The sequence below is a fragment of the Citrobacter sp. 50677481 genome (assembly GCF_001463265.1).
Lineage (GTDB): Bacteria > Pseudomonadota > Gammaproteobacteria > Enterobacterales > Enterobacteriaceae > Citrobacter_A > Citrobacter_A sedlakii.
Map to the genome: position 1 here is coordinate 56985 of NZ_LNHZ01000075.1, position 57367 is coordinate 114351.

Consider the following 57367-nt stretch of genomic DNA (forward strand, 5'->3'; position numbering starts at 1 on the left):
AGCCCCAGCGCCATCGTCATGTCCACGCGCCCTTTCAACCGCTTGTTGATGGCAAACACGGCAGTCAGGATCTGCTCAACCTGCTTTGCTATCTCCACCACGGTGTCGTTCAGTTCGGCACGCACCTTTTCGTGTAACGCGGTAAAACCTTCCTCTGTCCAGACCGGGCCGCCGTTGGCGTCGATCAATTTGTCTACGCCACAGGAGATACAGTCGTCTATCAGTTCCAGCACCTTCCCATACGGGTTGAAGTACAGACCCAGCTTAGCTTTGTTCGGCAGCTTCTCGTGCAGGTACTTAATGGGCGACGGTATGTTCAGCAGCAGCAAACGCCGCAGGCCGGACCACATTGCCTGCCGCTGTTCCAGCGGGTTATCGAACAGTTTGATCGCCACACTGTCGCGCTCGTCCACCAACGCTGGCCAGGCTTTGACCTTATAATTGCCGCGTTTCTGCTCGTAGCTTTCCGGAAGCTGGCCAAAACTCCAGATATGCAGGCCGCTCTGTTCGATACCGTCGTCCGCCACGGCAGACAAGGTTTCCTGAACCTTGCCCTTCAGCGCCTCTTTCAGCGCCGTTAACGAACGTCCTTCCTGCAGTTTTTTGTTCTTCTCGTCGACAACGCGGAACGTGACTTTCAGATGATCGGGCACCTGTTCCCAGTGCCAGTCTTCGCGGTCAACCGTCACGCCGGTCATGCGGCGCAGCTCACGCTCAAGGGCCTCCAGTAGCGGCAGTTCGAGCGGGGTTACACGGCCTAAAAACGCCTCAGCATAATTTGGCGCAGGGACAAAGTTGCGCCGTACTGGCTTCGGCAGCGACTTGATCAGCGCAATCACCAGCTCACGGCGCAGGCCGGGGATCTGCCATTCAAAACCGCTCTCGTCCACCTGGTTCAGCAGCGGCAGAGGGATGTGTACCGTCACGCCGTCGGCATCCGCGCCCGGTTCAAACTGGTAGCTCAGGCGCAGCTTCAGATTGCCCTGATGCCAGAAGTTGGGATAGTCCAGCTTGCTGATCTTTTCCGCCCCCTCTTTGATCAGCATGCTCTTTTCAAAATTGAGCAGGTCTGGCGTTTCCCTGCTGACCTTTTTCCACCAACTGTCGAAATGACGCGCGGAAATTACATCGTGGCTGATGCGCTGGTCGTAAAACTCAAACAGCGTCTCGTCATCCACCAGAATATCGCGACGGCGTGACTTATGCTCCAGCTCTTCGACCTCAGCACGCAGCTTCAGGTTATCGCGGAAGAATGCGTGCCGCGTTTGCCAGTCGCCTTCGACCAGCGCGTGGCGGATAAACAGCTCGCGACATAACGCCGGATCGATCTGGCTGTAGTTCACCTTGCGGGCGGCGACAATCGGTAAACCGTACAGGGTGACCTTTTCAGTCGCCATCACTGCGCCCTGCGCCCGCTCCCAGTGCGGTTCACTGTAAGAACGTTTAATCAGGTGCTGGGCAACGGGCTCCACCCAGTCCGGATCGATTCGCGCCGCAATACGGCCCCACAGACGGCTGGTTTCCACCAGTTCTGCCACCATCGTCCATTTTGGCGGTTTCTTGAATAAGCCAGAGCCGGGGAAGATGGAGAAACGCGCGTTGCGTGCGCCGGTATATTCCTGCTTGTCGGCATCCTTCATCCCGATATGCGACAGCAGCCCGGTAAGCAGCGCAATATGAATTTCACGGTATTCCGCCGGTTCGCTATTGACCGGAATGCCCAGCTCTTTCACCACCTGACGCAGTTGGGTGTAAATATCCTGCCACTCGCGCACCCGCAGGTAATTGAGGAAATCCACGCGGCACTGGCGGCGGAACTGGTTCGATGACAGCGCCTTCTGCTGCTCGCCGAGATAATTCCACAGGTTTACGAATGCCAGAAAATCGGACTCTTTGTCATGGAAGCGGCGGTGTTTTTCATCCGACGCCTGCTGCTTGTCCATTGGCCTTTCGCGCGGGTCCTGAATGGAGAGTGCGGAGGTGATGATCATCGCCTCGCGCACGCAGCCGTGTTTTTGCGCTTCCAGCACCATGCGCGCCAGGCGCGGATCCACCGGCAGCTGGCTGAGCTGGCGACCCAGCGGCGTTAGCTTATAGGCGTTCGCCTGTTCGTCAGTCGTAATCGCGCCCAGTTCTTCCAGCAGGCGCACGCCGTCCTGGATATTGCGCTTGTCCGGCGCTTCGACAAACGGGAACGCGGCGATATCGCCCAGTCCCAGCGCGGTCATTTGCAGAATAACCGACGCCAGGTTGGTACGCAGAATCTCCGGATCGGTAAACTCCGGGCGCGACAGGAAATCGTCCTCGGAATAAAGACGAATACAGATCCCTTCCGAGACGCGACCGCAACGCCCCTTACGCTGGTTAGCGGAAGCCTGAGAAACCGGCTCGATAGGCAGACGTTGTACCTTTGTACGGTAGCTGTAACGACTAATGCGCGCGGTGCCGGGGTCAATGACGTACTTAATACCCGGCACGGTGAGCGAGGTTTCCGCCACGTTGGTCGCCAGTACAATGCGCCGTCCGCTGTGGGACTGGAACACCCGGTTCTGTTCGCTATTGGAGAGCCGGGCATACAGCGGCAGCACTTCCGTATGGCGTAAATTGAGCTTGTTAAGCGCGTCGGCGGTGTCGCGGATTTCGCGTTCACCGCTCATAAAGATCAGAATATCGCCGGGGCTTTCACGTCCCAGTTCCTCTACCGCATCGAAAATAGCCTGTAGCTGGTCGCGTTCGGTATCGTCCGCCTCTTCTACAATCGGGCGATAGCGCACTTCCACCGGATAGGTCCGTCCTGACACCTCTATAATCGGCGCATTGTTGAAATGTTTTGAGAATCGCTCCGGATCGATAGTCGCGGAAGTAATGATAACTTTCAGGTCCGGGCGACGGGGCAGCAGCTCTTTCAGATACCCCAGAAGAAAATCGATGTTCAGGCTGCGCTCGTGCGCTTCATCGATAATGATGGTGTCGTACTGCATCAGCAGACGATCCTGCTGGATTTCCGCCAGCAGAATACCGTCGGTCATCAGCTTAACCATCGTGTTATCGCTGACGTGGTCGTTGAAACGCACCTTATAACCGATGCAGCCGCCCGGCTCCGTTTGCAATTCTTCAGCAATACGGTTCGCCACAGTACGCGCAGCCAGACGGCGCGGTTGCGTATGGCCAATCAGCCCTTTAACCCCGCGCCCCAACTCCATGCAAATTTTCGGTAGCTGGGTGGTTTTTCCCGACCCGGTTTCCCCGGCCACAATCACCACCTGGTGATCGCGAACCGCTTCAAGAATGGCCTGTTTTTTCTGGCTAACCGGCAGGTTTTCTGGATACACGATCGCCGGACGTGACGCTTCGCGTAGCACGACTTTACCGGCTGCCTGTTCGATCTCTTTCGCCATTTCCTGGTAAATGGCCTGTTGTGCATCAGGATTTTTAACCTTCTTCACGCCGTGGAGGCGGCGAGCAAAACGCTGGCGATCGCGCAGCATCAACGCATCTAACTGCTGTTGCAGGAGGTGGAAGGTTAATTTTTGTTGTTCTGTCATAAGGTTAGATGGCAGTGCTCTGCCTGGTTAAATCTCTTTAAATTGATAGGTATAGAGTACCACATCAGCGCATGTTGTGTGTCGTTCAATAAATTCGAACATAGGCTTCGATATATTGCGCTATCTCTGTGGCAGGATTGTGAATAAAGTGTCAACACGCAACGGGGCACAGCCCATTCAAACACCTATAAGGAAACACCCATGAGCAAGGTATTAGTTCTTAAATCCAGTATTCTGGCAGGGTACTCTCAGTCTGGTCAGTTGTCTGATTATTTTGTTGAACAATGGCGTGAAAAACATCCCGCTGATGCCGTAACCGTACGCGACCTGGCGGCAAACCCTGTTCCGGTTCTGGATGGCGAACTGGTCGGCGCCCTGCGCCCGAGCGATGCGCCGCTGACGCCGCGTCAACAGGAAGCACTGGCGCTGTCTGATGAGCTGATTGCTGAACTGAAAGCCCACGACGTAATTGTCATTGCCGCCCCGATGTACAACTTTAACATCCCGACACAGCTGAAAAACTACTTCGATCTGATCGCACGCGCTGGCGTCACGTTCCGCTATACCGAGAAAGGGCCGGAAGGTCTGGTCACCGGTAAACGCGCCGTGATCCTCTCCAGCCGCGGCGGTATTCACAAAGATACCCCGACCGATCTGATCGCGCCATACCTGAAAGTGTTCCTTGGATTCATTGGGATCACCGACGTGAACTTTGTGTTCGCCGAAGGAATCGCCTACGGACCGGAAGTGGCATCAAAAGCGCAGTCCGACGCGAAAGCCGCTATCGACAGCGTGGTAGCCGCGTAAGCGCTCACCTCCCGCTGCGGCGGGAGGTGTTCATTTTGGCTGATAACTCAGATACCCCACCACACCACGACTCGCGCCATCACTGGGATGATTCACCCCGTCGGTTACCTCAACCGGTGAAAAGTCAAAAGGCGAGACGTCTTCAATACAGGCCACGTTCACACCATACTGATCCGGACTGGAACGGCGCTGGTGAAAGGTGTAGATCCCGCAGACTGAACAAAAATAATGCTTCGCTTCGCCAGTATTAAACCGGTACTCCGTGAGCTTATCGCGCCCGGTGAGGACGTCGATACCGTCGAGCGGCGCAGAAACCACCACGGCGCCGCGCATCCGGCAAAACGAACAGTTACAGCGGCGCACGGTGTGAAACCCGTCGCTAAGCTGAACGGTAAAGGTGACCGCGCCGCAGTGGCACTGAGCAGAATATTTTTTTGTCATCATGTTGTCCCGCAATGAGTCGATAACGCCGTTGCAGTGGACAGTATAGAAACAAACGCTCAAGACAACGTGCCTGATAGCGCAAAACGGTGCGCTATCAGCCAATTTGCTTTATTGCGAAAGCGCCAACAGCTGCGCCCGGAGATTATCCATGAACGCGCGCTTGTCGGGATCCGCATACATCGCCCCGCCAATGGACACATCGATAAACAGCGGCAGCGGTATCCGGTTGCCCTTCGCCATTACCCGTTCGGTTCCGGTCAGCCAGACAGGAATAATCGGCACCTCCGGAAAACGCTGGCTCAGATGCCATAACCCGGACTTCAGCGGGGCCAGCTTTCCAGGCTCGCCGCGGGTACCTTCCGGAAACAGAATCAGCGTCTTGCCTTCTCGTAGCGCCTGTTCGCAACGGGCCAACGGGTTAGCGTCGCCCCCTTTACGCATCACCGGGATAATGTTGAGAATATTCAGCGCAAACCAGGCCATCCACTTATTACGCAGAAAATAATCCGCCGCGGCAACCGGATGCACCTGACCCTGACGACGTAATGAAAACAGCGAAAGCAGCGCAAACACGTCCATATGGCTGTTGTGATTCGCCACAATAATCGCCGGACCGTGTGTCGGCAGACGTTCCCGATGCCGGACACGCAACCCCAGCCATAGCCAAATGACCGGCCAGACAACACAAAGAGTAAACAGAGTACGAAGTAGTCGCGTCATGGTAGTTAAAAGTAAAAATAGCGGATGAAATGAAAGAAGACCGGCGCAGTGAAGATAAGCGAGTCCAGCCTGTCGAGAATACCACCGTGTCCCGGCAAGAGAGTGCCGCTGTCTTTGACGCCACAATCCCGTTTGATCGCCGACATCACCACGTCACCACAAAACCCCGTCACGCCGATAATCACCCCGGCAAGCAGCGCCATCGCCCCGCTCATTGGTGTCAGTAACGGCCCTAACAGCAGGGCAACCAATGCCGTTGTCGCCACGCCGCCCAGCAATCCTGCCAGCGTTTTATTCGGACTGACCGTCGGCGTGACCTTAATGCGCCCGAACGACTTACCCCAGATGTACTGCGCAACGTCGTTAAATTCCGTCAGACCGACCAGAAACAGCACCAGTAGCGCGCCGGTCTGTTTGCCATCAGCAGGAAGCACCAGCAGAAAAGCCACATGGCTGAACGCAAACACGGTGGTCATTAAACTCCAGTGCAGTTGGGAAGCGGTACGCAAAAAGCCCTGCGTGTCGCCGGCGATCACCATTCGCGCGGGAAGGAATAAAAAGACATATACCGGAATAAACACCACAAACATGCCGTACCAGCCACTGCCGATAAACCCGTAGTTAACCGGAATAGCGATAAACATCCACAACAGCGGCATACGGTCAGCCTGACGGGACGGCGCCAGGGTCAGAAACTCTTTCAACGCCATAAAGCTGACCAGCCCGAAAAAGGTCAGCGCCAGCCAGGCAGGACTCAGGATCGCCAGCGAAAACAGCACCACGATGACCCACCATGTGCGAATGCGTAGCGTTAATTCGCGCCAGTCTTTCTCCGGACGCAGCGTAACCAGTAGCACATTGACCACGCTCGCCGCCAACAGCAGCGCGAATACCGCCGCCAGGGATTTCTCCAGCATCATCACTTCGCCACCTCGACCCGCAACGCGCTGCGACAGCGATTACCCGCCGTCCACAGCAGCAGAAGGATGGCGCCACACCAGACGGCGTTATTCCATATCGCCAGCTGTGGCCACAGCGTCAAAAGCAGTCCCCAGCAGCCAAACAGCAGCGCGCGATCGCTTTTGCCTAACGGACCCGCGTAGCTGCGCACGCCGTTAATGGTTTGCGCCAGCACGCCGCAAAATTCCGTCATTGCCGCACAGAACAGCATCGCCACAACCAGCATTGGGTTACTGTCCGGGATCAGCATAAACGGCAGATAAAGCGCGAGGTCGGAGAGGACATCGCCGGTTTCGTTGAGAATCGCACCCAGTCTTGACTGCTGATTGCACTCTCGCGCCAGCATGCCATCCAGCGCATTAAGCGCCATGCGCACAAAGAGCACGACAGGCAGGAGGACCAGCAGTTCCAGACGGGGGAAACACACCAACACGCCGCCCGTCAGGAATGAGAGCGCCATTGCGGCAAGGGTAATGTGATTAGCCGTCACGCGGTGTCGGTGCAGCCAAAACATGAGGGGACGCAAAAGCGCCTGAAAAGCGGGCTTAATTTGATAGAGGGTCATTATCATTCCCTGATAATTAAAAAGTCGCGTAATAATGCCTGACTTTATCGATTGATGCGCCATCGCCCCCTGCTATCAGGCAACATTTCAGAATTTATCAGTTATTTCCGCAGCCACTTACCGTTGATTCCCTGCACGTACTCGCCCGGACGGGCGCGCTCAACCAGCTTTTGCCCGGCCATTTTCGCGACCTCCTCTACCGGAATATTGTGGCTTTCAGCAAGCTGCTGGTAGCTGACGCTTCGCGCCTGGTTGATCTCTTTCACCAGCGTCCGGGTTTCGGCATCCTCTTTCAGCGCCACGAGGTAGCCGTTCAGGGTCTCCCCAACCCGTCCTTGCGTTCTGGCCTCATTGAGGGTCAGCGCCAGCGCATTTCCACTCAGCAGGCCGAGAATCAGCGTCGTCAGAAGTAATGTTCGTTTCATCCTAACCTCAGAATAAGTCGCTACGTGATTTGAGCAGGCTTTCTACGTCTTTATCCACTTTGATGTGGATTTCATGCTCAATCCTGACATTCATGTTGATAGTGATTGGCTCTTTTGGCGCCGCGACTTCAATGCGCGGCGTACAGCCCGTCAATACCCCTGACAGGAGTAGCGCCAGCATGGCTGTCATCATTTTCATTGGGGGTCCTCACATTCCTTGCCTTCCGGGCAGTATTTCATGGGCAGCGTTGCGTTCTGTTCAAGCCATGCCTGTAGGTTGTCGCCAAAGCGCAGACTGCGCCAGAGCGCAAATACGTTTTCTTCGTGGGTGTAGTTGAGATTGACCGTCCCCGTCTTACCTTCTACGCGACTGTTGCCGGTGATGGCCGCCTGCATGGTCAGTACGCCGAGATTGTCTAAATTGATTTTGGTCCAGGAATGGGCGATCTCCATGTAACGCAGCCAGTTGATCGCCGCGCCCGCCGCCATATTATCCTTCACCACCGCATCGGCGGTGTCTTTGTCGATACGCAGAGTCATTGGACCCGGATTCGTTAACCAGCCGTCTTTAATGATCCATTTTTCATTATTCAGCCACACTGGGAGCGCGCCGCTGACCGGGCCGGACAGGGCAAATTGCTTGGGATTCACCGCGCTTATCAGCTCGCTGGACGAAATATTTTCCACACGAATCAACGCCGGGTCATGCTGCGGCATACGCAACTGCTGCATCCTCACCTTACCGCCCAGCACGTCGACGCTGACGTCGGTGAGTAACAGCGGATCCTCTTCACGCCAGGGGTACGCGCCCTGCAGATCGGCGCTGAGATTGGTAGCTGTCACCTGATTGACCACTTCGGCGATCCGCAGCGAAACCGGTCCGCGCGTGCCCAGTTGCCACGTACCGTTGCCAAAACGGAATGGCAACACGAAATCCACACCGTTAATCTGGTTGTCGGGCATCCATGCGCTGCCGCCTTTGAGCACACCGTGGCCGCCCGCTTCAAACCCTTGTTCCGGCGCGGCAGAGAACGCGACCTGGGCGTAGAGCTCGCCTTCGCGCAGAGTCATTTTCCAGTCTGGCGGCACCAAAGGTTGAAACACCGTTAGCGACTGCTGCGGCCACCAGGCCTGTCCGCGCAGACGAATGCCGTCCCAGCGTCCGTTAACCCGAACCGGCCCAATCGCCCCGGCATGTAAATCGCCTTTGAACTGGAACAACGTCGGATCGCTACCGTCAACGCTGAACTTGAGCGTCGACGGCGGCAACACGCTGCCGCCCGAAAAATGGGTTTCGCCAGCGTCGAGCGAGAGCGCGCCGCTAAACCGCGGCTGGGCTTCATCGCGCACCCACTGAACCGGCTTGTCGAGTATCAGCCGCGGGGAGTCGATCGTCATGGTGCCGTATTGAAGTTGATTAAAGCCAGTGGAGAGATCGGTCAGGGTGATGACCTTATCGCGCCATTCCCCTTTACCCGCCACGTCCCAGGCGGCATGCATAGGGGTAAAACGGCCCTTCCCCCAGTAGCGCCACTGCCAGCGCCCTGCATCCGGCAGGAAATCGTTCGCCAGACCGTCGAGATGCAGCACAAAGTCACCCATTTGATTTTCATGCGCGCGCAGTATGGCCTGCAGACGACCGTCCACGCCGCGCTGCGTCACCGTCACCCCTGCCAGCGGCCAGCGAATCTCATCAATGTCCAGCGAGTCGATGACCCGCCCGCGCGAACGCAGCAGCGCGCCAGGCTCAAAGGCCAGTTGCGGATCGCTCAGGCTTCCGCTCAGTTGGGCGGGTAGCCTGGCGTAAAAAATCAAATCGTCCTGCTTCGCTTCGCCGGTTAACTGAAGCGGCATCGCGCTATTATCCATGCTGAGTTTGCCCGGGCCAAAGGTCAGCACCGCGTTTCCTTTGCCCGCGTCGCCCTGGGTAAGGACATTAAGGCGACCGCTAATCAGCGCCCTTTCTGTCCCCTCCTGCCAGTTATCAACCTTAATGCCCAGACGCCCGCTTAAGGGAAAATCCTCATACGGCCACGTCCAGCGGCCGTCGCTGATGGAGAGTTGCTGAGACGTAAGGGTCCACGGCAGGTCGAGCAACGGCTCATGCTGTCCGCGCGCCATCACGATCAGTTGCCCCGTATTGTCACGCCATTCCAGTTCCGCATCCACCAGCGAAGGCGCCTGCGGCAGAGTCAACGTCGCAACGCTATGACCGCTTGTCGGCAGCCCATCCGGCACCAGCGGCATCGTGAATTCACCACCCAGTCTGACGGGCGGCTGCCCTTCAAACGCCGTCACGTCCAGTTCACTCACGGACAGCATCTGGCCGCGCAGTTGCGCCCGAAGGGTGACCTTTTCCCCCTGATAGCGCACTTGCTGAACCGACGGGGTAAGCGAAAGGTTCAGTTTTCCCTGCCATACCTGCCAGGGAGAAAGCGCCACATTGTCGATAGTGACCCAGGTATTCGGCAACATCGCCTGCCACTCGGCAAGGGTGCGCGGTGCGGCGGGCGACGCCTCGCTTTGCGGGAGTTTAGCCAGGCAGGCGGAATCGAGCTGAAGGGTTTTAATCGTAAGCTGCCAGCGGCTGGGATGGGAAATGTCCGCCTGGGTGACGCGCGCCAAAGGACATTCACCGACTAAATATGTCATCTCAGGAATATGCAAGCCCTGACGCGTCAGGCGTGGGCTTTGGTCAAAGGCTATGCGCGTGCCGAGCGGCAGCCAAATGCCCGCCAGCGTTGGGACCCACCACCCAAGCGTCATCACCAGCGTCAGCGGTATGAGGATAACCAGCAAAGCGATCGCCAGAACGGCTTTGTATTTACCCTTCATGGGCAGTTAATATCCTGATTTAGCATTAAATTAAGCCGAATAAGGCCACTATTGTGTCATGTTTGCCGAAACATGCCCAGTTTAAGGATAGATGCTCTAGAATTATTCATTATATGTATCACTTTCAATACTTTTTTATATTTTGTAAAATAATTTGAATTCAATACGTGTGATTCAACATCACTGGAGAAAGTCTTATGAAACTCGCCGTATACAGCACTAAACAGTACGACAAGAAGTACCTGCAACAGGTTAACGAGGCTTTTGGCTTTGATCTTGAATTTTTTGACTTTTTGCTGACGGAAAAGACAGCGAAAACCGCCCATGGCTGCGAGGCCGTCTGTATTTTCGTAAACGATGACGGAAGTCGACCGGTACTTGAAGAGCTGAAGAAACAAGGCGTTAAGTTCATCGCGCTGCGCTGCGCGGGTTTCAACAACGTCGATCTTGACGCGGCAAAGGAGCTGGGTTTACAGGTCGTGCGCGTGCCGGCCTATTCGCCGGAAGCCGTCGCTGAGCACGCCGTTGGTATGATGATGACGCTGAACCGTCGCATTCACCGCGCTTATCAGCGCACCCGCGATGCTAACTTCTCGCTCGAGGGCTTAACCGGTTTCACTATGCACGGTAAAACAGCCGGGATCATTGGTACCGGTAAAATTGGTATTGCCGCTCTGCGCATCCTGAAAGGTTTTGGTATGCGACTGCTGGCGTTCGATCCCTACCCGAGCGCTGCTGCGCTTGAGCTGGGGGTGGAATATGTCGATCTCGCCACGTTGTTTGCCGAGTCGGATGTGATCTCCCTGCACTGCCCATTAACGCCGGAGAACTATCATCTGCTTAACCACGCGGCCTTTGACCAAATGAAGGATGGCGTGATGGTGATCAATACCAGTCGTGGAGCGCTGATCGACTCCCAGGCGGCTATTGAAGCGCTGAAAAATCAGAAAATTGGTTCGCTGGGTATGGATGTTTACGAGAACGAACGCGATTTGTTTTTTGAAGATAAGTCTAATGACGTCATTCAGGATGATGTGTTCCGTCGGCTTTCCGCCTGCCACAACGTCCTGTTTACCGGGCATCAGGCCTTCCTCACGGCGGAAGCGCTGACCAGCATTTCAGAAACTACGTTGCACAATTTGCAGCAGTTAATGAACGGTGAATCGTGCCCTAACGCCCTGTTTTAACGCTTATCCCTCCCGTGTTTGGGAGGGGTTTTCAGATTTTCCCCAAAGCCATATTCGGTAAGATCGTTATTCTGTTATTGATTGATAAGATTCAGAGAGTTGATATGAAGAAGGTAGTCGCGCTGGTTGCGCTGAGCCTGCTGATGGCAGGTTGTGTGAGTAATGGAAAAGTGTCTGTCAGCCGCGAGCAGCTACAGCATCATCGCTTCGTGCTGGAAAGCGTGGACGGAAAACCGATCGCGGCAAGCCAGCAGGCTCCCGAGCTGAGCTTCGGAGAAAAGATGACGATCTCAGGCAAGATGTGTAATCGCTTCACCGGTCAGGCCACGCTGTCAGATGGCGAGCTGAAAGCCAAAAATCTGGCAATGACGCGGATGATGTGCGCCGACCCGCAACTTAATCAACTGGACGCCACGCTGAGCGCCATGCTCAGCAAGGGTGCACAGGTAGACCTGACCGCTAACCAACTTACGCTGGCGACGGCGGAACATACTCTGAGCTATAAACTGGCCGACTTAATGCAGTAGTATCAATAACTACCACAGCTTCCCGCGGCGAGAGATTGTTCGCTACAGCGTTTGCCGTTGGGAAGCGCGCACATGCCAATGGCAGAACCGTCCAGTTGACGGGCTACAGAGAGCGATCCCCCTATCATGGCGCAATTGGCCTCGCCGGAGCTGGTCATCGCCGCTCTTAACCCTGGAGCGACATGCGCCGCCGTCGCCTGCTGAACAGGTTCATTGTCACTGCTGCACGCCGACAATAATAACGCGGCACATCCTACCCAAAACGCTGCGCGCATTTCTCTCCCCTTATCTTCTGAAAGCCAAACGAACCGCACTAATAATAGGCATGCGAAGCTGTCGCGTCGAGAGTCAACGCGCGCATTTATGCGCCGCAGCCGCATTTTATCGCGTTATCCGTGCGGTTTTTGATCTCACGCAGCCCCACGAGCCTTAAACACTCACCCGACGAGCAGTCACATAACGCGACTGCCAGTATCGGTTTGAAAGATGTGACAACGTCACACCTTCCGAACTGGATGCATGAATAAACGCATCATTACCGATATAAACCCCGACATGATGGACGTTTGGTTTCGTTTCGAAAAACACCAAATCACCGACGTTAAGTTCATTCTGATGTATCCGCCGACCGATATGACTTTGCTCACGGGCAGTCCGCGGCAAGTGTTTATGAATCGTCGAGGCAATAATACGACGCGTAAAGGCGGAGCAATCAATGCCACGGCGGCTGTCCCCGCCCCAGCGGTAATGTGTACCCTGCCACTGTGCGAATTCACGCATAATGCGCTGTTTAAGCTGTTTGTTGTTACGCTGAGCTGACGACCGGTTTACGGAATTATCAGCATAAGACAACGTAGAAAAGGTATTGAAGCCCCAGTCTTTAGCCTGAATTTTAACAAACGCAAAAGACGATGATGAGGTAGATATAAGTAAAGCAAGCAAAAATAAACGAATCATAATTTAATCAAAACAAGTAATTACATTATCACATCCTGACTTTTTCGCGCACAAAGAAGATTCACGTTATTACGTGTAAATAATATGTTTAAATTGCGTGTATCCGCAACTGGCTGGTTATTATCACTGTGGTAACAGCAAAAAATAACAAGGCTTTCCTGCCCTGTTCTGCACCCAGTGTAGAGACAGCAGACCTGAAGCCAAACTTAAATCATCTTATTAAGAACAGTTATATCCCAAGAGAACGGCAAGGATAATAATTTTCTTAAGAAATTTCTCAAAGAAAATTACGGTCCAGTTTTGGACCTCACTTAACAAATAAGATAAAGCTGTTAAATCCACGTTAATAAACAATCGACTTTTTGATGACAACGTAAAAATATATTGCACACCTTGCCCCGGAAAAATAAAAACGTGGGCATCATCGGGGTTAAATAAATATTAAATTTCCGATCTTGTTTCGCGATCTGTGTGTCAATTTGTGCACTCGAAAGCCGCATAACTTCAAGGGAATACAGGAAAGTCCTATACTGAAAAGATAACTATCGGGACGCCATGCTGTAGAGAGCGTCTTTCAATTTGCGCAATGTAAGGGTGTCATATGATCACAATTGACGGTAATGGCGCGGTCGCCTCCGTAGCGTTCCGCACCAGTGAAGTTATCGCCATCTACCCCATAACGCCCAGTTCAACAATGGCTGAACAGGCGGACGCCTGGGCGGGGAACGGGCTTAAAAACGTCTGGGGAGATACCCCGCGCGTGGTCGAAATGCAGTCTGAAGGCGGCGCGATCGCTACCGTGCACGGTGCGTTGCAAACCGGGGCTCTGTCGACCTCCTTTACGTCCTCCCAGGGTCTGCTATTGATGATCCCGACGTTGTATAAACTGGCGGGACAGCTTACTCCGTTCGTACTGCACGTCGCCGCCCGTACCGTGGCGACACATGCGCTGTCTATTTTCGGCGATCACTCCGACGTAATGGCCGTCCGCCAGACCGGCTGCGCCATGCTGTGCGCGGCCAGCGTTCAGGAAGCGCAGGACTTCGCGCTGATCGCCCAAATCGCCACATTGAAAAGCCGGGTGCCCTTTATTCACTTTTTTGATGGTTTTCGTACTTCGCATGAAATCAACAAAATCGTGCCGCTGGCTGACGATACGCTGCTGAACCTGATGCCACAGGCTGAAATCGACGCCCATCGCGCCAGAGCGCTTAATCCGGAGCATCCGGTGATTCGCGGCACGTCGGCAAACCCGGATACGTACTTCCAGTCGCGCGAAGCGACAAACCCATGGTACAACGCGGTTTACGACCATGTTGAGCAAGCGATGAATGATTTTGCCGCGGCGACGGGTCGTCAATATCGCCCCTTTGAATACTACGGTCACCCACAGGCTGAACGCGTGATCATCCTGATGGGGTCGGGTATCGGCACCTGCGAAGAGGTGGTCGACGAACTGCTGACGCGCGGTGAAAACGTTGGCGTGCTGAAAGTACGTTTGTTCCGCCCGTTCTCCGCACAACACCTGCTGCGCGCTCTGCCAGCGTCGGTACGTTCGGTCGCCGTACTCGATCGTACCAAAGAGCCGGGATCCCAGGCAGAGCCGTTGTATCTGGACGTCATGACCGCGCTGGCGGAAGCCTTTAACCGCGGCGAGCGTGAGACACTGCCGCGCGTTATCGGCGGACGCTACGGTCTTTCTTCGAAAGAGTTCGGCCCCGACTGCGTGCTGGCGGTGTTCACTGAACTGAGCAGCACGCAACCAAAATCGCGTTTTACTGTGGGTATTTACGACGATGTGACCAATTTGTCATTGCCGTTACCGGAAAACACCCTCCCCTCCAGCGCCCGGCTGGAAGCGCTGTTTTACGGACTGGGCAGCGACGGCAGCGTCTCGGCGACCAAAAACAACATCAAGATTATCGGTAACTCGACCCCCTGGTACGCGCAGGGTTACTTCGTCTACGATTCGAAAAAGGCCGGGGGTTTGACGGTTTCGCATCTTCGCGTCAGCGAACAGCCGATCCGTTCCGCCTACCTTGTTTCGCAGGCCGACTTTGTTGGCTGTCATCAGTTGCAGTTTATCGACAAATACCCGATGGCAGAACGTCTCAAGCCTGGCGGGATTTTCCTGCTCAATACCCCCTATAACGCCGATGAGGTCTGGGCGCGTTTGCCACAGGAAGTCCAGGCGGTGTTGAACCAGAAAAAGGCGCGTTTCTACGTCATTAACGCCGCGAAAATCGCTCGCGAATGCGGTCTGGCCGCACGCATCAACACCGTCATGCAGATGGCCTTTTTCCATCTGACGCGCATTTTGCCTGGCGACAGCGCGCTGGCTGAACTTCAGGGCGCGATCGCCAAAAGCTACAGCAGCAAAGGACAGGATCTGGTGGAGCGCAACTGGCAGGCGCTGGCGCTGGCCCGCGAATCGGTTGTTGAAGTGCCGCTACAGTCGGTGAATCCGCAAAGCGCCCACCGTCCACCGGTCGTTTCGGACGCAGCCCCTGATTTTGTCAAAACGGTCACCGCCGCGATGCTCGCCGGACTCGGTGACGCGCTTCCGGTATCCGCCTTACCGCCGGACGGTACCTGGCCGATGGGCACCACGCGCTGGGAAAAACGCAATATAGCCGAAGAAATTCCAATCTGGAAAGAGGAACTGTGCACTCAGTGTAACCATTGTGTCGCCGCCTGCCCGCATTCGGCGATTCGCGCCAAAGTCGTGTCGCCACAGGAGATGGAGAACGCCCCAGCCAGTCTGCATTCGCTGGACGTGAAATCTCGTGATATGCGTGGCCAGAAATATGTGCTGCAGGTCGCTCCGGAAGATTGCACCGGCTGCAACCTGTGCGTCGAGGTGTGCCCGGCGAAAGATCGCCAGAACCCGGAAATCAAGGCGATTAATATGATGTCCCGCCTTGAGCATGTGGAAGAAGAAAAAGTGAACTACGACTTTTTCCTCGCTCTGCCAGAAATTGATCGCAGCAAACTTGAACGCATTGATATTCGTACTTCGCAGTTGATCACCCCGCTGTTTGAATATTCCGGCGCCTGTTCCGGCTGCGGCGAAACGCCGTATATCAAGTTGCTGACCCAGCTGTACGGCGATCGCATGTTGATTGCCAACGCCACCGGGTGCTCGTCGATTTACGGCGGTAACCTGCCTTCAACGCCGTACACCACCGATGCGAACGGACGGGGGCCGGCATGGGCTAACTCGCTGTTTGAGGATAACGCCGAATTCGGTCTGGGATTCCGTCTGACGGTCGACCAGCACCGCGTGCGGGTGATGCGCCTGCTGTCGCAGTTTGCCGAACAAATCCCAACGGCGCTCTACGAGGCATTGCACGCCGAAGCGACACCGGACGTTCGCCGCGAACAGGTTGCCGCCCTGCGCCAGCATCTGAAAGATGTCGACGGTGCGCGCGAGCTGGTCGCCGATGCCGATGCGCTGGTTGAGAAATCAATCTGGCTTATCGGCGGAGACGGATGGGCTTACGATATTGGCTTCGGCGGTCTCGATCATGTGCTGAGCCTGACCGAAAACGTCAACATTCTGGTGCTGGACACGCAGTGTTATTCCAATACCGGCGGCCAGGCGTCAAAAGCCACGCCGCTTGGGGCTGTGACAAAATTTGGCGAACACGGCAAGCGCAAGGCGCGTAAAGATCTCGGCGTCAGCATGATGATGTATGGTCACGTTTACGTCGCGCAGATCTCGCTTGGCGCGCAGCTAAACCAGACGGTGAAAGCCATACAGGAAGCGGAGGCGTATCCAGGACCGTCGCTGATCATTGCCTACAGCCCATGTGAAGAGCACGGCTACGATCTGGCGCTGAGCCACGACCAGATGCGTCAACTGACGGCGACTGGCTTCTGGCCGCTCTATCGTTTCGATCCGCGTCGCGCGGAGGAAGGCAAAGTGCCGCTGGCGCTTGACTCTCGTCCACCGTCAGATGCGCTGGCGGAAACCCTGCTTAACGAGCAGCGCTTCCGCCGTCTTAATGCGCAGCAGCCCGAGGTCGCGGAGCAACTATGGAAAGATGCCGCCGCGGACCTGCAGAAACGCTATGACTTCCTGGCGCAACTGGCGGGGAAAGCAGAAAAAGCGAACAGTGAATAACGGCCTGGCGGGATTCATCTGGAAATAAAAAAAAAGCCCGAACATCGTTTCGGGCTTGTCAGTATGTTTGCTGGTAAATCAGTACGTTTCGCAATGGACCAACAAAAAGCAGAGTTTGACAATAAAGGCATATAACCCGCGCAGAATATCGCATCAAATTTAACTTGTATAATTTTTATTTTATATGTTTTTGGTTAATACATTCACGCTAATTATTGCTGTTACCATAGAATTATTTAATTAAGGTTTTACTTAAGACGTAACAATTCATACTTATCTCTTTACGGAACTTCTCCTTTAGCATGCTTTTACTCCCCTTAAGAGGGAGTCACAGGTAAATAATAAACGAAAGGATTATTTCGATGAAAAGAAAAGTACTGGCTCTCGTAATCCCTGCCCTGTTAGCCGCTGGCGCAGCGCATGCCGCTGAAGTCTATAATAAAGACGGCAATAAATTAGATCTCTATGGCAAAGTAGATGGTCTGCATTATTTTTCTGACAACAATAAGTCTGACGGCGATCAAACGTATGTTCGTGTTGGCTTCAAAGGCGAAACCCAAATTAACGACCAACTGACCGGTTACGGCCAGTGGGAATATAACGTTCAGGCGAATACTACAGAAGGCGAAGGTTCAAATTCCTGGACCCGTCTGGCATTCGCGGGCGTAAAATTCGGCGACTACGGTTCATTCGACTACGGTCGTAACTATGGCGTACTGTACGATGTGGAAGGCTGGACCGATATGCTGCCGGAATTTGGCGGCGACTCATACACCCAGGCTGACAACTTTATGACCGGTCGTACAAACGGCGTCGCAACCTACCGTAACACGGACTTCTTCGGCCTGGTAAACGGACTGAACTTTGCGCTTCAGTATCAGGGCAACAACGAAAACCAGAACGGTCAGGAAGGCACCAATAACAACGGCCGCGATCTTCAACATTCCAACGGCGACGGTTTCGGTATTTCGACGACTTATGATATGGGCATGGGCTTCAGCGCTGGCGCTGCTTACACAACCTCTGACCGGACCAACGAGCAGGTTAACGCTGGCGGCAAAGTGGCTGGCGGCGAAAACGCGGATGCCTGGACTGCGGGTCTGAAATACGATGCCAACAACATCTACCTGGCGACGATGTATTCTGAAACCCGCAACATGACCCCGTACGGCGATGACGGCGTAGCGAACAAAACGCAAAACGTGGAAGTGACTGCGCAGTACCAGTTCGACTTTGGCCTGCGTCCGGCGGTGTCTTTCCTGATGTCTAAAGGTAAAGACCTGAGCGGCCAGGGTAACGACACCAGTAAAGATCTGGTTAAATACGCTGACGTCGGCGCGACCTACTACTTCAATAAAAATATGTCGACCTATGTTGATTATAAAATCAACCTGCTGGACGAAGACGACAACTTCTATGCTAACAACGGTATCAACACCGATGACGTTGTAGCGCTGGGTCTGGTTTACCAGTTCTAAGCTCTTCAGCCCGCTGGCGACGGCGGGCTATTCTCTGCGCTGAATACCCCCGTCCTTCTCTGTTGCGCGCTTTGCTGTGCTGACACATGCATACCATATAATTAAAATCATAAATATGTGATGCCAAAATGTGACCGTCGTCGTTATACTTACCGAGCTAAAAGGCGTTACACTTTATATGGATACATTAACAGGAGGTTTTTATGAGCAGAACGATTCTGGTACCTATCGATATTTCAGACTCAGAATTAACTCAACGGGTGATTTCCCACGTTGAAGCCGAAGCAAGGATTGACGATGCGCAGGTGCATTTTCTGACCGTGATTCCGTCACTGCCTTATTACGCATCGCTGGGCCTGGCCTACTCCGCAGAGTTGCCCGCCATGGACGATCTGAAAGCTGAAGCCAAATCTCAGTTGGAAGAGATGATAAAGCAGTTCAATATCCCGGCGGACAGAGTCCAGGTACATATTGCTGAGGGTTCGCCAAAAGACAAGATTCTGGAAATGGCGAAGAAATTACCGTCGGATATGGTCATTATTGCCTCGCACCGTCCGGATATCACCACCTACCTGTTAGGGTCGAACGCGGCGGCTGTCGTGCGTCACGCTGAATGTTCGGTACTGGTGGTTCGCTAATCCTTTCAGCCCGCACCCCGCTGCGGGCTTTTTCTTCTCTTACCTGCCCCCTGCGTTTTGCCTGTTAAATGTGCTGACATTTTTCTCGCTAATCCGTACCATACGCTCCACGGTTTTTATATCAGACAGCGTCCGCGGATCCTTCGGCGTGATGTCGCCCCCTCTGATGCCACACAATGAATTGAGCCTCTATTACATGTCGCAAAATCAAGAAATGAGTAAAAAAGAGCAGTACAACATCAATAAATTACAGAAGCGTCTGCGCCGAAACGTGGGCGAAGCCATTGCCGATTTCAACATGATTGAAGACGGCGATCGCATCATGGTTTGTCTTTCAGGCGGCAAAGACAGCTATACCATGCTGGAGATTTTGCGCAATTTACAACAAAGCGCACCGATCCAGTTTTCGCTGGTGGCGGTGAACCTCGATCAAAAACAGCCCGGTTTTCCTGAGCATATTCTGCCTGAATACCTCGAACAACTCGGCGTGGAGTACAAGATTGTTGAGGAAAACACCTACGGAATCGTAAAAGAGAAAATTCCGGAAGGCAAAACCACCTGCTCTCTGTGCTCGCGTTTGCGCCGCGGTATTCTTTACCGTACCGCTACGGAGCTGGGCGCCACCAAGATTGCGCTTGGACACCATCGCGACGATATTCTGCAAACCCTGTTTCTTAACATGTTCTACGGCGGAAAGATGAAAGGCATGCCGCCAAAGCTGATGAGCGACGACGGTAAACATATCGTGATCCGTCCGCTGGCCTACTGCCGGGAAAAAGATATTGAACGTTTTGCCGAGGCGAAAGCGTTCCCTATCATTCCTTGTAACCTGTGTGGTTCACAGCCGAACTTACAGCGCCAGGTGATTGCCGACATGCTGCGCGACTGGGATAAACGCTACCCGGGTCGCATTGAGACCATGTTCAGCGCCATGCAGAACGTGGTGCCGTCTCACCTGAGCGACATTAACCTGTTTGACTTCAAAGGGATCAGACACGGCGCAGAGGTGGTAGACGGTGGCGATCTGGCGTTCGATCGCGAAGATATCCCGCTACAGCCTGTAGGCTGGCAGCCAGAAGAAGATGAACATCAGCTTGCTGAGCTACGGCTAAATGTGGTTGAGGTGAAGTAAGCGTCGTTTGACGCTTTTACCCTGCCGGATAACGGCTTTGCCGTATCCGGCGTTAACGCCAATGGGCTTACTTCAACAGGCGAACCCGACAGGACTTCCCTTTAATTTTCCCGTTCTGTAACTGCTTCCACGCCTTATGCGCCACCGCCTGACGCACCGCGACGTAGACATGCGCCGGGTGCACGGTAATTTTTCCAATGTCCGCGCCGTCCAGTCCCAACTCGCCAGTTAAAGCTCCCAGCACGTCGCCAGGACGCATTTTGGCTTTCTTCCCGCCGTCAATGCACAGCGTGGTCATATCCGCCTCGAGCGGCATTAGCGTCACGTTCGTTGGCGCATCCTGCCAGTTCAGCGTTAACTGCAACATTTCCGAAAGGATATTGGCTCGCTGCGCCTCTGCCGGCGCGCAAAAGCTGATCGCCAGACCGCTATTCCCGGCGCGGGCCGTTCGACCAATACGGTGCACATGGACCTCCGAGTCCCACGCCAGCTCGTAATTGACGACCAGTTCCAGAGACTTAATATCCAGCCCGCGCGCTGCCACATCCGTGGCGACCAGCACGCGTGCGCTGCCATTAGCAAAACGCACCAGCGTCTGATCGCGATCCCGCTGTTCCAGATCGCCATGCAGCGCCAGCGCGCTTTGCCCCGCTGCGTTCAGCGCATCGCATACCGCCTGACAATCTTTCCTGGTGTTACAGAACACCACGCAAGACTTTGGCTGGTGCTGGCTGAGTATTATTTGCAACAGCGGAATTTTGTCCTGGGGAGCCGTTTCGAAGAACTGCTGTTCAATGGCCGGAAGCGCATCAACCGTATCGATCTCAATGGTTACCGGATTTCGCTGAACGCGGCTGCTGATCGCGGCAATCGCCTCGGGCCAGGTCGCCGAAAACAGCAGCGTCTGGCGTGACGCAGGGGCAAAGCGAATCACCTCATCAATGGCGTCGCTAAACCCCATGTCCAGCATCCGATCCGCTTCATCCATCACCAGCGTCGAAAGCGCATCCAGCGAAACCGTGCCTTTTTGCAGATGGTCCAGTAGCCGTCCAGGCGTCGCCACAATGATGTGCGGCGCGTGCTGGAGAGAGTCGCGCTGCGCGCCAAAGGGTTGGCCGCCGCACAGGGTCAATATCTTGGTATTCGGCAGGAAGCGTGCCAGACGGCGCAATTCCCCCGCGACCTGGTCGGCCAGTTCACGCGTCGGGCATAACACCAGCGACTGGGTTTTAAACAGAGCGGCGTCGATATGCTGTAAAAGCCCAAGGCCAAACGCCGCCGTTTTACCGCTGCCGGTTTTGGCCTGAACCCGAACATCCTGCCCGGCCAGAATCGCCGGTAGCGCGGCGGCCTGAACAGGCGTCATCGACAAATAGCCCAACTCGTTGAGGTTATCGAGCTGGGCGGCGGGCAGAACGTTCAGGGTTGAAAAAGCGGTCACAATTTAATCTCGCGGTAACGACTCACAGTCAGCAGGCGCGTATCCTCGCAGATCTGCGCCTGTGATGCGACAATTTAATCGGTTCTTCATCGGGCGGTGGATCGGGCATGGGCTGCGGACGCGGCACCGGGTCAGGAACAGGAACCGGATCGGTCGGTACAGGGTCGGAAAAACGAATTTCCAGTTTCAGGGACACCATCAGACGAGTCATTTTTGCCTCCGGTAGAACGTGGGCTCCCTTTTAGGGTAGTCGTTGATAACCTGCTGGCAAAAAAAAGCCGACTTATTTAAGTCGGCGTCGTACGAATCAATTGTGCTATGCAGTAATTCAAAAAAGGAAGTAAGACAATATGGAGCGCAACGCCCATCGCTTGACGTTGCATTCACCTGCGAGAATGATATTGCCGCGAACGGGCGCGATGTTTATTGACTTCGCTCAATTTTAAAGCCGTTTTAGCAGAAGAAATCTCTTAAAAGCCCCGTTTTTACAACCATTTACTACGATGCAACCATAAAGTAACACCACCAATCACAACCACTAACAGAATGCAAAAGATCGAAAAACCAAAACGCCATTCTCCCCCAGGAATACCCCCCAGATTGACGCCAAATAGCCCGGTCAGAAAGGTGCTGGGCAAGAATACCATTGCCATCAGCGACATCGTATAGGTCCGACGGGCCAGTGACTCTTGCATGACCTGCGCGATCTCATCCGCCATTACGCCGGTACGGGCGATACAGGCGTCGATCTCATCCAGTCCGCGGCCCAGCCGGTCAGCAATATCCTGCATCCGGCGCCGCTGATCATCGCTCATCCACGGCAAACGCTCGCTGGCGAGCCGCGCATAGACGTCACGCTGGGGGGCCATGTAGCGTCGCATGACAATCAGTTGCTTACGCAGCAGCGCAAGAAATCCCCGCGGCGGTATTTGCTGATCGAGCAGGTTGTCTTCGAGGTCGATGATCCTGTCGTGCAACTGTTCAATAAATTCGCTGGCATGGTCGGTTAACGCATCACAAACGTCCACCAGCCAACCGCCGCAGTCAACGGGACCGGTGCCTTCCTGCAGATCGCTCACCACGTCATCCAGCGCCAGCACTTTACGCTGGCGGGTGGAGACAATCAGCCGTTCATCCATATACAGACGCATCGCCACCAGTTGGTCCGGACGTTCATCGGTGCTGCCGTTAATGCAGCGCAGGGTTATGAGCGTTCCTTCTCCCAGACGGCTGACGCGTGGGCGTAGGCTTTCCCCTGCCAGCGCGTCCCGAACATTGTTTGGCAGTAACGGCGTTGTGGCCAGCCACTGCGCGCTGTCGGGGTGCGTATAGTTAAGATGTAACCAGCAGGGATGCGCGCTGTCGATAAGATCGTTATCCTCCAGCGGCTTCACCCCGCCTTTGCCATCCAGCAACCAGGCAAACACCGCATCCGGCACACTCACTTCCGACCCTTTTATGGCTTCCATTTCGCCTCCCCTACGTCGCGCTTTTCTGGTTAGTCTAGCTATCGGCGTAGGTTAAGCAACTTCTCGTTATCCCATAATGCTGATATTTATCATGAAAACCTGGACTGCCCGTGCTGTTGCGCCGACGTAGTGGTGGCAGATAAACGAAACTGCTGCGTCTTAGACTGCAACTCAACCACCTGCCGTTTCAATACTGCAGAAGAACCCGTTAATTCCTCTACCATCAGCGCATTGCTCTGGGTAACACTTTCCAGTTCGCTCATGGCCTGCGATATCTGGTTGATGCCTTTTTCCTGCTCCACGGTAGTGGCAGAAATTTCACGCATGAGCTGGCTTAATTGCCCTGCGCCCTGGACGATGATCTGCATATTTTTTTCTGTTTCGCTGACCACCTCCGCTCCCTGCCGAACATTTTTATGGGTTTCTTCAATCAGCATTTTTATATTTTTCGCCGCTTCTGCGCTTCGGTGCGCCAGATTCCGGACCTCTGTCGCCACCACGGAAAATCCTTTTCCGTGTTCACCCGCGCGTGCCGCTTCTACGGCAGCATTTAACGCCAGAATATTGGTCTGAAAAGCAATATCGTCAATCAGCGTAATGATTTCCGTCATCTGCTGCGCGCAGTGCGCGATGGATTCCATATTATGTGAAACCTGCGCCATTAATTCGCTACCGTGATACGCGCACTGTTTTGACGTATCGGCCTGATGATTGGCCAGACGGGTGTTATCAGCATTATTACGGGTGCTCGCCGCCATTTCTTCCATACTGGCCGAGGTCTGAATCAGTGAGGACGACTGCTGCTCGGTTTTCACCGAAAGTTCCGCACTGCGGGCGGCAAGCTGTTCAGACAGCGACAGCGCGGTGTGAGAAGAATGGCGGATCTCACGCACCAGCGTCGCAATATTACCCGACAGGCTGTTAATTCCGGGAATGAGTCTTCCCGCACAGTTATTACCAAACGCAGGGATTATCACCCCCAGATTTCCGGCGGTGACTTCGGCAATACTTCGCTTAACCGTGTTGATCGGCGTGACAAGATATATTGTCATATACCACCATAAAAACAATAACGCTGTCAGCGAGATCACATTCATTAAAACAACCAAGCGGATATTTGATGAGAAAAGTATATGAACAATATTGAATAACAGGAAAACGCCTACCAGGAAGCCAATAATAAACGTTCTGACACTCATGTTTTTTAACATTTCAGTTCCGGGAGAAAATACATTGCGGGTAAATAGTTATATAGCATCAGGAAACACTATTTTCATCCGCTTTTTACATTGCGCCAACATTTACGATATACCATGGATAATTTCTCTTAACGCCATTCCCCCATCACCTTAATTTGCAGTAAGGACGCATAAAACACGGACAATCTGCTATTTACTCCTTTCCGTTGTTTTATACTTAAGCCACGCAATATCTCTGCGCAGATAATTTCATCAGCGCTTAACTGTTTAGTTTTTACTATTTTTTATTCCTCTTCTGTTTTTGCCTGCAGACAGCGATCCCCGTACGGCCATTTCAGCGCTGCTTTTTTTAAGCGTTGCCACGCCGTTTCCTCATGCGTAAAGGTGAAACCCTGCTAGATTAAAACTTGCGCACTTATCTGGCTCGCTTATTGCCGCCGTCTCGCCACGCTTGCTTCTTGTTCTGTTTTTTTTGCGCTTACGCAACATGTCATGATTAAAAAACAGGATCCATAAAAATGACCCACAACTTTAACGCTCTGGATTTATTGACCCTTCCTGTCTGGATCGTCTTTCCGCTCACGGGGGAAATGTTGTTTGCTAATCGCGCCGCCGCTGCGTTTATGCCGGAAAATGACTTCAATCAACTGCGTCAGGGCGCGTATTCGGTTCATGCGCACCGCCAGCTCGCAGATTACATCACCGATTTACGCAGCCGCCGGGATATTATCGAAATCCTGACCGTAAGCCGGGACAATACGCCGGGCACCCTCTCGTGCCGTCTTTCGTTAAGACAACTGCCTGACGATCGCGAGGTGATTCTGTTTGAAGGGATAGATATCTCGACCGTTCAGGGGTTAAAAGCGAGCCGTTCGCTGGCCTACCAGCGCAAGAAACAGGGATTTTATGCCCGTTTTTTTCTGACCAACACGGCGCCTATTCTGCTGATTGATCCCTCGCGCGATGGACTGATTGTCGATGCCAATCTCGCGGCGCTCAATTTCTACGGTTACAGCCTTGAGGCGATGTGTCAAAAACATACCTGGGAAATTAATATGCTGGGACGACAAATCTTACCCATCATGCATGAAATTGCCCGGTTGCCCGGCGGCCATAAGCCATTACATTTTGTGCACAAGATGGCGGACGGCTCTCCCCGTCATGTCCAGACCTATGCGGGGCCAATCGAAATCTACGGCGATCGCTTGATGCTATGCATTGTCCACGACATTACCGAACAAAAACGGCTGGAAGAGGCGCTGCACTATGCGGCATTACACGATGCGCTGACCGGTTTACTTAATCGCCGCCAGCTTTATCTCCTGACTGACCCCGAACAGAGAACCCCATTTTCCCTGGCGCAGGATTACAGTCTCCTGCTCATTGATACTGACAGGTTTAAGAGCATTAACGATATGTACGGGCATTTAAAGGGTGATGAAGTACTCTGCGCGCTGGCGAACTGCCTTCAGCAGAGCGCGCGCCAGGGCGATCGGGTTTTCCGTTGGGGCGGCGAGGAGTTTATTCTGCTGTTGCCGCGCACGCCGCTGGATGATGCGCTTTCACTGGCGGAAGCGATTCGCGCGTCGGTGGCAAAGCTCACGCTGTTGGGCCTGCCGCGTTTTACGGTGAGTATTGGCGTGGCGCAACATGAACCAAATGAAAGCCTTGATGACCTGTTTAAACGCGTTGATGCTGCCTTATACCGGGCCAAAAACGCAGGGCGCAATCGGGTACTCGCAGCCTGACAGAGACATTTCCGGCGACGCTTCAGGTCGCCGGCAGCGTGTCTTACAGACCGGCGGCATCACGCTCATCGAAAACCTGCTGCGCCAGATGCAGCGTAGCGTTGGCGGCAGGTAAACCACAATAGAGCGCGGAATGCATGATCAGTTCTTTTAGTTCTTCCCGCGTCGCCCCGTTATTAAAAGCAGCATGCAAATGCATCTTCAGCTCCGCTTCCCGGTTGAGCGCTATCAGCATCGCAATGGTGATGAGGCTGCGCGTATGGCGTTCCAGCCCGGGGCGGCTCCAGATGTCTCCCCAGGCATAGCGGGTAATAAAATCCTGAAAATCGGCGTTAAGCGAGGTCAGGTTTTTCACGGTGCGATCGACATGCGCATCGCCCAGTACGCTGCGACGCACCTTCATGCCTTGTTCGAAACGGTCTTCATCCTGCATTCTGTCCTCCCAGGAATGACAGCAGCGCCGCGTTCACCGCGTCTGGCGCTTCAATCGTGGATAAATGCGACGCCTTCACCACGACCATTGTTGAACCCGCAATGCGCTGGTGCATATACTGCGCATCGGCCACGGTGGTCACCGGATCGTCATCTCCGGCAATAAGCAAAACCGGGCGCTGAATGTCGGCTATCTCGTCACGCATATCGGCGGTCGCCAGCGCATCACAACAGGCGGCATAGCCTTGCGCGGACGATTCTACGAGCTGCTGACACAGGTCGGCCACGGTCTCTGCTGACGCCAGACGAAACGGCAGACTAAACCAGCGCTCAGGCGCGCTGGCGGCAATCGCGGAAAGCCCGCTGGCGCGGACCTGCTGCGCCCGGTCGCGCCAGCCGGCTTCATTACCTATCCGCGCCGCGCTGTTTATCACGGTCACACTGCGCATCCGTTGCGGCTGATGGCATGCGAGCCATAAACCGGTCAGCCCGCCCATTGAAATACCGCAAAAATGTGCTGTCGGGATGTCCAGATGGTCCAGAAGCGCAATCACATCCTGCCCGAGCCGCGCGAGGTCCGTTTCTCCCCGTTTACGCGTTTCGCCGTGTCCATGCGTGTCGTAACGCAGCACCCTGTAATGCGCGGTTAACGCCGCCATCTGCGGTTCCCACATGGTCAGCGTCGTACCCAGTGAATTCGATAACACCACCACCGGGGCGTTATCCGGCCCTTCAATCTGAAAGTTCAGTTCCATGCCGCCGCTCCTCATAGCGCGAAAGTACGCGCTGGACAAAGTGTTCTGCGCTGCCAGTGGCCTGCGTCGGGTCAAGCAGCGCTGTTAAACGAGATTTATCAACGTGCGCGGTCACGCGTGGTTCATCGACCAACACTGACAGCAGAGAACACCGCTTTTCGATTGCACGATGGCAAAGATCTTCCATCAAATGATGCGCTTCTTGTTTACCGACAAACGCTGCGAGCGCCAGGGTCACCGACTCCGCCATCATCAGGCCATGCGTGATCTCCAGGTTCTCAAGCATCTTTGGCGGGCAGACCTGCATCCCTTCAACCAAGTGTTGCGTTTCCTGCATCGCGTGACCGACCAGCATGATGATTTCCGGCAAGACTTCCCATTCGGCCTGCCAGCCGCCGAGCGCCCGTTCATGTTGTTGAAGCTGACTGCTGTAGAGGGTTGCCATTAGCCCCGGCGTTCGTTGCATCGCGGTCAGAATGGCGGCGCAGCTGACCGGGTTACGCTTATGCGGCATGGTGGAGGAACCGCCACGCCCGGCGGTGACGGGTTCGCTCACTTCCGCCACTTCGGTCTGCATCAGCAGTGCGAAATCCTGAGCGAATTTGCCCAGCGTTCCGCCGATCCCGGCATACCACGCGGCCACTTCCAGCATACGATCGCGCTGCGTATGCCAGGGCGTATCCGGCAGCGTAAGGGCCAGCTCCTGCGCCAGACGCGACGCCACCGGCAGCGCGTCCTGCCTGAGCGACGCCAGCGTGCCCGCCGCGCCGCCGAACTGGACCACCAGCACACGCGGAAGTAACTGCTGTAAGCGCTCCTGCCAGCGTAATAACGCGTCAAGCGTTCCGGCAAGTTTCAGACCCCACGTCACCGGCAACGCCTGCTGCATCCAGGTCCGTCCCGGCATGACGGTTTGCTGATAACGCGATGCCTGGCTGGCAACGGTATCCACTAACCGTGCGAGATGCGCACGGGTTGCGTTCAGCGCCGCGCGCAGTTGCAGCACCATCCCGGTGTCAATAACGTCCTGACTGGTAGCGCCCCAATGTACGTAGCGCGCCGCGTCAGGATCATCGGCTTTTACCTGTGCGGTTAACTGTTTGACTAAGGGGATTGCCAGATTTCCCGCCGCACGCGCCGACTCTGCCAGCGTGTCCGCATCAATACGTCCTGCGCGACAGGCACGGACGATCGGCCCGGCGGCGGCGACAGGGATCACGCCGCAAGCCGCCTGCGCCCTTGCCAGCGCGGCTTCAAAGTCGAGCATCCCCTGGATCACTTGCTGCTCTGAGAATTCTGCCGTCAGCGCCGTTCCGCGCATTAACGGGGTTAACAAATGCATTTCTGCTCCTTAAACCCTTTCGATTATCAGCGCGATGCCTTGTCCAACGCCGATACACATCGTGCAGAGACCATAACGCCCACCCGTTCGCTGTAGCTGATACGCTGCCGCCATCGCCAGCCTTCCCCCGGATGCTCCCAACGGATGCCCCAGCGCAATTGCGCCGCCATTCGGGTTCACCTGCGCGGCCTCATCAGGCAAACCCAAATCGCGCATGACCGCCAGCGCCTGAGCGGCAAACGCTTCGTTAAGCTCAATGACGTCCATTTGTGCAAGCGTTAATCCGGTCAGCGCCAGCACCTTACGTACCGCGGGCGCGGGACCAAAGCCCATAATACGCGGCGCGACGCCTGCCGTCGCTACGCCAACAATGCGCGCCAGCGGCTGCAATCCCTGCTGCGCCATTGCCTGCTCGCTGGCAATAAGCAGCGCGCAAGCGCCATCATTAACCCCGGAGGCATTGCCTGCCGTCACCGAGCCATCAGGCCGCACGACGCCCTTCAGTTTTGCCAGCGCATCAGCCGAGGTGGCGCGTGGGTGTTCGTCGGCGCTGAATATCCGCGGCTCGCCCTTTGGTTGTGACACTGTCACAGAAACCAGCTCCCGGTCAAAAAGCCCCTGCTCCTGAGCCGCCGCTGTACGTTGCTGGCTGCGCAGGGCAAACGCATCCTGATCGGCCCGCGAAATGGCAAACTGTTGTGCGACGTTTTCTGCCGTTTCTGGCATCGAATCCACACCATATTGCGCCTGCATTTGCGCATTGATAAAACGCCAGCCAATGGTGGTATCTTCCATTTTCATGCTGCGGCTAAAGGCGCTTTCCGCCTTCCCCATAACAAACGGCGCGCGCGACATGCTCTCGACGCCGCCAGCAATCATCAACTGCGTCTCTCCGCTCTTGATCGCCCGCGCGGCAATGCCTATCGCATCAAGACTGGAGCCGCAAAGCCGGTTCACCGTGCTGCCCGGCACGCTTTCCGGCAAACCCGCCAGCAGCAACGCCATTCGTGCCACGTTGCGGTTATCTTCCCCTGCCTGATTCGCACAGCCGTAGATCACATCATCAATCGCCGCCGGATCGAGATTCGGATGGCGCGCCAGCAGAGCTTTCAACGGAATGGCCGCCAGATCGTCCGCCCGTACGCTCGCCAGCGTCCCGCCGAAGCGACCAAACGGCGTGCGCACCGCATCGCAGATAAATGCCTGATTCATCTTAGTTCCTTATGCGCTTTGCGCCAGCTGTTCAAACCCCAGCGTCACCGGCGTGATACGCTGCAGCTCTTCAAAAGAGAGTCCGTTGAAAATTTCCCGCGCCACGGGCCCTTTTTCGGTAATGTCGATCACCGCCAGATCGGTGTAAATACGACTGACACATCTCATTCCGGTTAACGGATAGGAACAGTGCTCTACCAGCTTACATTCTCCCTCGCGGGTTAAGTGATCCATCATCACGAACACCTGACGCGCGCCGATCGCCAGATCCATCGCCCCCCCTACCGCCGGGATCGCATCGGGCGCGCCGGTGCTCCAGTTCGCGAGGTCCCCTGACGCAGAAACCTGATATGCCCCCAGTACGCAGATATCAAGGTGACCGCCGCGCATCATGGCGAACGAATCGCCATGATGGAAATAACAGCCGCCCTGCATCAGGGTGACATACTCTTTTCCGGCATTGATCAGTTCGGGATCCTCCTCACCCTCCGCGGGCTTCGGTCCCATGCCGAGCAGACCGTTTTCACTGTGCAGGAAGATTTCTTTATCTGCGGGCAGGTAGTTGGCGATCCGCGTAGGCAGGCCAATACCAAGATTGACGTAAGCCCCTTCGGGAATATCCTGCGCCACGCGTTTCGCCATTTCATCCCGTGATAATCTTTTCATTTTTCCTCCTCAGGCACGCAGCGCTGTTTCTGCCAGGTTTTCCAGCGAAAATACGCGCTGGACAAAAATGCCCGGCGTAATGATATGTTCAGGATCGAGTTCGCCCAGCGGAACCAGTTGATTCACTTCGACGATAGTGGTGTGCGCGGCCGTCGCCATGATCGGTCCAAAATTCCGCGCCGCTTTGCGGTACACCAGGTTTCCCCAGCGGTCAGCCCGGTGCGCTTTAATCAGCGCGAAGTCGGCTTTTATCGGATATTCAAGCACATAGTTTTTACCATCAATGCAGCGGGTTTCTTTACCCTCCGCCAGCGGGGTGCCATAGCCCGTTGGGGTATAAATTGCGCCAATTCCGGCACCGGCTGCCTGGATCCGCGCCGCCAGATTCCCCTGCGGCACCAGCTCCAGCGTCACCTCTCCGTTACGGTATAGCCCGTCAAAAATCTGCGAGTCCACCTGGCGCGGAAAAGAGCAGATCATTTTACGCACCCGTTTCGCTTTCAGCAGCGCCGCGAGCTCCACTTCGCCGTTACCCGCATTGTTGTTGATGATAGTGAGATCCCGGGCCCCCTGGTCTATCAGAGCGTCAATCAGCCGGGTGGGCTGCCCCGCCGTACCAAATCCACCAATCATGATGGTGGCGCCATCCGGGATCCCGGCAATGGCCTCCTCCAGCGAAGGCACACTCTTATCAATCATCTGGTCGCTCCTTGTTGTGCGTATTTCGCACCTTTTTGCGTTGTTCGCACAAAATGTGACCCACTTAACGAAGCCAGGCAAGGGCGATAATCGAAATATGGTGCGATAATCGAACGATGTGTATATTTGTGCGAAGAATGTGATCGATGGCGAACAATGAGGGGAAAACAGTGGAAAAACATCCGGACGATCGTCTGAGCAACGAAGCCGACCCGTTTAAGGGCGACCCGAATTTTATGGCCTCGCTGGCACGCGGGCTGGAGGTGATTCAGGCGTTTACGCCGCAGCGCCGGGTGATGTCGATATCGCAGATCAGTCAGAAGACCGGCATTCCGCGCGCAGCGGTACGCCGCTGTCTGTATACGTTGGGTAAACTGGGGTTTGTCTATGCTGAAGACGGTAAAAATTTTGAACTGCGCCCTCGGATCCTGGCGCTGGGGCATGCTTACCTCGCCTCGACGCCGCTGGCGCGCGCCACGCAGCCGGTACTTAAGCATCTGAGCGATATGCTCAATGAATCCTGCTCCATCGCCACGCTGGACGGCGACGATATTCTCTATATTGCCCGCGCCTCCAGTTCGCGGATCATGACCATCGATCTGGACATTGGCAGCCGCCTGCCCGCGTGGTCTACCTCAATGGGCCGCGTACTGTTAAGCCACCTTTCGGAAGATAAACTGAATGATATGCTGGGAAGAATCACCATGATTCGCTACACCTCGCAAACCGTCGATTCTGTTTCGGCCCTGCGCGCGGAGCTAAAAAAAGTGCGGCAACAGGGCTACGCGCTTAACGATCAGGAACTGGAGATGGGACTACGGTCAATTGCCGTACCGTTAATTAACGCCCAGGGACAGGTACAGGCAGCGTTGAATGTGGGCGTCCATGCCGGACAGGTTTCCGCGGAGGAACTGCGGACCCGGGTACTGCCTGAACTGCAAAAAGCCGCGCAGGAGCTGTCGCTGTTACTACATTAACGGCTGCGTTTGGCGTGGCGTTCCCAATTCTCCTGTTTTGCCTGTGCGGTTTTACGCAGCGTCACGTAACAGGCACCGCTGCCGCCGTGGTGCGGCAGCGCCGTACAGTACGCCTGCACATCATCAAATTCGGTCAGCCAGCGCGCCACATAGCTGCGCACGATATTCGCGTGCGAGTGATCGTCCCGCCCTTTACCGTGAATGATGAGCACATTACGTAAGCCATCCTGCAAAGACTGGAGAATAAAGCGGAACAATTGCTGGCGACAGACTTCCACCGGCTGGCGCAATAAGTTCAGGCTGGCCTGCTGACCGTATTTTCCGCCACGCAGTTTGTCGAGCACGCCCTGCTGTAGCCCCTCGCGGCGAAATTCCAGCGGCTGCGCCAGCGGGACGATGTCCAGAAAACCGGTGGTGAGGAAATTATCAAGCTGCAGCGTGTCGATACGCTGCGGCTTACGCGCGTTGCGCACCGGCTGCCAGTGAACGTCTGTACAACGTTTGAGAGGCTGGACATCCTCCATGGCGTCAAGAAACAGCGCTTTGTCGTCAAGGTTCATGCTTCATCCTCCCGTTTTTAAGACAACCGTTATCATAACCGTCCCCCTGAATAGCGACAATGGTTTACAGAAGTTTCCAGTAAGCGACGATGAATCCCTGATTGTCCGTGCTATCAGCGCAGAATTTTTACGGGTGATACACTCCCAGTTTATTCGCAATGATTACTTAAGGAAATACTGCTGTGTGTACTGTAGAGTCTGGCGATGTCGACAGACTCTTTTTTTTATCCCAAATCAGGGGTATAGCGGCATGGAAGTTCGCCATGCTAGATTGATGACGGCTAATTAGCGGTACTGATACGAGGCGTCGAATGCTGACACTACTGGAAGATAAAATTGCGACCCCGCTGGGACCATTGTGGATCCTCTGCGACGAACAGTTCCACCTGCGCGCCGTGGAATGGGAACAGCATAGCGACCGAATGGAACAACTGCTGGATATTCATTATCGGGCCGGGGGGTATTCCCGCATCCCGGCGAAAAACCCCGGCGGGCTGGCCGATAAACTGGCTGACTATTTTGCCGGGAATATCGATGTGATTGACACTCTCCCCACCGCAACCGGCGGAACGCCCTTCCAGCGCGACGTCTGGCAGATGTTACGCACTATTCCAAAAGGACAGGTGATGCACTATGGTCAGATGGCGGAACAGCTTGGTCGCCCCGGCGCGGCGCGCGCGGTGGGCGCAGCCAATGGCTCGAATCCCATCAGCATTGTGGTGCCTTGCCATCGCGTCATTGGCCGAAATGGCGCCCTGACCGGCTACGCTGGCGGTGTACAGCGCAAAGAGTGGTTACTGCGTCACGAAGGCTATTTGTTACTCTGAGTCCAGGCAATTCGTGCCTTCTTGCTCACACTTTTGCGTAAAGATGCCTCACTCAAGGTGAGGTTTTTCAACAAGATAGAAATATTTTCCGCTCACTTTCCGGAATTATCCGCTATTGCGCTCTGCTCAGACTTACGTGCCCACCAAAAAGATGTTAAAATTGACAAATATCAATTACGGCTTGAGCAGACCTATGATCCCGGAAAAGCGAATTATACGGCGCATTCAGTCTGGCGGTTGTGCTATCCATTGCCAGGATTGCAGTATCAGCCAGCTTTGCATCCCGTTCACACTTAACGAGCATGAGCTTGATCAGCTTGATAATATTATCGAGCGTAAAAAGCCGATCCAGAAAGGGCAAACCCTGTTTAAAGCAGGTGATGAGCTGAAATCGCTCTACGCCATTCGTTCCGGTACGATCAAGAGCTACACCATTACCGAACAAGGTGACGAACAGATTACCGGCTTCCACCTCGCGGGCGATCTGGTTGGCTTCGACGCTATCGGCAGTGGCCATCACCCAAGCTTTGCACAGGCGCTGGAAACCTCAATGGTCTGTGAAATCCCGTTTGAGACGCTGGACGATCTGTCAGGCAAAATGCCCAATCTGCGTCAGCAGATGATGCGCCTGATGAGCGGCGAAATCAAAGGCGACCAGGATATGATCCTGCTGCTGTCAAAGAAAAACGCGGAAGAGCGCCTGGCGGCATTTATCTATAACCTTTCTCGTCGTTTTGCCCAGCGTGGCTTCTCACCGCGCGAGTTTCGTCTGACCATGACCCGCGGCGATATCGGTAACTACCTCGGCCTGACTGTCGAAACCATCAGCCGTCTGCTGGGGCGTTTCCAGAAAAGCGGCATGCTGGCAGTAAAAGGCAAATACATTACCATCGAGAACAGCGAAGCGCTGGCGGTGCTTGCCGGTCACACGCGTAACGTCGCTTAATCTTTCCGCAACTTCTCCAGAAACCCTTCTGTCGAATCGCTAAATTTTCCTGATTTATTGATCTGACAGAAGGTTCTTCCCTGTTTCATTTCTCGTTATTGGGTTACTCTTTTAGTTACAGACTGCGGTGACAGTTGTAAGGAGACCCTGTATGGCTATGTATCAAAACATGCTGGTGGTTATCGATCCGAATCAGGACGATCAACCTGCGTTACGGCGTGCGGTTTATTTGCATCAACGGATTGGTGGCACCATAAAAGCCTTCCTGCCGATCTATGACTTTTCATACGAAATGACGACCCTGCTGTCGCCAGACGAGCGTACGGCAATGCGTCAGGGCGTCATCAGCCAGCGGACCGCATGGATCCGCGAACAGGCGAAATACTATCTCGAAGCAGGCGTTCCGATTGACATTAAAGTGGTCTGGCACAACCGTCCTTTTGAAGCCATCATTCAGGAGGTCATCAGCGGCGGACACGATCTGGTTCTAAAAATGGCCCACCAGCACGATAAACTGGAAGCGGTGATCTTCACGCCGACTGACTGGCATTTATTGCGTAAATGTCCGAGCCCGGTATGGATGGTCAAAGACCAGCCGTGGCCAGAAGGCGGGAAAGCGCTGGTGGCGGTGAACCTTGCCAGCGAAGAACCTTATCACAATGCGCTGAACGAGAAACTGGTTAAAGAAACCCTGCAACTGGCCGAGCAGGTCAACCATACTGAAGTGCATCTGGTTGGCGCCTATCCGGTCACTCCCATCAACATTGCTATTGAACTGCCCGAGTTCGACCCCAGCGTGTATAACGATGCGATTCGCGGTCAGCACCTGTTGGCGATGAAGTCTTTGCGCCAGAAATTCAGTATCGATGAAAAAGTCACCCACGTAGAGAAAGGATTACCGGAAGAGGTGATCCCGGATCTGGCTGAACATTTGCAGGCGGGGATTGTGGTGCTGGGCACCGTGGGGCGTACCGGTATCTCCGCCGCGTTTCTTGGCAATACCGCGGAACAGGTTATCGATCATCTGCGCTGTGACCTGCTGGTCATCAAACCCGATCAGTATCAGACTCCGGTAGAACTCGACGACGACGAAGACGATTAACCGTCAGATTTATAAGCGAAAGGCCCGAATGTCGGGCCTTTTCTTTTACGGTTTGTCATCCCCACCGAGGAAGTAAATCCCCAGCGGTATCGCCAGTAAAATCGTAAAGACCAGGCTGTAGACACAAATCATCGACGACTGGATGACGTACATTGATGTCGTCCAGTCCGCCAGCGGTATGTCGTACTGCTCAATCACCCCGCCAATGGTCGCACGCGTGACGACAGTCGCAGCGATGATGAATACGCCAAGCAGGCAAAGCAGGAATTTTTTTCCTCTCGCCGTCTTAAACTTTCTCATGATCATGACGATCTCCTTCTGTAAGTGAAAGCTCCGTTACTTGTGCGTAACAATACCATGACATTGTGCTAAAGTCTGCTGTCAAGTTCCGTCTCTTTACATTACATCCCTGTCAAATATTCAGTTTGGTTACAAACAGTTTGTCCATAATTGGATAATTTGAGCATTGCTATCCTATTTTCTACCCTCCAGAATAATCACTATCGGGGTGAATTTTTCATTAAAGTTGTCTCACATGTAATCTTATTTATGTCTATGGGTGATTGGGTATGGCGGAGATTTTTTATTCAGGGCGACGATCATTACGCCCGAGTAGCCGTTGAGCATTTGGTAGCAAAAATAATAAATCATAATTCAAAAGCGTTAACTCCCGGTGCCAGCATAGCGGTTTTCATCTTTGAAAAATCGTGGATTGACGTATCAGAACTAAAAGCGCTGACCGCGTGTAATGCGGAACGTATTTTAATTATTGGCAATCCTCAGCTGTTAAATTTTTTGTCACTGAAAGTGGACGATCGCAAGATGTTCTATTGTGAGATCAATATGCCCCTTGTAACCATTGAAGCCAGACTGTCTCTGCTGTTACGTAAAAGAAAAATTGCTATCCCTTTGTGCAAGGTGAGAAACCCCAAAGAGCCACAAAGGATGCTCAACTGGAAGGAATTCATGATCATTTCACTGTATATCAGCGGCATTTCCGTCAGGGGAATCGCAGGCGTAATGCAACTGGACAGTAAAACGGTTTATACCTATAAAAGTCTGGCGATGCGCAAAATGGGACTGCGTAATAAAGTGAGTCTGGTCAGGCACTGGTGTCACTATCATTAATATACCGCCTCAGTGATTTTTCACTGAGGCGTGCTTGCATGTCATCCAAATATGAACGCCTCTTTTTTCCGCGCCTGAAAAAAGATGAAGTTCATTATTAAACTATTATTCTCTTGTGCTCTTACGACACGTTTATTACGCTTAGCTGGCGAGCGATTAACGGAAGCCGCTTCTGTTTGCGCTGACGGTATTATTTTTCTTGCATCGTTAACTCTGCAAACGGATTCATTTGATAATGAAGGAGTGCGGCGCGTTGCACGACTGTGTTACCTGTCTGTAGAAACAGGAGCGAGCGTTTGCGCCACTCTCTGTTGCGCGGCATGGACAATCATGCCGCGACTGGCATGGCATCTCCCTGCCGGGGCGGGTACCTGAATAGCCCCTGTGTGACCAGTCAGAAATGCCATGCTTACATTCAGTGCTTCACGATATACATCGTCCGGCTGTAGGCCACATCTTCAGGGTTGGCGATCGGATACCCCTTCAACCAGGGTTTGATCAGCCGTCCGTTGGTGTACTGATAAATCGGGGCGATGGGCGCTTGTTCCATAAGAATTTTTTCAGCCGCATTGTAATCGGCGTTACGCGCCTGGGCCGTATTTTCCAGCGTGGCCTGGGTAAGCACTTTGTCATACGCCGGGTTATTGAAGCGCGAAATATTGCCGGAATGGGTCGACGTTAGCAGCGACAAAAATGTTGACGGTTCATTGTAATCGCCAACCCAGGAGGCGCGAATAACGTCAAAATTGCCAGTGTTGCGGCTGTCGATATAGGTTTTCCATTCCTGATTTTGCAATTTTACCTCTACGCCGAGATTTTTCTTCCACATCGAGGCCACTGCGATGGCAATCTTCTGATGATTTTCGGAGGTGTTATACAACAGCGTCAGCTTGAGCGGTTTCTGCGGTCCGTAACCCGCCGCGCGCAACAGCGTTTTCGCCTGCGCATTCAGCTCTTCCTGGCTCATTTGTTCGAATGGCGACGGCTCAGGTGTAAAGCCTGCGGTGACATCCGGCGTGAAACGCCAGGCCGGTTTTTCGCCCGTTCCTAACACTTTCCCGGCCATAATACGACGGTCAATGGTCATGCTCAGCGCCAGACGCACGCGGGAATCCGCCGTAGGGCCTTTTTGTGTATTGAACGCGTAATAGTAGGTCCCCAGCTGCGGTGGTGTATAAACCTGACCGGGAATGTCCTTAAGCAGCTTTTGATACATGTTTTTCGGAAAGGACTCGGTGATATCAATATCCCCTGCCAGATAGCGTTTTGTGGCGGCGGATTCCTGATTGATTGGCAGAAAAGTGACCTTTTGCAGGACCGTTTTCGCATTGTCCCAGTATTGCGTATTCGGCACGACCACCAGCTTTTCGTTCACCACCCTGTCCTTCAGCACGTAAGCGCCATTGCCGATAAGATGACCCGGTTTGGTCCAGTCCTTCCCACTTTCGACGTTGGCTTTTTGCACCGGATAAAACGCAAAGTTTGCCGTCAGATTGGCGAACCACGGCAGCGGTTTATCCAGCTGGACTTTCAGCGTACGGGCATCCACGGCGCTAACGCCGAGTTTGTCCGGCGTCGCGTTGCCATCAATAATCGCCTGCGCGTTGTTGATGCCTGCCAGCGCCGCGAACCATGCGAAAGGAGAAAGGGTCTTCGGGTCAACCAGCCGTTGCCAGCTGTAGACAAAATCCTGCGCGGTGACAGGTGTGCCGTCAGCCCAGCGGGCGTTCTCACGCAGGGTAAATGTCCAGATGCGGTTATCGTTGCTTTTCCATTGAGTGGCGACGCCGGGGATGATTTCCCCCTTTTCGTTCTGATTCACCAGCCCTTCATAAAGATCGCGGATGACCTGGATCTCCGGCAGCCCTACTGCTTTCGCCGGATCGAGCGTTGCCGGTTCGTCTTTGATATGGCGAACCAGCTCCTGTTTCTCTGCCAGTACCGTACCGCCGGGAACCTCCGCAGCCCAGGAGTAAGAGATGCTGCTTACCATCAGCGCACAACAGGTGACTGCAACAGAGTGCTTCATACGATTCCCTCAAAACGGCTTATCATTAATGGCGTAATTATTTGTTTCGCCATAGGGAAATGCAAATACCTTCCGGCAAAAAATTGATATCACGACCAAATATCCGGACGCGTGAAATCAATTTGATTATCGGCAAAAATTGCACAACACTGCGATGACTATCCTCAGCAATCCGAGACGCTTATGACCGTTACCCGCCCACGCGCCGAGCGCGGCGCATTTCCGCCCGGCACTGAACATTATGGTCGATCGCTGTTAGGGGCCCCGCTGATCTGGTTTCCGGCTCCGGCGGCAGATCGTGAAAGCGGTTTAATCATTGCGGGAACACACGGTGACGAAAATTCGTCGGTGGTTACCCTTTCCTGCGCGCTGCGTACGCTGACGCCGTCGCTGCGCCGCCATCATGTGATCCTTGCGGTGAATCCGGACGGCTGTCAGTTAGGGCTGCGCGCCAACGCCAACGGCGTCGACCTGAACCGCAATTTTCCCGCCGCGAACTGGAAAGCCGGGGAAACGGTTTATCGCTGGAACAGCGCCGCCCCTGAGCGCGATGTGGTGCTATTAACGGGAGACCATCCGGCTTCAGAGCCGGAAACGCAGGCGCTTTGCCAGCTCATTCATCAGATTCATCCCGCGTGGGTGGTGTCGTTTCACGACCCGCTGGCCTGTATTGAAGATCCTGCCAGCAGCGAGCTGGGGGAATGGCTGGCGGAGGCATTTTCCCTGCCGCGGGTGACCAGCGTGGGCTATGAAACGCCCGGGTCTTTCGGCAGTTGGTGCGCGGACCTGAATTTGCATTGCATCACTGCGGAATTCCCGCCGATCTCAGCAGATGAGGCCAGCGAGATTTACCTCCAGGCGATGTCCAGTCTGCTGCGCTGGCACCCTAAAGATGCAATTGTCCTGTCGTAAAGTGCAGCGACGGCTCCACGTCAACGGCCAGCCAGGTGGGGCCATCGAGATCGGCATACGTGACCTGCGGCGTGAGCGGTAGCGCCGCGCCGATCGCCCGCGATGTACAGAGCATACAGCCCAGCATCAGCGAAAAACCCTGCGCGCGAGCCTCTGTCGCCAGCGCCAGCGCCTCGGTCAGACCTCCGGTTTTATCCAGTTTTATGTTGATCATTTCATAGCGTCCGCGCAGCGCCTTCAGACTGCTGCGGGTATGGCAACTCTCGTCGGCACAGAGGGGTAAAGGATGGATAAAATTCTCCAGCGCAACGTCATCCTGGGCCGGGAGCGGCTGTTCAAGCATGGCCACACCGAGATCCGCTAACAGCTGGCAGCGCGCCGCCAGGCCTTCCGCACGCCAGGACTCATTGGCATCGACAATAAGCGTCGCCTCCGGCACAGCCGAACGAATCGCCACCATCCGCTCGCTAATCAACCTGTCATCCAGTTTCACCTTTAACAGTCGCGCGCCCGTTTCCCACAGTGCCGCCGCGCTGGCGGCCATCTGTTCTGGCGTACCGATCACCACCGTTTGCGCCGTGGTGATCTCCGCGTCCAGCGTGACGCCGACAGCGTCGGCAAGCGTTTGCTGCTGCTGGCGAGCGCTAAGATCCCATAACGCGCAGTCAACGGCATTACGCGCCGCGCCAGCAGGAAGCACCTGCTGAAGTGCTTGCCGGGTCAGTCCCTTTTCCAGTTGCGAAACGATACTCATGATTTGCGCAAGGACAGACGCGTCGCTTTCGCCGTAGCGCGGATACGGCGTGCATTCCCCGATCCCTCTCACGCCATTTTCTTCCAGTTCAACCACCACCACCCGCGCTTCACTTCGGCTGCCGCGGGCAATCACAAAGGGAGTGTGTAACGGCCAGGCTTCCTCGTATACCTTTACTGCTCTCATCTTTTCTCCTCATGCGAAAACGTGGTCGTTTGTGCGTTACGCAGAAATAGCGTTTGCCGTGTTATCGGCTGTTGGCATAAACTAGCTACGACGTTAACTATATGTAAACAGGAAGATAACCATGTCACAAACCGTACATTTCCAGGGCAACCCGGTTGCAGTCGCCAACGCCATTCCACAAGCGGGTAGCAAGGCGCAGCCTTTTACCCTCGTGGCAAAAGATCTGTCCGACGTCGCGCTGAGCCAGTATGCGGGCAAGCGTAAAGTGCTGAACATTTTCCCGAGCATCGATACCGGCGTTTGCGCGGCATCGGTACGTAAGTTTAACCAACTGGCCACCGAGATCGAGAATACCGTTGTGCTGTGCGTGTCTGCGGACCTGCCGTTCGCCCAGTCTCGCTTCTGCGGCGCGGAAGGCCTGAGCAACGTTGTCACGCTTTCTACCCTGCGCAACCCTGAGTTCCTGAAAAACTACGGTGTAGAAATCACCGATGGCCCGCTGAAAGGCCTGGCTGCGCGTGCCGTGGTGGTGATTGATGAGAACGACAACGTGATTTTCAGCCAACTGGTAAACGAAATCACTCACGAGCCTGATTATGCTGCGGCGCTGGACGTGCTGAAAGCATAATTGCCAACGGGTGCGCCGGATAGCGGTTGATGCTTAATCCGGCCTACCGGCGCCCCCACAGGCCTGATGCGGATAACGCAATCAGGCCTTCCAGAGCGATTCCCCTTCCCCTTTATTCTTCACCCTTCTTCTGGCTCAGCCCATATTCCCGCAGCTTATTGGCGATAGCCGTATGCGACACGCCCAACCGTTTTGCCAGTTTGCGCGTGCTCGGATAGTTACGATAAAGCTGGGTTAACACCGAACGCTCAAAGCGGCTGGTGATTTCATCCAGCGAACCTTCCATTGCGTCTTCGCCTACCGCCACGGCGGAGGCGTCGTAATCCGGCAATAAAATATCCTGCGGCCGCAGTTCATAACCCTCAAGCTGGGTCAGCGCGCGATAAACGGCATTTTTTAGCTGTCGCACATTGCCCGGCCAACCGTAACGGGTCAGGACTGTGCTTAAGTCGGCAGAGAGTTTAGGACGCGGTACGCCCTGTTCGTCGGCAAAACGCGCCACGAACAGTTCGGTCAACGGCATGATGTCCTGCGGGCAATCGCGCAGCGGCGGCAGATTCAGGGTCAACACGTTAAGACGATAGTAAAGATCTTCCCGGAACACCCCTTTCTGCACCAGCTCAACAAGGTTTTTCTGGGTAGCGCAGATCACACGTACGTCAACGTGCACTTCGTGATCTTCTCCGACACGGCGGAACGTGCCGTCGTTCAGGAAGCGCAGCAGTTTAGTCTGCATCCGCGGCGACATCTCGCCAATCTCGTCAAGCAGGACAGAACCGCCGTTCGCCTGTTCGAAAAAGCCTTTTTTGCCTTCCGGCGCGTGACCAAACAGCTCACTTTCAACGGCGTCCTCGGGGATCGACGCGCAGTTGAGCGCCAGATAGGGTTTCCCCGCGCGCGGGCTGGCCTGATGGCAAGCATAGGCAAAAAGATCTTTTCCCGTACCGGTATCGCCGGTAATCAGCAGCGGCGCGCTGAGGGTCGCCAGCTTACGCGCCTGCTCTACCACATGTTTCATTTTGGCGCTGACGGCGATGATCTGGCTGAACGCGCTGACGTCCTGCGTCGCCAGGTTTTGCAACTGGCGGCCCATACGGATGGTCGAGCGTAGCATCACTACCGCGCCGGTCAGCATCTGCTGCTCGGCTTCGCCCTGCAGATACACCGGGGTGATTTCCATCAGGAAATTCTGGCCGTTAATGACCACGTGCTCGTTATGCGAATTTTGCGGATTTCCCTCCAGCCAGCGCTGAAAGTTAAAACCGTTGATCAGTTGGGCAGCGGTATGATTGCGCATCCGCTCCAGGTTGAGCGCAAAAAGTTGACAGCTTGCCGGGTTCGCCATGTCGATTTTGCTTTTCAGATCGAGCGACAGAACCGGTTCCGGCAGGGCTTCAAGCAGCGCGCTCAGCGCCAGATGCTCTCGCTCAGAAGGCATCCACGGCACCGTTCGCACGTCCGTCACGCCGGATATACGGCGAATCTCCGCCATCAGGCTGCTGAAGTGATTGAACTCCAGTTCGGCAAAATTGAGGTAAATTCGCCCAATCGGATCTATCTCTATACCGCGTAAATCAATGCCGCGCAGCACCAGCAGGTCGAGTAATTCACGGGTCAGACCAAGACGGTCTTCACAAAAGACTTCCAGACGCATGGGGAGAACCTTCACCTGAATAAAGAACGTTAAATAAGATGATAAGCCAGGATTCGGATAGCAGGAAGGATTCTGTCAACAAATATTGACAGCATGATGGAAAAACAGGCGTTTCGGCGTAAAGATACGCGGTCAACGCCTGTCTGGTCAGGATTTTTCCCGGGCAGCGGCGTTTTTCTGCAAGGTCTCTTTCACCTGCCCAATAAGCTGACGACGAAAATCGCCCAGTCGCGGTTTATCATCCTCCATCCACGGCAGCGGGCGGCAAAGTTCCATCGCTTTGATGCCCAGACGCGCGGTCAGCAGTCCGGCGCCAATCCCCTGCGCGGCGCGCGTGGATAAGCGGGCGGCAAGATCCTGCGACATCCAGTCCATACCGACCTCTCGCACCAGTTCGCTGGCGCCGGCAAAGGCGATGTTCAGCAGGACCAGACGGAACAGACGCAAACGGCTGTAATAGCCCAACTCAATGCCGTACAGCGCGGCGATACGGTTAATTAACCGCAGGTTACGCCAGGCGATAAACGCCATATCCACCAGCGCCAGCGGACTGACGGCGATCATCAGCGTAGACTCCGCCGCCGAACGGCTGATTTCACGTCTTGCCTGCGCATCCAGCACCGGTTGCACCAGATGCGCATACAGGCTGACGATCTCACGATCGTTCTGGGTCTCGTGTATTGAGGCGTACCACCGTTGTAGCGCCGGGTGTGATTGATCGATTCCCGCCTGCCGGGCCAGCTTTTCACAAAACGCGCGGGCTTTCCCGGTTCCGTGGCTGTGCAGCAGTTCCCGGGCGTCGTCGCGTTCATGGGCGCGCTGGCGTAAGCACCACAAACGTCGCCATTCCGTCGCCACAGAACCCACGCCCGCGCCGATAATCAATGCGCCGGCAGCGCACCCACCCAGCGCCACCCAGTCCTGAGTTTGCCAGGCATTGAGCGTCCACTGGACACCCTGGCCCACGACGCTGGCACCAAACAGCGCCAGCCCGCCCATAACCATTTTGCGCCACAGGCTGCGTTTTGGGCGCAATGCTGCGTCAATCACCGCTTCGGCTTGACCTTCTTCTTCCAGCGGTTCGTCGATGTTAGCCGGAGCGAAGCTTTGCGCCTGCGCCTCGCTAAACGTCTGTTGCGCCCTGAACACCGGATCCTGCTCCGGCTCAAGCGGACCGGCGAAATCGATACGCGGTTTTAACGGCTCGCTCATCGCAATTTATCTCCTATTAAAAATTCCAGCGCGGCATCCAGGCGAATGTGCGGCAGCGGTTTGTCGACATCCATTTTTTGCGGACGAAACGCCTCAAACTGAAAGCCCTGACTGTCCCAGAAAGCCTGCCCGGGCAGACGTGCGGGCACCTCACCTGGGTAGACAGTCAGCGGCGCGCCATCGCTTAAGCGATTTCCCCGCAGGGCCGGGATTTTTTCGCCGTTCACGTCAATCAGCCCGCTGGTGGTTGCCTGAACGGAAGCCAGCCCCAGACAGTCCATACTGATCCCCTCAAAGGCCGCGTTCTGCCAGGCGTCCTGAATCAGCTGTTGCAGGAGCGAGACCATATTGGCGTGCTGGTCGAGTGTCACGTGGTCCGCTTTGGTCGCCGCAAACAGCAGCTTATCAATCACCGGCGAAAACAGCCGCCGGAACAGCGTGCGTTGACCGTAATGGAAGCTTTGCATCAGTTGCGTTAAGGCCAGACGCATATCATTGAATGCGTGTGGTCCGCTGTTCAGCGGTTGCAGACAATCAACCAGGACAATCTGGCGATCGAAACGCAGGAAATGATTTTTATAAAACCCCTTTACGACCTTTTCGCAGTAATAATTGAAGCGTTCGCGCAGCATGCCGGCGTTGGTGTGTTTATCCGCCTGCGCCAGTTTTGACTCTCCCCAGGCATCGACGTCCGGCCACGGGAAAAACTGCAGCGCCGGCGCGCCGGCCATATCACCGGGCAGCACGAAACGGCCGGGCTGGATAAAATGTAGCCCTTCCTGCTTGCACTGGTGAAGGTAATCAGTCCAGGCGGCGGCAATCTCCGCCAGCCGATTTTCATCGGCCTGCGCCAGGGGATCCAGCCCTTCGCTGAGCTTGCGCCACGTCGCCGACCATTCTGCGCGCTGCCCCTGAAGCAGCCCGGTCATTTGCCGCGACCAACTGAGGTAATCCTGCGCCAGCATCGGCAAGTCGAGCAGCCACTCCCCCGGGTAATCGACAATTTCCAGATACAGCGTTGATGTGTCTTTGAAATGACGCAGTAACGAGTCATTGGATTTGTAGCGCAGCGCGAGGCGAATTTCACTGACGCCACGGGTTGGCGTCGGCCAGGTCGGCGGCTCGCCATACAGCTGCGCCAGCCCTTCATCGTAGGTGAAACGCGGAATGCCGAAATCACGCTGCGGCACCCGTTTTACGCCAAGCAGGCGTTCTTCACGCACCGCACTGAGCAAGGGCAAACGCGCCCCGGCATGAATGTTGAGCAGTTGGTTAACCAGCGCGGTGATAAACGCGGTCTTTCCGCTCCGGCTCAGTCCGGTAACCGCCAGGCGTAAATGCCGGTCGACGCCGCGATTGACCAGCGCATTGAGTTCATTGGTGAGTCTCTTCATCGCCATCCTGTTATGCCTGAAGGCCAGAAAAAATTATAACGTATACCGGTTATGATGGGGGCAGGTTATTGATTATCAAGCGGCTGTGGACGGGGCGTCGGCTTCGTATCAGCTCGTGTCTTATCTGTTCTTATTACGGCTCAAGTATTAAGAACAGAAAAAACACTCAGAAGAACATTATCAAATAATATTCACACCATATTTACTGTTGGCAAAATAAAAGTAACACTCCGTATACACGGCATATTTTAATATTCATAGACGAATATTTACATATCATGATATAATACGGTAGAAAAAACGCAGATTATTAATCTGCAAGTAATGTAAATAAATTTTCGAGGAGCGAATTCCAGTGGGACGTAAATGGGCCAATATCGTTGCAAAAAAAACGGCTAAAGACGGTGCAACGTCTAAAGTATACGCAAAATTCGGTGTGGAAATCTATGCTGCAGCGAAACAAGGTGAACCCGACCCAGAATTAAACTCATCTCTAAAATTCGTTATTGAACGTGCGAAACAAGCGCAGGTTCCAAAACACGTTATCGATAAAGCCATTGATAAAGCCAAAGGTGGCGGAGATGAAACGTTCGTCCAGGGACGTTATGAAGGCTTTGGACCCAATGGTTCAATGATTATCGCTGAAACGTTGACGTCAAATGTTAATCGTACGATTGCGAATGTCCGCACAATTTTCAATAAAAATGGCGGGAATATCGGGGCGGCAGGTTCTGTCAGTTATATGTTTGACAATACGGGCGTGATTGTATTTAAAGGAACAGACCCTGACCGTATTTTTGAAATTTTGCTTGATGCTGAAGTGGATGTTCGTGATGTCACCGAAGAAGACGGAAACATCGTTATTTATACTGAATCCACAGACCTTCACAAAGGCATTGCAGCGTTAAAAGCGGCTGGAATCACTGAATTCACAACGACATCATTAGAAATGATCGCTCAATCAGAAATTGAACTTTCACCAGAAGATTTAGCAATTTTTGAAGGGCTTGTTGATGCCCTTGAAGATGACGATGATGTTCAAAAAGTTTATCATAACGTTGCAAATCTCTGATCCAAAATGAGTTAGGCAGCAGCATTTCCAACCGGGTGGTTGATTATAAAATAACCCTCAAAATCCAGCGCAGGCACCTTTTTCACTAAGCATCGGAGCGATGTAGAAGGTGGTGCCCGCAAACGCTATAAACAGATCGTGGTATCCTTTTCATGGTGATCCTGGTGTAGTGGCAGGTTTCATTCTGCGTGGGCTGTGGGTCATCTATACTTTCGATGATTTTTCCCTTAACCCGGAGAACACCATGCTCGAACTTCGCCCTGACTGCGAATGCTGCGATCGCGATCTGCCGCCAGAATCAACGGAAGCCTTTATCTGTTCGTTCGAATGTACCTTTTGCAGTGATTGCGTGACTCAGCGGCTTCACGGCAGTTGCCCGAACTGCGGGGGGGAATTGGTTCGACGTCCGGTACGTCCCGCAGCGGCCCTGTTGCAATATCCGGCCTCAACGCAGCGCCGTCATAAACACCGGGCGTAAAACCTTCCTGTTTCAGGTCAGGTTGTTGATTATCCAACACGTTATGTTGTCAACGACTGGCTAACTCCATAAGATGGGTGGCATTAACTCTCTGATGGAGTTCCTGAATTATGTCGCCCACTATTTATGATATTGCCCGCGTTGCGGGTGTGTCGAAGTCGACGGTTTCCCGAGTACTTAATAAGCAAACCAATATATCGCCCGAAGCACGGGAAAAAGTCCTGCGCGCCATCGACGAATTACAGTATCAGCCCAACAAACTGGCCCGCGCCCTGACCTCCTCTGGCTTTGACGCCATTATGGTCATTTCCACCCGCTCCACCAAAACCACCGCCGGAAATCCGTTCTTCTCTGAAGTGCTGCATGCCATTACCGCCAAGGCCGAAGAAGAAGGTTTCGACGTGATTTTGCAGACGTCACGCAGCAGTGAAGACGACCTGCAAAAATGTGAGAGCAAAATTAAGCAGAAAATGATCAAGGGCATTATTATGCTCAGCTCGCCTGCGGATGAGTCCTTTTTCGCGCGGCTGGATAAATACGATATTCCGGTGGTGGTTATTGGCAAAGTGGAGGGTCAGTACGATCATGTCTATTCTGTCGATACCGATAATTACCGCGACAGCATTGCGCTAACCGATGCGTTGATCAACAGCGGCCACCGGCTTATCGCCTGCCTGCACGCGCCGCTGGATTATCACGTTTCCGTTGACCGGGTGAATGGCTATAAGTCCAGCCTTCAGGCACACCAGTTGACGATCCGCGATGAGTGGATTATCGACGGCGGTTACACCCATGAATCCGCGCTATGCGCCGCCAGAGCCTTGCTGAGCCAGAGCACATTACCGGATGCCGTCTTCGCCACGGACAGCCTGAAATTAATGAGCCTTTATCGTGCGGCAGCGGAATTGAATATTGCCATTCCGCAGCAGCTCGCCGTGGTGGGCTACAGTAATGAAATGCTGTCGTTTATTCTGACGCCGCCGCCGGGCGGTATTGATGTGCCAACGCAGGAACTTGGGGAAGAGAGTTGCGCCTTGCTGTTTAAATTAATTCGCGGCAAAAAGGGTCTGCAACATATCACCGTCGCGACCCAAATCGCTCTTGCGGGATCGCTGGCGTAAAAACGGGGCGTATTCTGCCCCGTGAGTGAGTGCGTTATCCATAACGCCTGTCAGCGCTGCGCCGCCATCCGGCCGTGCGTTGACAATTAGAAAGCGTAATTCACGCCAACACCGGCGTAGTGGAAATGATCCCGCTCGCCTTCATCGTGATCCTGCCATTCAAACGCATATTCCAGCGTCATGGATAATCCATTCTGGAAATCATAGGCGTACAGCATACCGAGACGGTTGAAATCATGACCTTCGCGTTCGATGTCGTCCTGCCAGTCCCAGTTGCTCCAGCGATCAAGACCAATACGGGTGTATGGCGTCAGCGTGGTGTTGCCTAATGCCACCGGTAGATAGGCGCGAATTTCCTGCGTCGAGAATTCACCGTTGTTCCGCGACTTGTCGATATTGAAACCGCGCTCAAGGTAATAATTGGTCACCAGGGAGAACGTTTCGTTAATATTCCATGTAAAACCCGTCTCCGTTTCGACGCGGCTGTCGGAATAACCGGTTGTCGATAAATCATTAACGAACTGATACAGGGACAACCAGCCGCCAAAGCGCACGTTATCGCTAATCTTAATATCCCAGTCCGGCGACACTTTCCAGCGCTGCATATTCGCAGTGTCTTTACCCGGTTCATTAACGTAGTGATAGCCGTAATTACGGAAACCGCCGGTCAGACCAAAATTGACGTCGTCGCTTTCCAGAAACTGATAACGCACTTCCAGTTCCGGGCGGTCAAACCAGGTGCCGCGCTTACCCGCGCTGTAATCAACCGGCCCTTCCTGATAATACGCCAGCGAGATTTTCCACGGCCCGTTGGCGGCGTTGAAATAGACGGAGGGTTCAGCCAGCCCATCCATATCTTCACCCTGGCCTTCGACGTTTTCGATTTCATACATGGCGCCGACATTAAAATGCCAGTCATTATTTTCTGCAGCCTGCGCGCAGGCCATTCCTGCGCACATCAGCAGCGCAGTAGAGGACAGTAAGGTTTTCATTATTATTCCTTGTATAAATACAGATAAATAAAATGAGCTAAAGCCAGGAGAACAGGTTCTCCCGGCAAGTTTTCTCGTTAAATAGCGAATTCAGTTTCTGCGTCAAAGAAATGGCATTTCGCCATATCAAAATGAATGGTGATATTGTCTCCTGCGTGATAATCATTAACCGCTCCGGCACGGACCACCAACTCGTGCCCCCCAATGGTGGTGTACAGCATAAATTCCGCGCCGGTCAGTTCTGCGACGCTTATTTTTGCCGCCACGCTATTTTCCTGTTGCGACTCGGGATGAATATCCTCAGGACGAATACCCATCACCACCGCTTTATGTTCGTAGCCTTTTGCGCTCAGCCCCTGTAATTTGTCTTCCGGAATGGTTAATTTCAGGGTTTCGGTTACAAACTGATTGCCGTCGATCGCGCCGCGAATAAAATTCATTGCCGGTGAGCCAATAAATCCCGCGACAAACATATTTGCCGGGTGGTTATAGACCGTTTTCGGCGCGCCCACCTGCTGTACTATCCCGTCTTTCATAATGACGATACGCGTCGCCATGGTCATCGCTTCCGTCTGGTCGTGCGTCACGTAGATCATGGTGGTGTTCAGCTTCTGGTGCAGCTTGCTGATTTCCGCGCGCATCTGCACACGCAGTTTGGCATCGAGGTTCGATAAGGGCTCATCCATCAGGAACACCCCGGCTTCACGCACAATAGCGCGTCCTAACGCTACGCGCTGACGCTGACCGCCGGATAACGCGCCCGGTTTGCGCTTCAGATAGTCCCGCAAGCCAAGGATCTGCGCCGCCCAGTTGACGCGTTCATCAATAATAGTCGGGTCAATCTTCTGCATTTTCAGCCCAAACGCCATGTTGTCGTACACGGACATGTGCGGATACAGCGCGTAGTTCTGAAAGACCATCGCGATATTGCGCGATTTTGCCGGAACATCGTTCATCCGTTTGCCGTCGATCAGCAGATCGCCAGCGCTGATCTCTTCCAGTCCGGCAATCATGCGCAGCGTGGTGGATTTACCACAGCCTGACGGACCGACAAAAACGATGAACTCTTTGTCTTCGATCTCCAGGTTAAAATCTTTCACTACGTGAACCTGGTTGTCGTAAATCTTCTGAATATGTTGCAACGAGAGCTGTGCCATAGTGATTCCTTTACTTGTCGTGTTGCCAGAAAGCCGATAAGCACGGCCACGTCAGAGAGTCTGTCGCCGGAAGCAGCAAACCTGCGCCCGTCAAGCCCGAGCCAATGCCTACCGAGCGCATGCCGCTGGCATTGATCGCATCGATTCCAGCCTGTGCGTCTTCGATTCCGATACAGGCCTGCGGCGGTATGCCCAACCCCTGACACGCGGCGAGGAAAATCGCCGGGTCCGGTTTGGAACGGGCTACTTTTCCGGCATCGGCGCAATAATCAAAAAAGTGTTCAATTTCCAGCGCCCTGAGAATGGTGGGGGCGTTCAGGGAGACTGACGCCAGGCCAATTGCTATCTGTCGCGCGCGCAGTTCGCCGAGCAGTTCACGGATCCCCGGCAGGATGGAATCGGCGGTTAAATCGCGCAGAGAGTGAACGTAAAGCGCATTCTTACGTGCCGCCAGCGCCTCGCGCGCCTGCTCGCTGAATTCCCCCTCTTTCCCGCCGTGACGTAAAATACGCAGCAATGACTCCCCCCGGCTTATCCCTTTCAGGGTGTCGTTAAATTCCTCGTCGATCGCGATCCCGACGTCTGCGGCGACCTGTTGCCAGGCAAGGAAATGCAGATGCGCGGTGTCGGTGATCACCCCATCGAGATCGAACACTATTGCCTGTAGTTTCATTCACCCTCCTTTTGTGTGGTAGCGGTCCCATTGGTGGGCAAAATAAAGTCAGCGAGCGAACAGGTCTGCTCACCGTTAACGGTCAGCGCCGTCCCGTTCAGCCATAGGGTCACCGGACGAGTGCTACTGATACGCGCTTCCTGTCTCGACAGCGAAATGCGCAGTTCGCTTCCCTGCCACCGAAGTGGGAAGGTCAGTTGCCGCCAGGCGTCTGGTAACGCAGGGTTAAGGTGCAACTCGCCTTCGCGTACGCTTAATCCGGCGAAGCCCTGGATCGCACCAAGCCAGATCGCTCCCGTTGCCGCCGCATGAATGCCGTCATCGCAGCTGTGCGGATCGTCACCAAGATCGATTAGCGTCCCTTCTCGCCAGAAACGGTAACCTTGTTCGGCATCGCCACAGCGCGCGGACACAATACCGTGAATCGATTTGCTCAATGAGGAATCGTGAATCGTTCGCGGTTCATAGAAGTTCAGGTTGCGCAGGCAGACATCGGTCGAAAACCGCTCAGGCAGCATGTAGGTCAACATCACGACATCGGCCTGCTTGAGGATCAGCATCTCGTTGACTTCCGCCCGCGAGTAATCGAGCAGAATAGTCTGCTTGCCCGCTTTCGCCTTATATGTCGTGAGATCGATGACCGGCTTACTCAGGAAGGTGTCATCCTGCGGCAGTACTCCGTCCTCCCCTGCCTCCGGCAGCCAAAGGTGCGCGAGAAAATGCGCGGCGCGATGAAGAAACGCCTCATCCGTGCAGCCAAAGCGGCGGGAAAAACGCAGCGCCTGGGCGACGTTGTAATGCGCCATGTAGTTGGTGAACGCGTTGTTGTTGACGTGCTCGGTATATTCATCGGGGCCAATCACGTCATGAATTTCCAGCCGTCCGTTGACGTCTGTCGCACGACTCATCCAGAACCGCGCTGTTTCCTGGAGCAGCGTCAGCCCTTCGCGTGCCATAAACTGGTCATCGCCCGTTGCCTGCCAGTAAGCGACCACCGCCCATGCGATATCAGCGACCAGGTGATGTTCCGCCAGCGCGGAAGCCACCTTCTGACGCAGCCCGGTCCGGATGTTAATGGCCGCGTATTCTGGTGTCTCTTCTTCGCCGCTGCGGGCGCTCTCCCAGGGAAACAGCGCGCCATGCCAGCCATTGCGCCGCGCTTTTTCACGGGCGCCCGGCAGGTTGTGCCAGCGGTAGCGCAGAAGATTGCGCGCCACTTCCGGCTCGGTAAACAGGTGGAACGGCAGTAAAAAGACTTCGGTATCCCAGAACACATGGCCTTTGTAGCCTTCGCCGGTCATGCCTTTCGCACCGATGCTGCTGCGCTCGTCATGGGCTGGCGTCATGCTTCGCAGATGATAGAGCGCAAAATCCAGCGCCCGCTGATCCGCATTGTCATGGCTGGCGACCTCGACCCGACAGCGCTGCCACCAGTCACCCCAGTTGGCGGCGGACTCCGTCAGTAAGGCCTCATAACCCTGCAGCGCGCAATTTTCCAGCGCGCGTCGTCCCTGGCGGGCCCAGGTATCCAGTGACAGATTGCGACTGCTGGTCCACTCAATCCAGGTGAACTTTTCCAGCGTCAACCGTTCGCCCTGGGCGACCTGCGCGGTGTTATGCTGCAACAGGCGACGCTCTTTCGCCGTAAAACAGGACTGCACCTCGCCCTGCACGCGACACCAGGTCGAGACAGAAATATCGCTGCGGCCATCCTGGGTGGAATAAATGCCTTGCAGAAGATGCTGGCCAAACACCCGCACCTGCGTTTCATCCAGATGCTGGCGGCCATGGTTGGTCTGAGTGGCGTCGATGCCGGTGGACACAGATACCGTCGCCGCCGCGTCCAGCGGCGTGATGGACAGTCGCATCGCCACCAGCGGCAGTTGCGTCACGGAAGCGAAGCGGCGGCTCTCGATGGCGAAACGCGCGCCGCCGGGCGCGCGCCAGACCAGTGTGCGCGTCAGCTCGCCACAGCTAACATCCAGTTCGCGCCGCCAGCTTTCAATCGTGCCGCTAAGCAGGGAGAAAATGTCCCCGTTCAGCTGAATATCGACGCCAATCACATCCGGCAGGTTCACCAGTTCATTGATTTCCCCCTTGCCGGCCCGGTGATAAAGTCCGGCAAGATACATCCCGCGCGTCTGCTGCGTGTAGCCTTCTTCGTGGCTGGCGCGGATCCCCAGATAACCGTTGCCTGTCGCCATCAGCGAGGCGTATTTATTCAGGCTGTGCGGGCAAAAACCCGGATCGGATAACATCACTGGTTTACTCATAATTCAACGCACATCCCTGTTTCGGCAGATTCATACAGCGCCGCGACCAGCTGTTGGATCACAAAGCCCTGCTCGGCATCGGCGATGGTGACCGGTTCACCCTGAACGTGGTTCACGAAAGCTTCCATACTGCGATAATGGCGTTGATCATCGGCGCGCTCCCGCTGCGTCAGAATAGCCAGTTCGCCGTTGTGATCGGTGTAGACCTGCGCCGGGAACAGCGTTGCGCCTGCTTTATCGCCGCAAAAATTCACATTCATTATTGATTGTTCAGGAATATTCAGTGCAAAAGAGGTTTCGAGGCGCAGAATACTGCCGTTATGAAATTCAATGGTGCCGAACAGCGAATCTTCCACGGTATAGGTTGTGGGATCCCATTCACCGAACTGGCCGTAATTTTTCCGGGTGCCGATCTTCTGAAAGCTGTGCGCGGTAACGCGTTTCACCAGCGGGAATCCCAGAACGTACATTGCCGCATCCAGCATATGTACGCCAAGGTCGATCAACGGGCCGCCGCCCTGGAGCGCTTTATTCGTAAAGACGCCCCAGCCGGGCACGCCGCAGCGGCGCAGCGCTCTGGCATTGGTGACATAAATTTCGCCGAGCACGCCTGCCGTCACCTGCTCGCGTAACAGTTGCGTGTCGAGAGCAAAACGGTGATGGAAATCATACGCCAGTACTTTTCCCATCCGGCGCGCGGTATTGCACATTTCCAGCGCCTGTTCCGGGGTCATGGCCGGGGGTTTTTCGCACATCACGTGGCACCCGGCTTCCAGCGCCATCATGGTATGTTCATAGTGAAAACGGTTTGGCGAACAGATACTCACGATATCCGGCTTTACGCTTTGCAGCATGCGCTGCGGATCGTCCCAGACCTGCGCATGACCGTATTTTTCTGCCAGCGATTGTGCCTGAGACAGGCGGCTGTCACAGACAGCCACCAGTTCCAGATCCTCGCGGGTGCAGTAGTACGAAGCATGAACCTTATCCGCTACCTGTCCTGCGCCAATAATGGCCACACGCAGCGGGGAGCTTGTCATTGCACTTTTCACGGAAACCTCTTAGCAGGTACGCAACCAGGCCAAAGACTGACGGTAGGCTTCCGGCAGGTTATCCGCCCGGACGCGCCCTTCGTACACCACATAGCCCTGATACTGATCCGCGCGCAGTTGGTCGAACAGCATTTTGAAATTCAGCGTGCCGGTCCCCGGTTGATAGCGGTGGTTGTCAGCAATATGCACGTGCCCCAGCAGGTCGCGGTTATCGTGCAGCGCCTTCGCCATATCGTCTTCTTCAATATTCATGTGGTAGAAATCACCGATGATCTGCACGTGCTTCAGGTCATTCTCCACGATGTAACGACGTGCATCCGCCAGCGTGTTGATCATGTGATCCTGATAGCGGTTAAGCGGCTCCAGATAAACGACCGTCCCGGTGCGTTCTGCCACTTTGTCGAGATAACGCAGTGAATCGCTGACCATTTTGCGGTCGCCTTCCAGGCTGCGCGGCGAGGTCATCGGCGGCAGACGGAAGGTGAACATTCCCCACGCTGCCGGGACGATGATCCCTTGCCCGCCGACTTCAGCCAGCGCTTCCAGAATGCGCTCAATCTGCTTAAGACCGTTCAGACGACGCTCTTCAATAAAGTCGCCAATCCAGCCGTCGTAGCCGCCGCAGGCCGTGGTCACCGGCAGGCCGGTTTCTTTGATTGCCGCTTTGACTTCGTCGAGGTTATTGACCAGCAGTTTGCCGTCGATTTCGAAGCCGTCGAAGCCCATCTCTTTGATATATCGAAACTTCTCCAGAATGTTTTCCGGAAAAAATGCCTGATTCTGCGTTCCAATTTTCATTTTTGTCGTCCTGTCCCTTAAAACGTCACGCCCATTTTGATGCTCTTTTCCGGATGTCTGTCGACGTACTGCATATAGCTTTCCGGGCTGTCTGCGAACGTCACCACCGGGTCGATCAGGTCTTCGCAGTTCAGATACCCATTCATCAGCAGTTCCCAGCAGGTTTCTTCGATACGTTTACGGCTCCAGCGCGGATAGTCCGGATTCGGTTCGCTACAGGCGCGCGAGAAGACGATTTTGGCGTTGTTGAAGTGCGCTTCGCGACCGAGGTTGAACCCTTCGGCGAATGGTTTCGCGAAAGCGACGTAGGAGATAGTGCCACCGTAGGCCAGTCCGCGCAGCGCGGACTGCAACGCGTCAGCATAACCGCTGGTTTCGATGATCACATCAGCGCCCTGCTTACCGGTCAGCTTTTTGATCTCCATCCCCACGTCGGTGCCGATTGGGTTAAGGCAGAAATCGGCGCCATGACGACGGGCGATATCACAACGATGGGCGATCGGGTCAACGCCAATCACCACGGACGCGCCCGCTTTTTTCGCCAGTTGCACCGCGATCTGACCAATGGCGCCGAGCCCGACGATCACCACGAAGTCGCCCACGCGCACGTTCGCATCGCGCACGCCGCTCATCGCAAACTGCGCCGGGTCGTAACACACGGCGTTTTTCCACGAACGACCTGCCGGCATTTTGCGCAGCTTGTAATTATTCACTGCATTGATGATGACCGTTTCGGACAACGGACCGTAGCCGCAGACGCTGTCGCCCACCGCATAGTCGGTGACGTTGCTACCGCATTCGATAATGTCGCCAACGATCATATTGCCAAGCTGGAACTTGCCAAATTCGATACCTCGCGGCGCGCCTTCCGGACGCGGCATAAACATCTGCCACTCACCGTTGAAATCTTCGTCAATAAACGGGCTGGCGGCGCGAAAGTCGACCACTTCCGTACCGTGCTTCGGCGCGCCAAAGCGCACGCGGATCCGCACCTCATGAGCCTCAATAGCCCGGTCTTCATATTCCACCAGGGCCGCCACGCGCGGCGCTGTTGCGACTAACTTTTTCATCTACAACTCCTTGATTAAAAACTGGCCGCCTTAGCCCTTCACGCCACCAGCGGTCAAACCACTCTTAATAAAACGTTCGGAAAGCGCATACATAATGACGACAGGCAGTGCCGTCACCAGCGACGCCGCCATCATGCGTCCCCAGATGTAATCTGGCGTGCTGAACAGGGTGTTCAGTCCCACCGGCAACGTGAAGTTGCTGGCGCTGGAGAGGAAAATGGAGGCGAACAGATAGTCGTTCCACGCCACCATGAAGCAGTAGACAAAGACCGACACCAGCCCCGACATCGCCAGCGGAACGGTAATACGGAAAATAATTTGCAGACGGTTCAACCCATCCATCATCGCCGCCTCTTCGATCTCATCCGGAATGGTGTCGAAGTAGCTTTTCAGCATGAACACGGCGGTCGGCAGGGTCTGGGTCACCATTGTGACGATCAACGCCATTTCGGTGTCGTAAATCCCGAGCGCGGTGATGATCTTGAACAGCGGCACCACCAGCAAAATGCCGGAGAACATGTACACTGTGTAAAAGCTGGCGTTGATGGTCATCCGCCCTTTAAAGCGCAGGCGGGAGAGCGCATACGCGCCCAGCGTCCCCAGAAACACGGCCACGACCGACGACACCACCGACACCACCAGGCTGTTGCGGAAGTAATCGACAAAAGGAAAAATCAGCGGGTTAAAAATGTCGACATAGTGTTCCAGCGTCCACTGCTGCGGCAACAGCGTCGGATGCAGCGAAATCGCCTCTTTCGCGCTTTTGAACGACGTCATCAGCATCACGAAAAAAGGAAACAGCGTGATAATAAGAAAGACGATCAGGCCGCAGTAAAAAACGACACGTCCGAGTTTGCGTTTATTTGTTGCCATTGAGGTTCACCCGTTTTCTGGTCAGCAAAATGACGGCGAAGATAATGATGAAAAGCACCACCGAGATCGCTGCCGCTTTCCCTAAGTCATTAAAGGCAAAGGCCGTTTTGTAGAGATAGACCCCGAGAATATCGACCTTGGTGGTCAACAGATACACGTCGGCGAACATGTAGAACATCCAGATGGTGCG

The 57367-nt window shown here is 54.6% G+C and carries 54 protein-coding genes (2 of these 54 only partly in view); 18 read left to right on the forward strand and 36 right to left on the reverse strand.

The genetic code is table 11. The annotated features are described in order from the left end of the window. A protein-coding gene (hrpA, locus tag APU02_RS22020; RefSeq protein WP_042283221.1) for an ATP-dependent RNA helicase HrpA crosses the window boundary here: on the reverse strand, positions 1-3545 show its 5' portion. Its footprint begins 358 nt before the window's first position; 3545 of the gene's 3903 nt are visible here — the first part of the coding sequence; its start codon is at positions 3543-3545; its stop codon lies beyond the left edge, outside the window. 201 nt (positions 3546-3746) lie between these two features. Here hrpA and azoR point away from each other — a divergent pair, with 201 nt between their 5' ends. Continuing rightward, entirely contained in the window at positions 3747-4352 is a 606-nt protein-coding gene (gene azoR, locus APU02_RS22025) for an FMN-dependent NADH-azoreductase (protein WP_042283223.1), read from the forward strand. 30 nt (positions 4353-4382) lie between these two features. On the opposite strand, the gene APU02_RS22030 is transcribed toward azoR, so the two are convergent. The 7 genes from APU02_RS22030 to APU02_RS22060 all read right to left on the reverse strand — a co-directional run bounded on the left by APU02_RS22030 (position 4383) and on the right by APU02_RS22060 (position 10301). Further along, complete coding sequence (locus APU02_RS22030; RefSeq protein WP_082636892.1) at positions 4383-4796, reverse strand: GFA family protein; 414 nt, start codon at positions 4794-4796, stop codon at positions 4383-4385. A 108-nt stretch (positions 4797-4904) separates the two neighbouring features. Next, positions 4905-5516 carry a lysophospholipid acyltransferase family protein gene (locus tag APU02_RS22035; protein ID WP_060571244.1) on the reverse strand — a complete coding sequence of 204 codons (612 nt, stop codon included), beginning with the start codon at positions 5514-5516 and terminating at the stop codon, positions 4905-4907. 5 nt (positions 5517-5521) lie between these two features. Continuing rightward, positions 5522-6436, reverse strand: a complete 915-nt coding sequence (locus APU02_RS22040; protein WP_060571245.1) for a phosphatidate cytidylyltransferase — start codon at positions 6434-6436, stop codon at positions 5522-5524. Further along, on the reverse strand, positions 6436-7041 hold the full coding sequence (locus tag APU02_RS22045; protein WP_060571246.1) for a CDP-alcohol phosphatidyltransferase family protein: 606 nt from the start codon (positions 7039-7041) through the stop codon (positions 6436-6438). Before APU02_RS22045 ends, APU02_RS22040 begins: the two co-directional genes overlap by 1 nt. A 101-nt stretch (positions 7042-7142) precedes the next feature. After that, entirely contained in the window at positions 7143-7466 is a 324-nt protein-coding gene (locus APU02_RS22050) for a YdbL family protein (protein ID WP_060571247.1), read from the reverse strand. Between the two features lie 7 nt (positions 7467-7473). Then, positions 7474-7665: a YnbE family lipoprotein gene (locus APU02_RS22055; protein WP_042283238.1), complete on the reverse strand. Its 192-nt coding sequence runs from the start codon at positions 7663-7665 to the stop codon at positions 7474-7476. Then, positions 7662-10301 (reverse strand): YdbH family protein, encoded by a 2640-nt coding sequence (locus tag APU02_RS22060; protein WP_060571248.1) that lies wholly within the window; start codon positions 10299-10301, stop codon positions 7662-7664. Before APU02_RS22060 ends, APU02_RS22055 begins: the two co-directional genes overlap by 4 nt. A 197-nt stretch (positions 10302-10498) precedes the next feature. Here APU02_RS22060 and APU02_RS22065 point away from each other — a divergent pair, with 197 nt between their 5' ends. Both APU02_RS22065 and hslJ read left to right on the forward strand, forming a co-directional pair. Beyond that, positions 10499-11488 (forward strand): 2-hydroxyacid dehydrogenase, encoded by a 990-nt coding sequence (locus APU02_RS22065; RefSeq protein WP_042283245.1) that lies wholly within the window; start codon positions 10499-10501, stop codon positions 11486-11488. A gap of 104 nt (positions 11489-11592) precedes the next feature. After that, positions 11593-12015, forward strand: a complete 423-nt coding sequence (gene hslJ / locus APU02_RS22070) for a heat shock protein HslJ (RefSeq protein ID WP_042283246.1) — start codon at positions 11593-11595, stop codon at positions 12013-12015. A 2-nt stretch (positions 12016-12017) separates the two neighbouring features. On the opposite strand, the gene APU02_RS22075 is transcribed toward hslJ, so the two are convergent. Together APU02_RS22075 and APU02_RS25530 are read right to left on the reverse strand one after the other, a co-directional pair. After that, positions 12018-12290 (reverse strand): DUF333 domain-containing protein, encoded by a 273-nt coding sequence (locus tag APU02_RS22075; RefSeq protein ID WP_042283247.1) that lies wholly within the window; start codon positions 12288-12290, stop codon positions 12018-12020. A gap of 154 nt (positions 12291-12444) precedes the next feature. Continuing rightward, on the reverse strand, positions 12445-12972 hold the full coding sequence (locus APU02_RS25530) for an NlpC/P60 family protein (RefSeq protein ID WP_072014930.1): 528 nt from the start codon (positions 12970-12972) through the stop codon (positions 12445-12447). A gap of 601 nt (positions 12973-13573) precedes the next feature. Between APU02_RS25530 and nifJ the strand changes: the two genes are divergently transcribed. The 4 genes from nifJ (at position 13574) to ttcA (ending at position 20346) form a co-directional block, all read left to right on the forward strand. After that, complete coding sequence (nifJ, locus tag APU02_RS22085; RefSeq protein WP_060571250.1) at positions 13574-17098, forward strand: pyruvate:ferredoxin (flavodoxin) oxidoreductase; 3525 nt, start codon at positions 13574-13576, stop codon at positions 17096-17098. Between the two features lie 362 nt (positions 17099-17460). Then, positions 17461-18576: a porin OmpC gene (gene ompC / locus APU02_RS22090; protein ID WP_042283255.1), complete on the forward strand. Its 1116-nt coding sequence runs from the start codon at positions 17461-17463 to the stop codon at positions 18574-18576. A 203-nt stretch (positions 18577-18779) separates the two neighbouring features. Continuing rightward, positions 18780-19214: a universal stress protein UspF gene (gene uspF / locus APU02_RS22095; RefSeq protein WP_060571251.1), complete on the forward strand. Its 435-nt coding sequence runs from the start codon at positions 18780-18782 to the stop codon at positions 19212-19214. A gap of 196 nt (positions 19215-19410) precedes the next feature. Beyond that, on the forward strand, positions 19411-20346 hold the full coding sequence (gene ttcA, locus APU02_RS22100; protein ID WP_042283261.1) for a tRNA 2-thiocytidine(32) synthetase TtcA: 936 nt from the start codon (positions 19411-19413) through the stop codon (positions 20344-20346). A 67-nt stretch (positions 20347-20413) separates the two neighbouring features. Here the strand turns inward: ttcA and dbpA are convergent, their stop codons facing one another. The 4 genes from dbpA to APU02_RS22120 all read right to left on the reverse strand — a co-directional run bounded on the left by dbpA (position 20414) and on the right by APU02_RS22120 (position 24467). Then, a complete protein-coding gene (dbpA, locus tag APU02_RS22105; protein ID WP_060571252.1) occupies positions 20414-21787 on the reverse strand; it encodes an ATP-dependent RNA helicase DbpA in 1374 nt (457 codons plus the stop codon). 28 nt (positions 21788-21815) lie between these two features. Next, entirely contained in the window at positions 21816-21998 is a 183-nt protein-coding gene (locus APU02_RS26520; protein WP_042283271.1) for a hypothetical protein, read from the reverse strand. 274 nt (positions 21999-22272) lie between these two features. Then, a complete protein-coding gene (zntB, locus tag APU02_RS22115; protein ID WP_042283273.1) occupies positions 22273-23256 on the reverse strand; it encodes a zinc transporter ZntB in 984 nt (327 codons plus the stop codon). Positions 23257-23345: 89 nt separating this feature from the next. Continuing rightward, positions 23346-24467 carry a methyl-accepting chemotaxis protein gene (locus APU02_RS22120; RefSeq protein WP_060571253.1) on the reverse strand — a complete coding sequence of 374 codons (1122 nt, stop codon included), beginning with the start codon at positions 24465-24467 and terminating at the stop codon, positions 23346-23348. 506 nt (positions 24468-24973) lie between these two features. Between APU02_RS22120 and APU02_RS22125 the strand changes: the two genes are divergently transcribed. After that, entirely contained in the window at positions 24974-26203 is a 1230-nt protein-coding gene (locus APU02_RS22125) for a sensor domain-containing diguanylate cyclase (RefSeq protein ID WP_060571254.1), read from the forward strand. Positions 26204-26246: 43 nt separating this feature from the next. On the opposite strand, the gene pcaC is transcribed toward APU02_RS22125, so the two are convergent. The 6 genes from pcaC to APU02_RS22155 are packed head-to-tail and all read right to left on the reverse strand — an operon-like array spanning position 26247 to position 31309. Further along, complete coding sequence (gene pcaC / locus APU02_RS22130; RefSeq protein WP_060571255.1) at positions 26247-26636, reverse strand: 4-carboxymuconolactone decarboxylase; 390 nt, start codon at positions 26634-26636, stop codon at positions 26247-26249. Next, positions 26626-27390 carry a 3-oxoadipate enol-lactonase gene (gene pcaD / locus APU02_RS22135; RefSeq protein WP_042283279.1) on the reverse strand — a complete coding sequence of 255 codons (765 nt, stop codon included), beginning with the start codon at positions 27388-27390 and terminating at the stop codon, positions 26626-26628. The genes pcaC and pcaD overlap by 11 nt, the downstream gene beginning before the upstream one ends. After that, positions 27368-28732, reverse strand: a complete 1365-nt coding sequence (locus tag APU02_RS22140) for a 3-carboxy-cis,cis-muconate cycloisomerase (RefSeq protein WP_060571256.1) — start codon at positions 28730-28732, stop codon at positions 27368-27370. Before APU02_RS22140 ends, pcaD begins: the two co-directional genes overlap by 23 nt. A 9-nt stretch (positions 28733-28741) precedes the next feature. Then, positions 28742-29944, reverse strand: a complete 1203-nt coding sequence (gene pcaF, locus APU02_RS22145; protein ID WP_042283284.1) for a 3-oxoadipyl-CoA thiolase — start codon at positions 29942-29944, stop codon at positions 28742-28744. A gap of 9 nt (positions 29945-29953) precedes the next feature. Then, a complete protein-coding gene (locus tag APU02_RS22150; protein ID WP_060571257.1) occupies positions 29954-30610 on the reverse strand; it encodes a 3-oxoacid CoA-transferase subunit B in 657 nt (218 codons plus the stop codon). Between the two features lie 9 nt (positions 30611-30619). Next, a complete protein-coding gene (locus APU02_RS22155; RefSeq protein WP_060571258.1) occupies positions 30620-31309 on the reverse strand; it encodes a 3-oxoacid CoA-transferase subunit A in 690 nt (229 codons plus the stop codon). A 170-nt stretch (positions 31310-31479) separates the two neighbouring features. On the opposite strand from APU02_RS22155, the gene APU02_RS22160 reads away from it, so the two are divergent. After that, positions 31480-32286, forward strand: a complete 807-nt coding sequence (locus APU02_RS22160; protein ID WP_042284694.1) for an IclR family transcriptional regulator C-terminal domain-containing protein — start codon at positions 31480-31482, stop codon at positions 32284-32286. Here the strand turns inward: APU02_RS22160 and smrA are convergent. Next, positions 32283-32846, reverse strand: coding sequence for a DNA endonuclease SmrA (smrA, locus tag APU02_RS22165; RefSeq protein WP_060571259.1), 564 nt, complete (start codon positions 32844-32846; stop codon positions 32283-32285). The two genes, APU02_RS22160 and smrA, sit on opposite strands and share 4 nt — an antisense overlap. A 311-nt stretch (positions 32847-33157) precedes the next feature. Here smrA and ogt point away from each other — a divergent pair, with 311 nt between their 5' ends. The 3 genes from ogt to uspE all read left to right on the forward strand — a co-directional run bounded on the left by ogt (position 33158) and on the right by uspE (position 35721). After that, positions 33158-33673, forward strand: coding sequence for a methylated-DNA--[protein]-cysteine S-methyltransferase (gene ogt / locus APU02_RS22170; RefSeq protein ID WP_042283293.1), 516 nt, complete (start codon positions 33158-33160; stop codon positions 33671-33673). 193 nt (positions 33674-33866) lie between these two features. Beyond that, complete coding sequence (fnr, locus tag APU02_RS22175) at positions 33867-34619, forward strand: fumarate/nitrate reduction transcriptional regulator Fnr (RefSeq protein WP_060571260.1); 753 nt, start codon at positions 33867-33869, stop codon at positions 34617-34619. 151 nt (positions 34620-34770) lie between these two features. Then, a complete protein-coding gene (uspE, locus tag APU02_RS22180; RefSeq protein WP_042283298.1) occupies positions 34771-35721 on the forward strand; it encodes a universal stress protein UspE in 951 nt (316 codons plus the stop codon). Positions 35722-35766: 45 nt separating this feature from the next. Here uspE and APU02_RS22185 read toward each other — a convergent pair whose 3' ends face one another. Then, on the reverse strand, positions 35767-36027 hold the full coding sequence (locus tag APU02_RS22185; RefSeq protein ID WP_060571261.1) for a DUF2534 family protein: 261 nt from the start codon (positions 36025-36027) through the stop codon (positions 35767-35769). 243 nt (positions 36028-36270) lie between these two features. Between APU02_RS22185 and APU02_RS22190 the strand changes: the two genes are divergently transcribed. After that, a complete protein-coding gene (locus APU02_RS22190) occupies positions 36271-36849 on the forward strand; it encodes a LuxR C-terminal-related transcriptional regulator (protein ID WP_082636894.1) in 579 nt (192 codons plus the stop codon). A 415-nt stretch (positions 36850-37264) separates the two neighbouring features. Here APU02_RS22190 and APU02_RS22195 read toward each other — a convergent pair whose 3' ends face one another. Continuing rightward, the gene (locus APU02_RS22195; RefSeq protein WP_042283304.1) at positions 37265-38878 is read right to left on the reverse strand and encodes a peptide ABC transporter substrate-binding protein; all 1614 of its coding nucleotides are present in this window, start codon (positions 38876-38878) and stop codon (positions 37265-37267) included. Between the two features lie 183 nt (positions 38879-39061). Between APU02_RS22195 and mpaA the strand changes: the two genes are divergently transcribed. Continuing rightward, complete coding sequence (gene mpaA / locus APU02_RS22200; protein ID WP_060571263.1) at positions 39062-39790, forward strand: murein tripeptide amidase MpaA; 729 nt, start codon at positions 39062-39064, stop codon at positions 39788-39790. On the opposite strand, the gene ycjG is transcribed toward mpaA, so the two are convergent. Beyond that, positions 39765-40730: an L-Ala-D/L-Glu epimerase gene (gene ycjG, locus APU02_RS22205; protein WP_060571264.1), complete on the reverse strand. Its 966-nt coding sequence runs from the start codon at positions 40728-40730 to the stop codon at positions 39765-39767. The genes mpaA and ycjG overlap by 26 nt on opposite strands. A 121-nt stretch (positions 40731-40851) precedes the next feature. Here ycjG and tpx point away from each other — a divergent pair, with 121 nt between their 5' ends. Next, positions 40852-41358 carry a thiol peroxidase gene (gene tpx, locus APU02_RS22210; RefSeq protein ID WP_042283311.1) on the forward strand — a complete coding sequence of 169 codons (507 nt, stop codon included), beginning with the start codon at positions 40852-40854 and terminating at the stop codon, positions 41356-41358. Positions 41359-41470: 112 nt separating this feature from the next. On the opposite strand, the gene tyrR is transcribed toward tpx, so the two are convergent. The 3 genes from tyrR to APU02_RS22225 form a co-directional block, all read right to left on the reverse strand. Continuing rightward, positions 41471-43012 (reverse strand): transcriptional regulator TyrR, encoded by a 1542-nt coding sequence (gene tyrR / locus APU02_RS22215; protein WP_060571265.1) that lies wholly within the window; start codon positions 43010-43012, stop codon positions 41471-41473. A gap of 147 nt (positions 43013-43159) precedes the next feature. Beyond that, the gene (locus APU02_RS22220; RefSeq protein WP_060571266.1) at positions 43160-44224 is read right to left on the reverse strand and encodes a YcjF family protein; all 1065 of its coding nucleotides are present in this window, start codon (positions 44222-44224) and stop codon (positions 43160-43162) included. After that, positions 44221-45618 carry a YcjX family protein gene (locus APU02_RS22225; RefSeq protein WP_042284697.1) on the reverse strand — a complete coding sequence of 466 codons (1398 nt, stop codon included), beginning with the start codon at positions 45616-45618 and terminating at the stop codon, positions 44221-44223. The genes APU02_RS22220 and APU02_RS22225 overlap by 4 nt, the downstream gene beginning before the upstream one ends. Positions 45619-45973: 355 nt before the next feature. Here APU02_RS22225 and APU02_RS22230 point away from each other — a divergent pair, with 355 nt between their 5' ends. From APU02_RS22230 to APU02_RS22235, 3 genes are all read left to right on the forward strand, one after another. Beyond that, on the forward strand, positions 45974-46690 hold the full coding sequence (locus APU02_RS22230) for a YebC/PmpR family DNA-binding transcriptional regulator (RefSeq protein WP_042283320.1): 717 nt from the start codon (positions 45974-45976) through the stop codon (positions 46688-46690). Positions 46691-46934: 244 nt separating this feature from the next. Continuing rightward, complete coding sequence (locus APU02_RS25535) at positions 46935-47168, forward strand: DUF1272 domain-containing protein (protein WP_072014946.1); 234 nt, start codon at positions 46935-46937, stop codon at positions 47166-47168. 110 nt (positions 47169-47278) lie between these two features. Next, positions 47279-48289, forward strand: a complete 1011-nt coding sequence (locus APU02_RS22235) for a LacI family DNA-binding transcriptional regulator (protein WP_060571267.1) — start codon at positions 47279-47281, stop codon at positions 48287-48289. A gap of 86 nt (positions 48290-48375) precedes the next feature. On the opposite strand, the gene APU02_RS22240 is transcribed toward APU02_RS22235, so the two are convergent. The 9 genes from APU02_RS22240 to APU02_RS22280 form a co-directional block, all read right to left on the reverse strand. Continuing rightward, positions 48376-49281: an OmpG family monomeric porin gene (locus APU02_RS22240; RefSeq protein ID WP_042283326.1), complete on the reverse strand. Its 906-nt coding sequence runs from the start codon at positions 49279-49281 to the stop codon at positions 48376-48378. A 77-nt stretch (positions 49282-49358) separates the two neighbouring features. Beyond that, positions 49359-50438, reverse strand: a complete 1080-nt coding sequence (locus tag APU02_RS22245; RefSeq protein WP_060571268.1) for an ABC transporter ATP-binding protein — start codon at positions 50436-50438, stop codon at positions 49359-49361. A 10-nt stretch (positions 50439-50448) separates the two neighbouring features. Next, on the reverse strand, positions 50449-51111 hold the full coding sequence (gene pgmB / locus APU02_RS22250) for a beta-phosphoglucomutase (protein WP_060571269.1): 663 nt from the start codon (positions 51109-51111) through the stop codon (positions 50449-50451). Then, positions 51108-53384, reverse strand: a complete 2277-nt coding sequence (locus tag APU02_RS22255; RefSeq protein ID WP_131729055.1) for a glycoside hydrolase family 65 protein — start codon at positions 53382-53384, stop codon at positions 51108-51110. The genes pgmB and APU02_RS22255 overlap by 4 nt, the downstream gene beginning before the upstream one ends. Next, positions 53381-54436, reverse strand: coding sequence for a Gfo/Idh/MocA family oxidoreductase (locus APU02_RS22260; protein ID WP_060571270.1), 1056 nt, complete (start codon positions 54434-54436; stop codon positions 53381-53383). The genes APU02_RS22255 and APU02_RS22260 overlap by 4 nt, the downstream gene beginning before the upstream one ends. 9 nt (positions 54437-54445) lie before the next feature. Then, entirely contained in the window at positions 54446-55234 is a 789-nt protein-coding gene (locus tag APU02_RS22265) for a sugar phosphate isomerase/epimerase family protein (protein ID WP_042283336.1), read from the reverse strand. A gap of 17 nt (positions 55235-55251) precedes the next feature. Continuing rightward, positions 55252-56304: a zinc-binding alcohol dehydrogenase gene (locus APU02_RS22270; RefSeq protein WP_060571271.1), complete on the reverse strand. Its 1053-nt coding sequence runs from the start codon at positions 56302-56304 to the stop codon at positions 55252-55254. Between the two features lie 30 nt (positions 56305-56334). Further along, complete coding sequence (locus APU02_RS22275) at positions 56335-57177, reverse strand: carbohydrate ABC transporter permease (RefSeq protein WP_042283344.1); 843 nt, start codon at positions 57175-57177, stop codon at positions 56335-56337. Further along, positions 57164-57367, reverse strand: partial view of a sugar ABC transporter permease gene (locus tag APU02_RS22280; protein ID WP_042283345.1) — the 3' end only. It continues 678 nt past the right edge of the window; 204 of the gene's 882 nt are visible here — the last part of the coding sequence; its start codon lies off the right edge, out of view; its stop codon occupies positions 57164-57166. The genes APU02_RS22275 and APU02_RS22280 overlap by 14 nt, the downstream gene beginning before the upstream one ends.

What these genes read in the sequence shown, in the direction of transcription:
- APU02_RS26520 (WP_042283271.1), bottom strand. Translation starts at nt 21,998, where the DNA reads ATGACTCGTCTGATGGTGTCCCTGAAACTGGAAATTCGTTTTTCCGAC.
- ttcA (WP_042283261.1), top strand. Translation starts at nt 19,411, where the DNA reads ATGTCGCAAAATCAAGAAATGAGTAAAAAAGAGCAGTACAACATCAAT.
- tpx (WP_042283311.1), top strand. Translation starts at nt 40,852, where the DNA reads ATGTCACAAACCGTACATTTCCAGGGCAACCCGGTTGCAGTCGCCAAC.
- APU02_RS22125 (WP_060571254.1), top strand. Translation starts at nt 24,974, where the DNA reads ATGACCCACAACTTTAACGCTCTGGATTTATTGACCCTTCCTGTCTGG.
- APU02_RS25530 (WP_072014930.1), bottom strand. Translation starts at nt 12,972, where the DNA reads ATGATTCGTTTATTTTTGCTTGCTTTACTTATATCTACCTCATCATCG.
- APU02_RS22190 (WP_082636894.1), top strand. Translation starts at nt 36,271, where the DNA reads ATGTCTATGGGTGATTGGGTATGGCGGAGATTTTTTATTCAGGGCGAC.
- APU02_RS22120 (WP_060571253.1), bottom strand. Translation starts at nt 24,467, where the DNA reads ATGTTAAAAAACATGAGTGTCAGAACGTTTATTATTGGCTTCCTGGTA.
- fnr (WP_060571260.1), top strand. Translation starts at nt 33,867, where the DNA reads ATGATCCCGGAAAAGCGAATTATACGGCGCATTCAGTCTGGCGGTTGT.
- uspE (WP_042283298.1), top strand. Translation starts at nt 34,771, where the DNA reads ATGGCTATGTATCAAAACATGCTGGTGGTTATCGATCCGAATCAGGAC.
- APU02_RS22240 (WP_042283326.1), bottom strand. Translation starts at nt 49,281, where the DNA reads ATGAAAACCTTACTGTCCTCTACTGCGCTGCTGATGTGCGCAGGAATG.
- ompC (WP_042283255.1), top strand. Translation starts at nt 17,461, where the DNA reads ATGAAAAGAAAAGTACTGGCTCTCGTAATCCCTGCCCTGTTAGCCGCT.
- pgmB (WP_060571269.1), bottom strand. Translation starts at nt 51,111, where the DNA reads ATGAAACTACAGGCAATAGTGTTCGATCTCGATGGGGTGATCACCGAC.
- APU02_RS22150 (WP_060571257.1), bottom strand. Translation starts at nt 30,610, where the DNA reads ATGAAAAGATTATCACGGGATGAAATGGCGAAACGCGTGGCGCAGGAT.
- ycjG (WP_060571264.1), bottom strand. Translation starts at nt 40,730, where the DNA reads ATGAGAGCAGTAAAGGTATACGAGGAAGCCTGGCCGTTACACACTCCC.
- APU02_RS22195 (WP_042283304.1), bottom strand. Translation starts at nt 38,878, where the DNA reads ATGAAGCACTCTGTTGCAGTCACCTGTTGTGCGCTGATGGTAAGCAGC.
- pcaF (WP_042283284.1), bottom strand. Translation starts at nt 29,944, where the DNA reads ATGAATCAGGCATTTATCTGCGATGCGGTGCGCACGCCGTTTGGTCGC.
- APU02_RS22140 (WP_060571256.1), bottom strand. Translation starts at nt 28,732, where the DNA reads ATGCATTTGTTAACCCCGTTAATGCGCGGAACGGCGCTGACGGCAGAA.
- APU02_RS22030 (WP_082636892.1), bottom strand. Translation starts at nt 4,796, where the DNA reads ATGATGACAAAAAAATATTCTGCTCAGTGCCACTGCGGCGCGGTCACC.
- APU02_RS22065 (WP_042283245.1), top strand. Translation starts at nt 10,499, where the DNA reads ATGAAACTCGCCGTATACAGCACTAAACAGTACGACAAGAAGTACCTG.
- APU02_RS22040 (WP_060571245.1), bottom strand. Translation starts at nt 6,436, where the DNA reads ATGATGCTGGAGAAATCCCTGGCGGCGGTATTCGCGCTGCTGTTGGCG.
- ogt (WP_042283293.1), top strand. Translation starts at nt 33,158, where the DNA reads ATGCTGACACTACTGGAAGATAAAATTGCGACCCCGCTGGGACCATTG.
- APU02_RS25535 (WP_072014946.1), top strand. Translation starts at nt 46,935, where the DNA reads ATGCTCGAACTTCGCCCTGACTGCGAATGCTGCGATCGCGATCTGCCG.
- APU02_RS22155 (WP_060571258.1), bottom strand. Translation starts at nt 31,309, where the DNA reads ATGATTGATAAGAGTGTGCCTTCGCTGGAGGAGGCCATTGCCGGGATC.
- azoR (WP_042283223.1), top strand. Translation starts at nt 3,747, where the DNA reads ATGAGCAAGGTATTAGTTCTTAAATCCAGTATTCTGGCAGGGTACTCT.
- APU02_RS22225 (WP_042284697.1), bottom strand. Translation starts at nt 45,618, where the DNA reads ATGAAGAGACTCACCAATGAACTCAATGCGCTGGTCAATCGCGGCGTC.
- APU02_RS22265 (WP_042283336.1), bottom strand. Translation starts at nt 55,234, where the DNA reads ATGAAAATTGGAACGCAGAATCAGGCATTTTTTCCGGAAAACATTCTG.
- APU02_RS22235 (WP_060571267.1), top strand. Translation starts at nt 47,279, where the DNA reads ATGTCGCCCACTATTTATGATATTGCCCGCGTTGCGGGTGTGTCGAAG.
- APU02_RS22270 (WP_060571271.1), bottom strand. Translation starts at nt 56,304, where the DNA reads ATGAAAAAGTTAGTCGCAACAGCGCCGCGCGTGGCGGCCCTGGTGGAA.
- APU02_RS22045 (WP_060571246.1), bottom strand. Translation starts at nt 7,041, where the DNA reads ATGACCCTCTATCAAATTAAGCCCGCTTTTCAGGCGCTTTTGCGTCCC.
- APU02_RS22060 (WP_060571248.1), bottom strand. Translation starts at nt 10,301, where the DNA reads ATGAAGGGTAAATACAAAGCCGTTCTGGCGATCGCTTTGCTGGTTATC.
- APU02_RS22185 (WP_060571261.1), bottom strand. Translation starts at nt 36,027, where the DNA reads ATGATCATGAGAAAGTTTAAGACGGCGAGAGGAAAAAAATTCCTGCTT.
- APU02_RS22255 (WP_131729055.1), bottom strand. Translation starts at nt 53,384, where the DNA reads ATGAGTAAACCAGTGATGTTATCCGATCCGGGTTTTTGCCCGCACAGC.
- APU02_RS22050 (WP_060571247.1), bottom strand. Translation starts at nt 7,466, where the DNA reads ATGAAACGAACATTACTTCTGACGACGCTGATTCTCGGCCTGCTGAGT.
- nifJ (WP_060571250.1), top strand. Translation starts at nt 13,574, where the DNA reads ATGATCACAATTGACGGTAATGGCGCGGTCGCCTCCGTAGCGTTCCGC.
- APU02_RS22220 (WP_060571266.1), bottom strand. Translation starts at nt 44,224, where the DNA reads ATGAGCGAGCCGTTAAAACCGCGTATCGATTTCGCCGGTCCGCTTGAG.
- APU02_RS22275 (WP_042283344.1), bottom strand. Translation starts at nt 57,177, where the DNA reads ATGGCAACAAATAAACGCAAACTCGGACGTGTCGTTTTTTACTGCGGC.
- tyrR (WP_060571265.1), bottom strand. Translation starts at nt 43,012, where the DNA reads ATGCGTCTGGAAGTCTTTTGTGAAGACCGTCTTGGTCTGACCCGTGAA.
- pcaC (WP_060571255.1), bottom strand. Translation starts at nt 26,636, where the DNA reads ATGCAGGATGAAGACCGTTTCGAACAAGGCATGAAGGTGCGTCGCAGC.
- APU02_RS22055 (WP_042283238.1), bottom strand. Translation starts at nt 7,665, where the DNA reads ATGAAAATGATGACAGCCATGCTGGCGCTACTCCTGTCAGGGGTATTG.
- APU02_RS22245 (WP_060571268.1), bottom strand. Translation starts at nt 50,438, where the DNA reads ATGGCACAGCTCTCGTTGCAACATATTCAGAAGATTTACGACAACCAG.
- APU02_RS22035 (WP_060571244.1), bottom strand. Translation starts at nt 5,516, where the DNA reads ATGACGCGACTACTTCGTACTCTGTTTACTCTTTGTGTTGTCTGGCCG.
- smrA (WP_060571259.1), bottom strand. Translation starts at nt 32,846, where the DNA reads ATGAACCTTGACGACAAAGCGCTGTTTCTTGACGCCATGGAGGATGTC.
- hslJ (WP_042283246.1), top strand. Translation starts at nt 11,593, where the DNA reads ATGAAGAAGGTAGTCGCGCTGGTTGCGCTGAGCCTGCTGATGGCAGGT.
- mpaA (WP_060571263.1), top strand. Translation starts at nt 39,062, where the DNA reads ATGACCGTTACCCGCCCACGCGCCGAGCGCGGCGCATTTCCGCCCGGC.
- uspF (WP_060571251.1), top strand. Translation starts at nt 18,780, where the DNA reads ATGAGCAGAACGATTCTGGTACCTATCGATATTTCAGACTCAGAATTA.
- pcaD (WP_042283279.1), bottom strand. Translation starts at nt 27,390, where the DNA reads ATGGAACTGAACTTTCAGATTGAAGGGCCGGATAACGCCCCGGTGGTG.
- APU02_RS22075 (WP_042283247.1), bottom strand. Translation starts at nt 12,290, where the DNA reads ATGCGCGCAGCGTTTTGGGTAGGATGTGCCGCGTTATTATTGTCGGCG.
- zntB (WP_042283273.1), bottom strand. Translation starts at nt 23,256, where the DNA reads ATGGAAGCCATAAAAGGGTCGGAAGTGAGTGTGCCGGATGCGGTGTTT.